The following is a 56,762-nucleotide window of genomic DNA, read 5'->3' on the forward strand; positions in this document are numbered from 1 at the left end:
GCGATATCGACGAGCGGATACCGGCCGTCCGCGAGCAGGATCACGGCGGCGTCGAGCCTCAACCGCTGCAGGTAGCGATGCGGCGTTTCACCGAACGCGTCGACGAACAGTTGATGAAAGCGGCGCATCCCGTAGCCGCAGTGCGCGGCGAGATCGGCGATGCGCAGCGGCTCGTCGAGCCGTGCGCGCAGCCAGCGGTCGATGCCCGCGAAATCGAGGCCCGAGGCGGGCGCGGCGATGGCGCGTTCGTCGAGCAGCGCGCCGCACAGCCGCGCGGCGGCCTGCCACTGGAAACGGTGCGCGGCCGCTTGCCGCGCGTCGTCGGCGGGGGCTTCGAGTTGCGCGGCGGCGGCCGCGATCTGCGCGACCAGCGACGTCAGTGCCGGATCGATCGCCACGGCGCGCGCACTGTCGAACAGCCGCTGCGGCACCGCGAGCGAGGCGAGGGGAAGATTGAGCACGAGCTGGCGGTTCTCGCCCAGGCCCGCGTAATCGTGGCGCGCGCCGGCCGGAACCAGCCACGCGCCGTGCCGGTCGAGCCGCTGGCTGACGCCGTCCACCGCCATCACCATCGCACCGTCGATGCCGAGCACGATCTGATGGAAGTCGTGCACGTCCGACGCTTCGAGCGTGTCGTAGCGTTGCAGTGCGATGGTGGGGGACGAAAGGTGTGCCATGAGGCAGGGTGTCAGGCGGCGGCTCGCGTGCTGTGTCAGATGTCGAGCAGTTCGACTTCGAACACGAGCGTGGCATTCGGCGGAATCACGCCGCCTGCGCCGCGCGGGCCGTAGCCGAGTTGCGGCGGGATCGTCAGGCGACGCACGCCGCCGACTTTCATGCCCTGCACGCCTTCGTCCCAACCCTTGATGACCATGCCGCCACCGAGCACGAACGCGAACGGGTCGTTGCGATCCTTGCTCGAGTCGAATTTCTGACCGTCGGTCAGCCAGCCCGTGTAGTGGACGCTGACGGTCTGGCCGGCTTGCGCTACGTCGCCGGTGCCTTCGGTCAGGTCTTCGTATTTGAGGCCCGATTCGGTCGTGATGACAGACATGACTTCTCCTGAAAAAGGATGGGTAAAACCGCTATTGTAGGCGAGCGCGCAGCGGGCCGCCGCGCGTGGCTGTCGGCTGCTTGCACGCGTGTCGCGGGCGGCGGCGCGCCGCCGTGGCCGCGATGGTCCGAAACGCAAATGGAACGCGCGTTTGAATTTTTCGCACGCCCCGCGACCGCGGTTGCACCGCGCGAGTGCGACGCGTGTATGAATCGGTGTTACCGGGGCGCTCGGCCGCTTGCCGCGCGGCTTCGTCCGAGTCCGCGAAACGCCCGCCACGCGGGGCTTTCGGACCATCGACATTACACGGCACGAAGCGGCGCATGTCGCTCGCGGGCCCCCGCGCGCGTTCGAATCGCGCCCCGCCCGGACGCTGTTCGAGCGCCGCTTTTTCCGCCTTTCCGACCGTGCCCTGTTTGGAAGCGCGCATCTACCGCGCGGCTTGCGCGCGCTGCTGCGGGCGGCCTATCTTTACAGCTGTCGATGTCAAGATTTTGGCGGTGCATGACGTGCCGCCCGGGCCTGCGCCGGCTGCGTCGGACGACGCGCCGGGCCGCTCCGGAACCAGGAGAACGATGAACATGAAGTCAGCCGCTTCCGCCACCGCAGCCGGGATCATGCCGGTGCGTCGCGACCTGCGCTTCGACCTGCCGGTCGAACGCGCGAAGGACTGGCATGGCCTCGGGTCGCACGTGACCCATTTCTTCAACGCGCTGTCGCTGCTGTTTCCGGCCGGCGAGCGTTTCTTCATGGATTCCGTGCGCAACTATCGTGACCGGATCGACGATCCCGTGCTGAAGCAGCAGGTGCTCGGTTTCATCGGCCAGGAGGCGATGCACACGCGCGAGCACGTCGAGTACAACGAGTTGATGCAGGCGAACCGCCTGCCCGCGCGCAAGCTCGACAAGCGCGTCTGGACGGTGCTCGGCTACATGAAGCGCAAGCTGCCGCATTCGGTGCAACTTGCGCATACGGTCGCGGCGGAGCACTACACGGCGATGCTCGCCGACTGGCTGCTGCGCGACCGGACGCGTCTCGAAGGTTCGGTCGACGGCTACCGCCAGATGTGGATCTGGCACGCGCTCGAGGAAACCGAGCACAAGGCCGTGTCGTTTGACGTATGGAATGCCGCGATGGAGCCGGGGCTGCGCCGTTACCTGATCCGCATCGGCGTGTATCTGCTGACGACGCTGACGTTCTGGCCAACCGTGTTCCTGATGCATGCGACGCTGCTGTGGCGCGATCGTGGCGCCGGCCATCACGTGCGCGGCATGCTGCGGATGATCGCGTTCCTGTACGGGCCGCGTCGCGGGCTGTTCCCGCGCATCGCCGGCGAATGGCTGAGCTTCTTCCGGCCGGGCTTCCATCCGTGGGATCACGACAATCATCACCATCTCGCGCGGGTCGACGAGCTTGCCGCCACCTACGGCGAACACGGCGGCACGCCGGCCGGCCGTGGCCGCGCGAACGCGCCGGCGCCGCTCGCATCGGGCCGCTGAGACCGCCGCTGAGACCACCGCTGAGACCACCGCTGAGACCACCGCTGAGACCGCCGCTGAGACCGCCGCTGAGACCGCCGCCGGGACCGCAGCCGGGACCGCCGCCGGGACCGCCGCTGTACCGGCATGCGCGGCATCGGGCCGCGCATGTTGCGTTCGTGCATCAGCCGCCTTCCTCTGACGATTGACCTAAATCAATTCGAACCGGCGGCACAGCTGCCCTGCGGGCCCGTCGACCGGTTGTGCACGCACGCGCCGGCGAGCCGATCCCGCGTGCGCGGCATCGCCCGGGAGCGCCATGCGCCAGCACCGGCGCGGCTTTGCGCGCCGCGCAGCCCCCCGTTCAGGGGGGGCGCCGCGCACGCCACCGGGATAACACCCATCTAGCCGCGGGCCGGCCGCATCGATATACCGTTCATGACAATGTCCACCTCACGCGCGATTCCTGCACGGGGGGATTTTATTCGGACGGAAATGCGGCCAATATGTCGGTTCGACCAAGGTCCGTCGCGTGTGACGGCGAGCCGGCGCGATACCAACGCCAAGCGGGGAACAACGATGGTTGCTAGGTCACCTGACGCAAACGGGCATGCGGTGCCCGAGATGTCGCATGTGTCCGTCACCGCGCCCGAGGACGGACGCAAGCTGTTCGTGATCATGCGCTCGCCCGATGAGCCGTTGCTTGCGCAACTGCGCGGGCTCGGCTGGGAAATCACCGTCGCAAAGACGGCCGGCGCCGCGCAGAACATGACCTCCGGCGTGAGCGTCGCCGCCGGTCTGGTCGATTTCAGCGGGTTCACGTCGCGCGACTATCCCGCGCTGAAGGCGTGCCTGAGCCAGCCGTCGATCGGCTGGATTTCCATCGCGCAGGCCGGTGTCACGATCAGCCCCGCGGTGCGTGAACTGATCCGCAGCTATTGCTTCGATTACGTGACCCTCCCGTTGCCCTACGAATGGATTTCGCACGTGCTCGGCCATGCGCGCGGGATGGCCGCGCTCGATCGCGTCGATGGCGCGGCCTATGCGGCGTCGATCGGCGAACACGGGATGATCGGCAACTGCGAGGCGATGCAGCAGTTGTTCAGCACGATCCGCAAGGTCGCGAAGACCGACGCGAGCGTGTTCATCTCGGGCGAGTCGGGCACCGGCAAGGAGCTGACGGCGCTCGCGATTCACGAGCGTTCCGGCCGAGGCAAGGGGCCGTTCGTCGCGATCAATTGCGGCGCGATTCCGCATCATCTGCTGCAATCGGAACTGTTCGGCTACGAGCGCGGCGCGTTCACCGGCGCGAACCAGCGGCGCGCGGGCCGGATCGAATCGGCGAACGGCGGCACGCTGTTTCTCGACGAAATCGGTGACATGCCGGTCGAAAGCCAGGCGAGCCTGCTGCGCTTCCTGCAGGAAGGGAAGATCGAGCGGCTCGGCGGGCAGGAATCGATTCCGGTCGACGTACGGATCATCTCGGCCACCCACGTCGATCTCGACGGTGCGGTCGAGGCCGGGCGCTTCCGCGCGGACCTGTATCACCGCCTGTGCGTGCTGCGTATCCACGAGCCGCCGCTGCGCGCGCGCGGCAAGGATATCGACATCCTCGCGCACTACGTGCTGCAGAAATTCAAGTCCGACAGCGGCCGCAAGATCAGCGGCTTCACGTCGGCCGCGCTCGATGCGATGCGCCGCTACGAATGGCCGGGCAACGTGCGCGAGCTGATCAACCGCGTGCGGCGTGCGATCGTGATGGCCGAGAGCCGGCTGCTGACGCCGCACGATCTCGGGCTCGAGGCGCCGGGCGAAACCGAACCCGTGACCCTCGAACAGGCGCGTGCGCTCGCCGAGCGCACCGCGATCGAGAATGCGCTGCTGCGCAACGATCACCGCATCAACAAGGCCGCGGCTGAACTCGGTATTTCACGCGTGACGCTCTACCGGATGATGATCGAGCACGGGTTGAACGATCACGACAACAACGGCGGGAACGGCGACAACGGCGGGCACGACGGCGCGCCGTCCGGCGACGCGGGGCATCAGCGGGTCGGCTGAGCGGCGCACGCGTGACGCGTGAGCCGGTTCAGCGACAGGTCCGGAGCCGGTGCAGCACGAACGTGACCGGCGGCACGCACAGCACGACCGCGACGATGCTCCACGCGCGGGCGAGGCCAAGCGTCTCGGTGCCGTGCGCCAGCAGCATCGTCATGCCGAGGCCGGCCATCGCGACGGCGAGAAAGCGCACGAAGTTGCCCCACGTCACCGGCGACGAAAAACTCCACAGCGTGTTGGCGAGATACGAGAACGCGGTCGAGCACGCGAACGCGACCGAGTTCGCGCTCACCGGCGTCGCGTCGAACAGCGCGAACATCGCGGCCGCGATCAGCGCATGCAGCGCGGTCGAACCGACGCCCGACACCCCGAAGCGAATCAGCCTGGCTCGTTCGGCGGTATAGAGGGGGGCGGATCAACGGGTGCGGTCGTTCGGGTGACGGGGCGGCGTGTGGAGCGGTGTCGTGCGGTGCGTCATGCGCCGGTGAAGGGCGCCGACGCAAACATGGCGCGCACCGGTTTCGCAGTATAGCGATGCTGCCGGCCGACGGATGCGCGGACAACCTGCGGCTCCCGTGCCGCCTGCGCCATGTAACGCGCATGAAACATTTCGCTTCGGCCGCCCCGCAAATTTGCGCGGCAAATCGACGGGAACGGCCGGTTCCCCGTCGGTAAGAATGTCGCGCTGCATTGTTCAGCCTTATTCGGCAAGGCAGGGCCGCGACGCGGCCAGCGCATGCCGCGCGCCGCGTGTTTCAGTTTCGTAACTTCCCGCCATCGGCACCCGTTCCGGCCACCACGCTGCCCGGTCAACCCCTTGTCCGGACGGGCTCGCGCGACGCTGGCCCGCTCCTTGCGACAGTGGGCTTGCGAAAGTCGACGATGCACGGTCCGTCCGGTTCGGCAGCGAACCCTGTCAGTACCGGCCAGGACACGGTCCGCGGGGATGCGGCGGCGGAGCGCGGCACGACAGCTGCGTTCCGGCGAGCACGGAGTGTCGTCGCCTGATCGTCGGGGCGCCGGTCTCGTCCGGTTGCCGGAACAACCATCAGATTGAAACGGGGAAGAAAAATGATCGATCGCCACACGCCGCGGCCGGCAGGCCGCGATCGCAGTGATTCGGAGCATCGCCGGTCGAACGTCGTTCTTGCTGCCGGCCGGCATGCATCGACAGGCCATCTCTCCGCGCCCGGTGCGAGGCGGATCCGGCTGATTGCCGGTCATCCACGCCGGGTCGGCACTTTCCTGCACGCGAACCCGATTCGCAAGGGCATGTGCACACGGGCGCCGGTACCTCGACGCCCGGTCTTCGCGTACTGACCGAAGCCGCACGATATCCGTTCACGCGGCGCATCGTTCCCGTGAACGATCAATCTGCAATCCGAATGAAGTGCGAAGCGTCGTGCCACGTGTGCGACGGATGAAGCATACGATGCGACGGCAAGCGGCGTGACGCCGGTGCCGTCCGGTGGTGAGGGGAGGGGCGGTCGGACGCGCGCGACGGGAGTGGCGCCCGTACGCGCGCGACGCCGTTTCAGCCGCCGTAGATGTCGAAGTCGAAGTACTTCGACGCGAGCCGCTTGTAGGTGCCGTCCTTGACCATATCGAGGATGGCGCTGTCGATCTTCGCCTTCAGGTCGGTGTCCTCCTTGCGCAGCCCGATGCCGGCGCCGATGCCGAGCACCTTCTCGTCGACGAGCTCGGGGCCGACGAACGTGTAGTTCGCGCCGCGCGGCGATTTCAGGAACCCGATGGCTGCCTGCACTTCATCCTGCAGTGCCGCGTCGAGGCGGCCCGAGGTCAGGTCCGCGTACACGCCGTCCTGGTTCTGGTACGACACGACGTTCGCGCCTTGCTTGCCCCAGTACGCCTTTGCATACGTTTCCTGCGTCGTGCCCTGTTCGACGCCGATCGATTTGCCCTTCAGCGATTCGGCCGTCGGCAGCAGCGGCGAGCCCTTCTTCACGACGAGCCGCGTCGGCTGGTTGTAGATCTTCGTCGTGAAGCCGATCTGCTGCGCGCGTTGCGGCGTGATCGACATCGACGACAGCACCGCGTCGAACTTCTTCGCCTTCAGCGCCGGAATCATCCCGTCGAAATCGTTCTCGAGCCACACGCACTTCGCCTTCAGGCGCGCGCAGATCTCGTTGCCGAGGTCGATGTCGAAGCCGACGAGCTTGCCATCGGGCGCTTTCGACTCGAACGGTGCGTAGCTGGCATCGGTGCCGAAGCGGATCGTGGTCCAGTCCTTCGCGGCGGCGGGGCCTGCGGATACTGCGAGCAGGGCGATCGAAACAGCGGCAATCAGTCTCTTCATGGTGCGTTCCTTGGCGGGGTGCTTCCGGGTTCTGTGCGACACGGTTTCACGGACACAAACCGCGTCTGCGCGCGGTGTCCGCACGGCCATTAACGCAGAAAATAAAATCAGAGTCCAGAATGGACAAAAAATATCGTTTTGTCGGATGAGCGAGTCGGCCGGCGGGTCTCGACCCTTGCAAAAATACGAAAATGGACTAATCTTGTTAGTAAATTCGTTTCGAGACTAACGATCATGTCACAGCCCGCCTATGAATCGCACTCCGCCCCGCCGCAGGCCTCGGTCGCGCAGATGTCGGCGGCCGGCCTGCGCGCGTTTTTCAACATCGCACGCGACTGGGAACTGACGATCGACGAGCAGATCGTGCTGCTCGGGTCGCCCGGCCGTTCGACGTTCTTCAAGTGGAAGGCCACGCCGGAATCGGCGCGGCTGCCGCGCGATACGCTCGAACGGCTCTCGCTGTTGCTCGGCATCTACAAGGCGCTGCAGATCCTGCTGCCGCAGCCGGCCGCGGCCGATGCGTGGGTCAAGCGGCCCAACGACGCGGCGCCGTTCGGCGGCAAGCGCGCACTCGACCGGATGCTCGCCGGCAACGTCGGCGATCTGGTCGCGGTCCGGCAATATCTCGACGCGATGCGAGGTGGCTGGGCGTGACGATGCCGATCCAAGCACAACAATGGCCCACGACCGCGGTCGACTGGGCGCCAGCCTATCGCGTGATTCCCACCCGCTTCCCGGCAATCAACCTGTTCGACCGCGTGGCCTCGGCGGACGATTTCGACGCGCTTTACGCACTCGAATCCCTGACCAACGACCGCATCCGCAACGAAGTCGGCACACTCGACCTCGTGCCGCCCGCCGAGCGCCGCTACGGGCAGGGCTGGGGGCCGATCATGGCCGCGTTCACGCACCTGAATCCGCAGGGCAGCCGCTTTTCCGACGGCAGCTACGGCGTGTTCTACTGCGCGCGTTCGCGCGATACGGCGATCGCCGAAACGCGGTATCACAGCGCGCTGTTCCTGGAGGCGACGAAGGAGCCGCCGATGCGCCAGCAGATGCGGCTCTATACGGTGATCGCGCAAGGCGAAGTGGCCGACATCCGCACGTGGCCGAAACGCGATCCGGCGTGGCTGCACCCGCTCGATTACAGCGCCGGGCAGGCGCTCGGGCGCGCGGTGCGCAATGCGGGCGGCGCGGGGATCGTCTATCCGTCGGTGCGCGACCCGCGCGGCGAGTGCCTGGCGGCGTTCCGCACCGCGCTGCTGCGCGACTGCCATCACGCGGCCTACCTCGAATACAACTGGAACGGCTCGGCCGTCGATGCGGTGTTCGAACTGAACCAGGTCGGCTAGGGCCCGCGCTCGCGGCATCAGCGCATATCGGCGCCTATCAGCCGCCTCAGGGCAGCGGCCAGTCGCCCGCGCGGCGTTCGCGCGCCTCGGCCTGCGTCATCGACCAGGTGCGCCCGGTGCGCGGCTCGGCGAGCGTGAGCCGCCCGGCCGGTGCGAACGCGCCCGTGTCGATGAACCACTGCGCGCCGATCCGCTGCGGCGCGCGCACCGGCGTGTGCCCGGTGCAGGTCAGCGACAGCCCGGCCTGCCGCGCCGGATCGGCGAGCCCCTGGACGAGATCGCGGCCCCAGATCAGCCGCTCGCGCACGTCGTGCGCATAGCTGCCCGTGTCGAGATCGGCATCCGAGCCGAAGAATTCCGCATGCAGCACGTTGAAGCGCCCGGGGCCGTCGCCGATCACGCGCACCAGCGGCAGCGCGTCGACGCGTGCCGCATGCGCGTGCAGTCGTTCCGGCGGCAGGTCGGCCCCCCAGTCGCCGCCGATTCCGCGCCACGCGTCGGGCGACAGCTTGCCGCGCGCCACGAGGCTCAGCACTTCCTCGTGATTGCCGCGCACGACGTGGCACCACGGGCGGTCGAGCAGGTCGAGCGTGGTTTCGGAGGCCGGGCCGCGGTCGACGAGGTCGCCGACCGAGAACAGGCGGTCGCGGGCCGGGTCGAAACGGATGTCGTGCAGCAGCGCGCGCAGCACATCCACGCAGCCGTGCAGGTCGCCGACGACGAAGTCGCGGCCGGCCGTGTTCGCCGGATGGCGGCAGAGGGGGGCGGTGGCAGTCATCCCAATATCTTAGGCGCTCGCGCCCCCATCGCCACGTCACGATGGAATGGCGATAATCGGGGCACGGTACGCGCCGACGCGGCGCACCGGTCGAACCCTTTCCATCCGCTTTCGGAACCACACGATGACGATTTATCCGCAGGTATTACGCAACCGGCCGCGCATGGTCGCGGCGTTCGTCGCCGGCTTGCTGTGCGCGGTACTGCTGCCGTTTCCGCTGCGTCCGACCGTACGGGCGCTGATCGGCTGGGATTGCGCGGTCTGGCTGTATCTCGCGCTGATGTGGGTGCGCATGGTCACCGCGCATCATGACCAGGTGCGCGACATCGCGATTCGCGAGGACGAAAACGCGACGACCGTGCTGACCATCGTGTCCCTTGCGACCGTCGCGAGCGTGGCCGCGATCGCGATCGAGCTCGCGACCGTCAAAAGCGTCGGCTTTCGCGCGGGGCTCAGCCACTACGCGATCACCGGCGCGACGCTGTTCGGCGCGTGGTTCATGATTCCGACGATCTTCACGCTGCACTATGCGCGCCTCTATTACGGCTCGCCCGGCAACGACCGCGCGCTTCGTTTCCCGGACCGGAGCCCGGAGCCCGATTACTGGGATTTCCTGTATTTCGCGTTCACGATCGCGGTCGCGTCGCAGACGGCCGACGTGTCGATGACGAACCGCTCCGCGCGGCGCTCGGTACTCGCGCAGTCGATCCTGTCGTTCTACTTCAACATGGCCGTGCTCGGGCTGTCGATCAACGTCGCGGCGGGCCTGCTGAGCTGATGCAGGCCCGGGTCATCCGCAGCGTTACTTGAGCAGGTCGTAAGGGCCGCCGCGCTCCAGCGCCCGCTGGTACGCGGGCCGCGCGTGGATCGCATCGAGAAAGCGCGCGATCGCGGGATACCGGCTGCCGCCCCCGCGCGCGGTCGCGGCTTCGAGCGGAAAGCTCATCTGGATGTCGGCGGCGCTGAAACCGTCGCCGACGAACCAGCCGGTGCGGCTCAACGTGTCGTTGACATAGCCGAGATGCAGCGCGATCTGCGGATCGACGAAGCTCGATTGCAGCGTGTCGGCGATCTTGCGCGCGATCGGCCGTGCGAAGAACGGCATCGGCGCATGGGCGATCCGCAGCGCGACGAGCTTGAGCAGCAGCGGCGGCATTGCCGACCCTTCCGCGTAGTGCAGCCAGTACGTGTAATCGTGCCGCTCGGGCGCGCCGGGCGGCGGCGCCAGGCGCCCATTGCCATAGCGTTCGACCAGGTATTCGATGATCGCGCCCGATTCGGCGTACGTGCGGCCTTCGTCGGTAACGACGGGTGACTTGCCGAGCGGATGAATCGCGCGTAACTCGGGCGGCGCGAGCATCGTCTTCGGATCACGCGCGTAGCGCACGATCTCGTACGGCACATCCAGTTCTTCGAGCAGCCAGAGCACGCGCTGCGAGCGCGAGTTGTTCAGGTGATGGACGGTGAGCATGTCGACGCCGGAGGTGGGGACGGGAACGACATCATACCCAGCGCGCGTCGCGCGTCGCGTGTACGCGAAACGCATCGCGCTTCGTGACGAGCCGCGCCTGGCCGGCCGCGTCTGGCCGACCGCCCTCTCCATCACGCGCGCCGCACCGCGACCCACGCGCCCCAGAACAGGCTCGAGAAAAAGCGCAGCGGCGCATCGAAGCCCGCGTCGCGCAGCAGGCCGAACACGGCTTCCTCGGACGCGGGCGGATCGGCGCCCTGCAGGATCTTCGCGAATTGCGCGCGCACCGCGTCGGGCGTCGCGCCTTTCATGCGCCAGCGCTGCTGCCATGCGTCGAGCAGGCGAGGGTGGTCCGCGTAGCGGCGGTGGTTGCCGGCGAGCACGAGCGGTGCGCCGGGCTTCAGGCGCCGCGCGATCGCACGCAGCAGCGCCGCCTTCGCTTCGTCGCCGGGCACGTGATGCAGCACGCCGATCAGTGTCGCGCCGTCGAACGCGGATGCATCGGGCAACGCGTCGACACCGTCCTCGACGAACGCCGTGCGCGCGCCGAAGCCCGCGGCCTCGACATTCGAACGCGCAAGCGCGAGCATCGGCGCGGACGGGTCGATGGCCGTGAATTGCCAGCCCGGCTCGAGCGCGGCCGCCACGCAGATCTCCTGCCCCGTGCCGCCCGCACCCGCGACGAGGATCCGCGCCTCGGGCGCGTCGATGGCCGACGCGAGCATGCACGCGGTGAGTTCGTGGCAGGCATCGTAGCCGGCGAGCGCGATGCGGGATTGCTCGGCGTATTCGTGCGCGCGTGCCGGATCGAATTTGGCGGCGCTGGCGGGAAGCGACATGGCGGATTCCTCGGTTGGGGGCGGACGACGTGTCCGCGAGCCTGGCGCAGAGCGTAAGCGTGCGCGGCCGGTGCAACAAGGCGAGTGGTCATCCCGGTATGCGGGCTACCCGACTCGTCGGGGCGTGTCGGATTGCGGGTTTTCCCGGGGTCGATTCGTATTTAAAAATGTCCGGGCACGATGCATCGCGGTAGCGAATCCGGCGCATACTCGTTTCTCTCCCCCCGCCTGGCCGTCGCATGCCGGGCCCCGATGCGCCGCGCCCCGCGGGCGCGGCCATGCCGCTCGGTACGCACGAGGAGCGCATGATGTCCGATTGTCCGCACGATCCGTATGCGCAGCACCACATTCACTGCTTGCCGTTCGGCGCCCAGCCCTGTGGCGCGCTCTGTGCGACGCCGCGCACGCATTTTCGCGTGTGGGCGCCGGGCAGCACGCAGGTCCAGCTCGAACTCGATACCGGCTTCGGCCCGTTGCTCGTCCCGATGGCTGCCGCCGGCACGAACTGGTTCGAGGTCTTTGCCGATTGCGGCGCGGGTGCGCTTTATCGCTATCGCCTCGACGATGCGGTGTCGATTCCCGATCCAGCGTCGCGTTCGCAACCCGAAGGGCTCAACGGTCCGAGCGAGGTCATCGATCCGCGCGCATTCACGTGGCGCAACACGTTCTGGCACGGGCGCGCATGGGAAGACATCGCGCTCTATGCGATTCGTCCACACGCGGTGGGCGGCTTCGACGGCGTGCGCCGACGCCTGCCGCAACTCGCGCGCCTCGGCGTGACCGCGCTGGAACTGCTCGCGTCGCCGCACGACAGCCTGCCGTTCGCGCCGCTCGCCGCCGAAGGCGGTCCCGACGCGCTGAAGGCACTGATCGACGACGCGCACGGCTACGGCCTCGCGGTGCTGCTGGAACTCGATTACGCGCGCTTCGGCAGCGGCACCGACGCGCTGCGCCACTACGCGGCGCCGTTCTTCCATACGCGCGACGATCCGCTCCAGGCGCCGCCGCTCGCGCTCGATCATCCGGAAGTCTGCGATTTCTTCTGCGACAACGCGCTGTACTGGATCGACGAGTACCGTTGCGACGGGCTGCGCCTGCGCGAAGCCGACCGGATCGGCGTGTCGTGGCTGCGCGAGATCGCCGACCGCGTGCGCGCGGCCGTGCCGGCCGACCGGCTGATCCATCTCGTACTCGGCAGCGAGCGCCATCCCGCGCATCTTGCCGATACGCATTTCGATGCGCAGTGGAACGGATGCGGCGAACGCGCGCTGCACCGGCTGACGGGGCGCGATACGTCGGCCCACGAAGGCATTTCCACGCACCAGTCGATCCACACGCTCGCCCGCGCACTGACCGCGGCCGGGGCCGCATTCCAGCCGGCCGGGGTGGGCGAAGGCATGGCTGCCGACAGCGGGCTGTCGTTGACGTCGCTGGTGCTGTCCGATGGCGCGTGGCGCGACAGCGGACAAGGCGACCACGGGCAGGAGGCCGGTCTGGCTGCCCTTGCGCTGTCGCTGCTCACACCGCAGATTCCGTTGATCTTCGACGAAACCGCGCGCGACGCCGATCGAGCGCATTTCGTGCAGTCGGCGCTCGCGGTGCGCGCGAAGCTGATCGCACCGCGATTGTCCGATTGCCGGCCGCAGGAAGCGCGTGCGCTGAAGTCGGACGGCGACGGCGATGCCGACGCGCTGCTTGCATCATGGAAGCTCGCCGACGACGAGACGCTGACGATCGCGTTGAACCTGTCGCCCGACGCGGTGCCGTTCGATGCACCGAGAGGGCGGGTCGTGTTCGAGACGCCGGCGCGTGCGCGCGACCGGGTCGATGAAGGGGTGTTGCCGCCGTATGCGCTCGTCGCGTGGCTGACGGGTGACGTCAACCGGTATGCGCTCACGCACGATGCACGTCGAATCGACGATGGTGCATCGCGCGGATGGCGTCCGAACCTGAACGCATGACGCTGTGAGCGGGTAAGCGTTTGAGAGGCCGGGCGCATCTGCGTCCGGCCGTACCGCAGGAAATCCCCGAGCTACCAGAACCCGCGAATGCCCGCGATGCCGTAGGCGCCGTGGCGGCGCGCCTCGTCGAGGTGCGCGCGCGTCATGCCGCCGAGCGCGAAGACGGGCATCGCGGCCTCGGTGGCCAGCGCGTTGAACTGCGTCCAGCCGAGCGTCGGCGCACCGGGGTGGCTGAGTGTCGGCAACACGGGCGACAGCGTGACGAAATCCGCGCCGGCGCGCGCGGCCAGCAGCAGGTCGTCACGTGTGTGGCAGGCGGCAGACACCCGGCGTCCGGCAGGCAACGGTCGTTGCGCAGCGGCGCGCAACGCGGTGCCGTCGAGATGCCAGCCGGCGCCGTCGAGCCGCATCACGCTGGCCGCATCGATCGGTCCGTTCAGCATCAGGTGCGCGCCGGCCGCGTCGCAGCGCGCGAGCGCGTCGGCGGCGAGTTGCGCGAACGCGGCTGCATCGAGCGATTTCACGCGCAGTTGCACGAGCGTCTCGCCGCGCGCGAGCACGGCCGACAGCCGGTCGAGGAACGCCGCGCGATCGGCCGCCGACGCGGATGCCGGCTCCGGCGTGATCACGCAGCAGCGCGGCAGCGTGGCGTTCATCGCGTGCGGCGAAGCGCGGCCGTCATTCGTCGGCCTCTTTCGAGATCTTCGGGTAGACGCGCACGAGCACGATGCGCGGCCCGTTCATCTTCTTCACGACGACGTCGAAGCGGTCGAACGACACGCGCTGCCCTTCGGTCGGCAGGTCGCTGAGCGCCTGGATCACGAGGCCGCCGACCGATTCCGCGCGGCCTTCGTCGATGTCGATGCCGAGCGCCTGTTCGAGCGACACGACGGGCAGGCTGCCCTTGCCCATCAGCGTGCCGTCGTCGAGGCGGCTCCAGTCGGCGTCGCCCTGGCGGAACTCGTCGTGGATCTGGCCGACCAGCGCGCCGAGCAGGTTGTCGAGCGTCAGGAAGCCGATCGGCTTCTCGCCCTTGTTGCCGACCAGCGCGAAGTGCGGTGCGCCCTTGCGGAAGCGGCGGAACAGGTCGAGCGCCGGCGTGTCGGGCCTCACGTACTGCACGGGGCGGACATAGTCAGACAGGTCTTCCAGCGCCGCGCCCGCGTGACGCGCGAGCAGCAGGTCCTTCAGGTGGATCAGCCCGCTCACCTGTTCGCGCGACGCATCCTCGAACAGCGGATAGCGGCTGAAGCGGTGCCGCGCGACGATCTCCATGTTGTCGGGCAGCGGGAGGTCGCGGCGCAGGCCGATCATTTCATGGGCCGGCCGCATCAGGTCCGACACCGTCATCGACGAAAAATCGAGCGAATGCGCGAGCGTGTTCCACTCGTCGTTGCTGTACGTGCCGCGCGCCGGCTGGGCCGGGTTGCCGGCCGTGCTGCGGCGGCTGCGCAGGATCAGCTTCAGCTCGTCGGTCGAGTAGTGGGCGTCGCTGCCGTGGTCGGCGGAGAGCCCCGCGAGCCGCAGTACCGCGTTGGCGCTGTTGTTGAGCACCCAGATCGCCGGATACATCGCCCAGTAGAACGCATAGAGCGGCAATGCGACCCACAGGCCGACCTTCTCCGACTGGCGGATCGCCATCGATTTCGGTGCGAGCTCACCGACGACGATGTGCAGGAACGAGATCAGCGAGAACGCGAACACCAGCGAGATCAGGTGCACGACGCGTTCGGATTCCACGCCGATCAGGTCGAGCAGCGGGCCGAGCAGTTGCGCGAAGGCCGGCTCGCCGACCCAGCCGAGGCCGAGCGACGCAAGCGTGATGCCGAGCTGGCACGCGGAAAGATACGCGTCGAGACGGCCGTGCACGATGCCGAGGATGCGGCCGCGCAGGCCGTGCTTGCGGGCCAGTGTCTTGACGCGCGTGGCGCGCAGTTTGACGAGGCCGAATTCGGCCGCAACGAAGAACCCGTTCAGGGCCACCAGGAACAACGCGCCGATGAGCGCGAAGATCTGTAACAAAGAAACACTCCGGTTATGACAGGCCCATCAGTATAGAGCCAGAAAGGAATTTGTAATGTGACGGGCGACCGATTGCTTACACCGGCGCCTCACCGGGCACGGAGAACGTGATGGTGGCCGGGGCGCCATCGGCGAACGTGTCGTGCGCGAACGTGCCGCCGTGTGCGAGTGCGACGCGCTGGCAAAGCGCGAGCGTCCAGGCGATCCGCTTGGCGTCGCGCTCGCGCAGCATCTCGCGTCGTGCGAACGATTCGAACGCGTGTGGTTGCGTGGGATCGACGAGCGCGTCCGCGTTGACGGTACACGTGGCGCGCGCGGTGAACTGCATGCCGTCGCGAGCGCACGCAAACGTCACGCGGCTGCCGGCGGCGCTCGCTTCGACCGCGGTCGTCAGCATCGTCCAGAGCGCCTGCGCGATGCGTTCGCGGTCGGCGGTCAGCGACGGTTCGCCGTCCGGCAGCGTCGCGTCGAGGGCGACCTGTCGTGCGTCGGCGAGCGCGAAACGGGCAAGCGCGATCGTGTCGTCGAGCAGCGCGCGCAGCGCGAACGGCTGCGGCTTGACGGCGAGCGTGCGCGTTTCCGCGCGCGGCGCGTCGAGCACGTCGTCGATCAGCCCGACCTGCTGGTCGATGCCCGTGCGGATGCCCGCGAGCGCACGCTGCAGGTTCGGATCGGCGTTGGCGAGCTGGCGCTCGAGCACGTACGCCCAGCTGTGCATGGCGTTCAGCGGGCTGCGCAGGTCGTGCGACGCGGTGGAGAGCGCCTGGTCGCGCAGGAACAGCGCCGCCTGGGTGGCGTAATGCGCTGCGCGTTCGCGCAGCAGGTCGCCGGCGGGATCGACTGTAGTGGACGTCACGGAGCTGGCCTGTCGGAAGCGGTTGGCGTGGAAGTCACGCGATCCGTCATTATAGGGACGGTGCGTGTCACGCCGGCAGTGCGTCTTCGTCCTTTTTCCGGGCGTCGCCGTTCGGCAGCAACTGGCACGCGAGCAGGCCGGCCAGCATCAGCGCGCAGCCGACGAGCGCGCGCAGCGTCAGCGTTTCGCCGAGCGCGGCCCAGCCGGCGACTGCCGCGAATACGCCTTCCATGCTGAAGATCACGGCTGCGTGCGCGGGCGCCGCGTCGCGTTGCGCGACGACCTGCATCGTATAGCCGACCCCGACCGACAGCAGGCCGCCGTACAGCAGCGTCGGCAGCGCGTTGCGCAGCATCGTGCCGCTGACCGGCTCGATGACGAGGCCGACCGCGAGGCACGCCGCGCCGCACACGACGAATTGCATGAACGCGAGCACGAGCGGATTGTGGCGCTTCGCGAAATGGCCGACGGCCATCACGTGCGCGGCGATGATCACGGCGCCGGCGAGCTGGAACCAGTCGCCGTACAGCACCGAGAATTGCTCGTTGATGCTGAGGAAATACAGGCCGATCGCCGCGAGCAGCGCGCCGAACCACGTGCCCGGGCCGATCCGGTGACGGGCGAACACACCCATCAGCGGCACGATCACGACGTACAGCGAGCTGATGAAGCCCGCGTTGGCGATGCGCGTGTACTGCAGGCCGATCTGCTGCAGCGAAATCGATACCGCCAGCAACCCGCCGAGTGCGAGGCCCGGCAGCAGCAGCGTCGGCTCACGGCGGATCGCCGCGAGCTGCGTGCGCGACGCCGTGTTCAGCATCAGCAGCGGCACCAGCACCAGCGCGCCGAGCAGGAAACGGAGCCCCGTGAACAGGAACGGCCCGATCACGTCGAGGCTCAGGCGCTGGGCGACGAACGCGGAACCCCAGATCGCGGCGGCGGCGAGCATCAGCAGGTTGGCTCGGAGGTGCTTGCGGGCTTCGGGCTTCATTGGAATTCTTCTGGAGATTGCGGGCGGCGGAACCCGTTAGTTTACGCCGAGATTGCAAGGCTGTCGGCAAACCTGCGCAACGCGGCGCCGGCACGTGCATCGCGCACGCGCGAATACAGCACGACCTGCGACAGCGGCAGCGGCGGCAGCCCGAATTTCGCGCCGACGTCGACCAGTGTGCGCGGCGCAACCCGCCGCGCCAGCGGGCAGACCGCGAGCCCCGCGGCGGCGGCGGCCGTGACCGCCGCCACGCCGCCGCCCGTGAAGCGCTCGCGCCACGGCCGTCCCGCATGGTCGAGCGCGCGCAGCGCGGCGGCCCGCACGCCGCACGGGCCGGCCAGCACCGCGAGCGGCAGCGGTTCGCCCGCGCGCGGTACCCAGTCCGGCGCGGCGAGCCAGGCCAGCGGTTCGGAAAACAGCAGCGTGCCGTCCTCGCGCGGCGGGTCTTCGCCTGGCTCGTGCCGCACGATCACCGCATCGAACCGGCGTTCGTCGTATTGCGCGAGCAGGTTCGTCGACGTGCCGAGATGCATTTCGAGCGACAACCCCGGATCCTGCCGATGCAGGCTCGTGAGCACGGCCGGCAGGTCGGGCACGGCGACGTGCTCGCTGACGCCGAGCGACAGCCGATGCGTGCCGGCCGAGATCGCACCGAGCGCATGATCGTGCGCATCGAGCAGGGCGCGGGCGGCCGGCAGGAAATTCTCGCCGTCGGCGGCCAGCTTGACGACGCGTGGCGTACGCGCGAGCAGCGGCTTGCCGAGGTGGGCCTCGAGCCGCTTCAGCTTCAGGCTGACGGCCGATTGCGTGGTGCCGAGCGCATCGGCGGCGCGCGTGAAGCTGGCGAGATCGGCGACCAGCACGAACGCACGGACAGCATCGAGATCAAGGACTTTCATTTTCGATGTAAATGGATGAAATATTCATCAATGACTGTTCATTATAGTTTGGCGAGCCTAACCTGACGCTGAGTTTCCGTTCTTCAACGTCACCTTCACCGACAGGAGCAGGACCATGCCCTTTACCCGTATTGCAGTTCGCGAAGGCAAGCCGGCCGCCTACCGTGCGGCGCTCGTCGACGGCGTGCATCGCGCGCTGATGCACACGTTCAACGTGCCCGAGGACGACATCTTCATGGTCGTCACCGAGCACGCGGCCGAGAATTTCGTGTTCGGTCGTCACTACCTCGATATCGAACGCAGCGACGATCTCGTGATGATCCAGATCACCGCGAACAACACGCGCACGCTCGAGCAGAAGCGGGCGCTGTACCGGGCGATCGCGGACAACCTCGCGCAGCAGCCGGGCGTGCGGCAGCAGGACGTATTCATCAGTCTTGTCGAGGTGCTGAAGGAGGACTGGTCGTTCGGCAACGGCCTCGCGCAATACGCCGTTTGACCTGCGACAGCGCGACAGGGCCAGATCGTCGCCTGCGAGTTTTCGCGACGTGTACTATGGAAGCAGCTTCACGGGTGACGCCGGCGCGATCGATGCGCCGGCAGTTCTTCATGTGCAGGAGCCTCCATGTCGCGTGTGCTGGAAATCGTGTTGTCGCTGTCGCTGGAAGGGTGGCCGGTCAAGGCCGCGAGTCGCGCCCGCGGGGCGCAGCGTGATTTCGGCGCTGAACTCGTGCGCGCGTGGCGGATCTGCCCGCAGGTCCGGATGCGCCGCGGCCACGAGCGCGTGACGATCGAGCCGTGCCAGATCGAGGAGGCCGAGTCGAGCCCAGGCGCGAACTGGTGGACGTGGGTCGAGTCGAACGCACATGGAAGGCGTGTGGTCGCGTCGCGCACGAAGGCGTTTGCGCCAGGCGTGACTGCGCGCGAACTGTTCGACGCGGAGCATGAGGGCATCGCCGTCGCGATGCCGCTGCCCGTGCCCGAGGCGGCTGCCGCGGCCGAGGCCGATGCACCTGCCGACGAAGCGGATGGCGTCGCGCCCGACGCCGCAGTGCCCCCGGCCTCAGGCGTGCAGCCGGAATCGTCGGCGCTGCGCCTCGTCAGCGAACGGCGGCGCGGGCGCTGGGCCGACGACAGCGGCGTCGTGGTCGAGATGACGCTTGACGACGTCACGCTGCATCGCGGCAGCGAGCCGCCGCGCCGCTACGTCGAGCTGCGCCTTGCCGCGCCCGACTGGGAAACCTTGCCCGCGCGTACCGCCGCGCTGCATGCGCTGTTTGCCGCGGCGCGCGAATTGAGCGGCGCGTGGCCCGCATTCGTGCAGCTCACGAGCGTGATCGATCGCGCATGCGCGGCCGAGCCGGCCGCCGACGGGGCCGTCAAGGCCAGGCTCGTCGACCTGACCGGCGTGCGCACGCAGCGCGCCGCGCTGTTCGCGCTGTCCGGCGACATCACCGCGCAATGGCTCGGCAACGAGGGCGGGGTGCTCGAGCACGACGATCCCGAATTCGTGCACCAGATGCGTGTCGCGCTGCGCCGCCTGCGCACGCTGATGCGCTTCTTCCCGCGCTTTGCCGATCGCCAGTGGCGCGACACGCTCGGTGTCGACCTGCGCTGGCTTGCGTCGCTGCTCGGCACGGTGCGTGACTGGGACGTGTTCGCGACCGAAAGCCTGCCCGCACTGATCGCGGCCGACGGCGGCGACGGCGAGTGGAACGGTACGCTCGACGCCGCGCGCGCGCAGTGCGCGGCCGCGCGGGTCGAGTTGCGGCAGGCGCTGCATTCGGCTCGCTATGCGCGGCTCACGCTCGGCTGGCTCGAGTGGCTGAGCTCGCTTGCGCTGCCGGCCGCCGAAGACGGCGACGCGCCCTCGCTGCGGCGCCACGCGACGAAGCGCGTGCGGCGGCTGTTCGGTCATCTGTACGCGTCGCCGTCGCTGACGTCGCTCGATACGGCCGCGCGCCATCAGGTGCGGATCGATGCGAAGCGGCTGCGCTATGCGCTCGAATTCTTCGCGTCGCTGGCGTCGCGCCGCACGCGCACCGAGACGGTCAAGACGCTCACGCGCGTGCAGAGCGTGCTCGGCGAAGCGAACGACACGATGGTCGCGCTGCAGCACCTCGAAAAATTGGCTGCGCCGCCGTACCAGCTCGGTTTCGTGCGTGGCTACGGCGCGGCGCTCGAACAGCGCGCGGCGCGCGACGCCGAAACGCTGCTGGCCAGCCTGCGGCCGCCGAAGCTCGACGGCAAGCCCGGTTGACTGGCCCGCGCTGACTATAATGGCCGCCCGATTCCCGCACGCATCCCGATGACCGACGCACCGCATTCTTCCCCGTCTGCCGAACCGCTCGAACTGGGCGGTGAGCTGTGGCTGCGCGCCGGCGAGCAGACGCTCGGCGGCACCACGCGCATCGCGTTGCTCGCGGCGATCGGCGACACCGGTTCGATCACGCGCGCGGCGAAGGCCGTCGGCCTCAGCTACAAGGCTGCGTGGGATGCGGTCGACACGATGAACAACCTTGCCGGCGAACCGCTCGTCGCGCGTTCGACGGGCGGCAAGGGCGGAGGCGGCACGACGCTGACGCCGCGCGCCACGTCGCTGATCGCCGCGTTCCGTACGATCGAGCGCGAGCATCGCCGGTTCATCGAGGCCGCGAGCGCGGCCGTGGCCGGGTTCGACGTCGACTGGGCGCTGATCGGCCGGATCGGGATGAAGACCAGCGCGCGCAACCAGTTGTTCGGCAAGGTCGCATCGATCGTGCGCGGCACCGTCAACGACGAGGTCACGCTCGCGTTGCCCGGCGGACAGCCGATCGTGGCCGTGCTGACGCACGAAAGCGCCGATGCGCTCGGCCTGCAGGTCGGCGCGGACGCCTGCGCGCTGGTGAAGGCGTCGTGGGTCGTGCTTGCGGTCGACGATGGCGAGCACGAGTTGAAGGTGTCCGCACGGAACCAGTTGCGCGGCAGTGTGGAGACCGTCGCGGCGGGCGCGGTGAACAGCGAGGTGACGCTGGCGCTCGACGGCGGCGGGACGCTGACGGCCGTCGTGACCAACGAGAGCGTCGCTGCACTGCAGCTCGACGCCGGCAGGCCGGCGATCGCGCTGTTCAAGGCGTCGAGCGTGATTCTTGCGGTGACGGGCTGACGAAGCAGGCCGGGCGGCGCGCGTCGACGATCATGTGACGGGCGGGGCGAAGCCGGCATCGCACAGCGCCTGCACGGCTCCGGCTTCGTTTCCGCTTTCAGCCTATGCCGCTACACGCGGCTTCTCTCAGGATCCAACCTGCCTGCCACGACCACGGCCTCGCGCGCTCACATGACGCGCGTCGGCCACTCGGCGTGCGGCGGAGTCGCCTGCACGCGTCCTTCGCTCAACTGCACGACCTGGTCGCCGAACGCGGCGACATCGTCGGGATCGTGCGAGATCAGCACCATCGGGATATCGAGCCGCGCCTGCAGCTCCGCGAGTTCGTGACGCATGCGCTGGCGCATGGCACCGTCTAGCGCCGCGAACGGTTCGTCGAGCAGCAAAATCCGCGGTTGCGCGACCAGTGCGCGCGCCAGCGCGACGCGCTGTTTCTGCCCGCCCGACAATTGCGATGGATACTGCCCCGCGAGCGCTTCGAGATCGAACGCCTGCAGCCAGTACGCGACTTCCGGCGGCACCGCTTTCGCGCGCGGGTTGCGCAGCCCCGACGTGAGCCCGAATGCAATGTTCTGGCGCACGTTCAGATGCGGAAACAGCGCGTAATCCTGGAACAGGTACGCGACGCGCCGCTCGCGGGTCGGCACGTCGATGCGGCGCGCGGCGTCGAACAGCGGTTCGTCGTTCAGCGTGATCGTACCTTCGTCGGGCGACAGCAGGCCGGCGATTGCCTGCAGCGTCATGCTCTTGCCCGCACCGGACGGCCCGAACAGCACGACGCGCTGCGTCGTTGCCGTGAACGACACGTCGAGCGTGAAGCGTCGCTCGGCGTTTGCGTAGGTCTTGCGGATATCGACGACGAGGCTCATGCGCGCCTCCGCCGAAGCCGCTCGACCGCGAAAGACGATGAACGAGGCGAGCGCTTCATGTCAGCTGGCTCCGCCGGGCGCGCGACGGCACGAGCCAGCCGGTCGCGAGCAGTACGAGCACGCAGGTGATCGACGTCACCAGCACGAGGAAGTTGGCGGTGCTGTCGTCGCCGGCCTGCACGGCCGCGTAGATCGCGACCGACAGCGTCTGCGTGCGGCCGGGCAGGTTGCCCGCGATCATCAGCGTCGCGCCGAACTCGCCGAGCGCGCGTGCGAACGCGAGCAGCGCGCCCGCGAGAATGCCGCGCGTGGCGAGCGGCAGGGTCACGCGGAAAAACACCGCGACTTCGCCGAGCCCGAGCGTGCGCGCGGCGCGTTCGAGGTGCGGATCGACGCCTTCGAACGCCGCCCGTGCCGACTTCAGGATCAATGGAAACGCGACGACCATCGATGCGATCACCGCGCCTTGCCACGTGAAGACGAGCTCGATCCCGAGCTTGTCGAGCCATGCGCCGAACACGCCGCGCCGGCCGAGCAGCACGAGCAGGTAATAGCCGAGTACCGTCGGCGGCAGCACGAGCGGCAGCGTCAGCACGGAATCGACGACGTCCCGCAGCGGCGAGCGCCAGCGCGCGAGCATGAACGCGGCCGCGACGCCGAGCACGATGTCGAGCGCGGTTGCCCAGCCGGCAACCTTCAACGACAGCAGCAGCGGTACCCAGGCGTCTTGCATCGCGCTACGCTCACTTGCCCGCGGGCTTGAAGCCGAACGTCGAGAGCACGGCCTGGCCCTGCGGCGACGCGACGAAGTCGATGAACGACTGCGCCTGCGCGGCGTGGCGGCTGTCCTTGACCACGGCGATCGGATAGGTGATGGCCGTCTTCGTCGGCACGGTCAGCGCGACTTTCACGCGGCCCGGCATGATCGCGGCGTCGGTACCGAACACGAAGCCCGCATCGACCTCGCCGCGCGCGACATAGTCGAGGCTCTGGCGCACGTTGGCGGCCAGCACGCCCTTCGCGCTGACGGCGTCCCACAGGCCGGCCGCGCGCAGCGCGCCTTCCGTGTAGCGACCGACCGGCACCGATGCCGGGTCGCCATACGCGATGCGCTTCACGCCGGGCGCGGTCAGGTCGTTCAACGACTTCGGTGCGGTGGCCTTGCTGTCCGCCGGCACGATCAGCACGAGCGAATTCGCCGCGAAATCGCGACGCGTGCCGGGCACGATCACCTTTTCGTCGGCCGCGCGATCCATCGCCTTCTGGTCGGCCGACGCGAACACGTCGGCCGGCGCGCCCTTGGCGATCTGCTGCATCAGCACGTCCGACGCGCCGAAGTTGAACAGCACCCTGGTATCCGGATGCTGCTTCTCGTACGCATCGCCGACGGCCTTGAACGCGTTCGTCAGGCTGGCGGCGGCCGACACGACCAGTTCGTCTGCTGCGGAAGCGGGCGCGCTGAACGCGATGCCGGCAGCGGCAAGCGTGGCGATCGGCAGCAGGCGAAGCAGGGTGCGGCGAAGCGGACGGACGGTTGAGCGCATGGTGGAGTCGTTTCGAACGGGTGGAAACCGTAATCGTAATATAGGGCGGGTTATAACGCTCGACATAGTGCTCATGCGGCCGCGCGCATGGAATGGTCAGACCTGAAAAGGGGCGGGCGTAACGGCCGGGCGGCCGGTCACGTACGGAGCGTTTGCGGCGACGACCGGGTGCGCTGCAGCGACGACGGCTGCGATGCGGGGCGGTAGTTCGGGTTGGCCTTCCAGCGCGCACGGACGAACGGGCGCTCGTGGCCCGACAGTTGCAGCGCCACCTTGGTGACCCAGCGGTGCGACGGCACTGTGATGCCGTGCAGCGCCACCGTGACGAGCGCGAGGCTTGCGACGACCGCGGGCACCGACCAGCGGTGCGGCACCGCGCGCCACGAACCGGCGATGAACGCGAGCGCGGCGATCGCGCCGACGATGCAGCCGGTGATCGATTCGGACGGCGAATGGGCGTCGAGTGCGACGCGCGACACGCCGACCGCGACGCCGGCCGCGAGCCCGAGCGCGATGCCGGCGAGTCGCACTGGCGCGCGGGTGCGGATCAGCGCCAGGAAAATCGCGACCGGATAGACCGACGTCGACAGCATCGCATGGCCGCTGAACCCCGTGAAATCCCACTTGCGGATGCCGATCCCCCAGCCGAGGAACGCGATCTTCGTGAGCGCGACCACGCCGATCGCGGCTGCGAGCACGCCGAGCCACGCCGCCGCGCGTTGCCACGAGTAGCCGAGCGTGAGCCAGACGGCGATCGTGATCGCGAGCGGCAAGGTCAGGCCGGCGCCGCCGAACGCGGTGATCATGATCCACAGGTGAGACGACAGGTCGAACATCGGGAAGGGGACGAACGAAGGCGGGGAAGATGCTTAAATCAACGCGCGAGCCGGGAAGAACGACTACAACGGATACAAGCGGCGAAGCCCCAGTATAGCGCCGCGTGCGCACGAGCCCCGTTTTTTGCGCGGGCGGGAACTATCCGCGCGCAGGAAAAATCCCATAAACAATGTTATGGTGCATTGCACAAAGACGAACGATGCATCCGTTGTGGTGCCCTTATTTTTCCTGACTGCGAGCCCGATCGATGACCAAAAGTCTGACCAAGGTGTGGCTGGGCGGCATGAAACGCATGCTGTCTCCGGCCGCCAAGCGCGCGGCGCGCGATGCGCAGCGCATCACACGTGACGCACTCGAGGCCGCGGCTTCTCCCGCCGTATCCGATCTGTCCCCGCCGCGCGAATCGCGCGTGCGACCGCGCGCGGCCGCATGGGCGGCCGGCGAGTGGACGCGCGGCGAACATCCGATGGCCCCCGCGCTCGGGCGCCTCGTCCAGAATCTCGCGTACGGCCTCTACGTGCCGCCCGGCCGCCGGCGTGGTGCGATGCCGCTCGTGGTGATGCTGCACGGCTGCCAACAGTCCGTCGATGAATTCGTGCAGGGCACGCGGATGAACCTGCTGGCCGACAAGCACGGCTTCGCGGTGCTGTATCCGGAACAGTCGCTGCGCGCGCACGCGCACGGCTGCTGGCACTGGTATGAAGACACCGACCGCGCAGGCCGCGGCGAGGCGAACGCGGTGGCGTCGCTCGTCGACGCGCTCGTCGATGAACATGGTTTCGACGCGTCGCGTGTCTATGTCGCGGGGCTGTCGGCCGGCGCGGGTCTCGCGTCGCTTCTTGCGCTGCACCATCCGGACCGTTTCGCGGCGGTGGCCCTGCATTCGGGCCCTGCGCTCGGGGAGGCGACTTCGGGCATTACCGCGATGGACGTGATGCGGCGCGGCGTGCGCCAGAACCCGGCGGCGGCGGTCGATGCGCTGGTCGATGCCGCCGCGTATCCGGGCATGCCGGCGCTGGTCGTCCAGGGCGACGGCGACCACGTGGTCGCGCCGAAGAATGCGGACCAGCTGACGGTGCAGTTCATGCGCCTGAACGGGCTTGCCGATAGCCGCGGCGCGCTGCGCGGCGGCGAGCGAGTGGAGACGCGCGACGCCGGCGCGCAGATCACCGACGTCTGCCGTGACGGCGAGCCTGTCGTGCGGCTCTGCCATGTGAAAGGGCTCGACCACGCATGGGCCGGCGGCGACGAAGCCGTGCCGTTCCACGCGGCGGTCGGCCCCGATGCGAGCGCGATGATCTGGGCCTTTTTCGAAACCCAGCGCCGCACTGTGGCGACTTGACGACGCACCGTCTGATCGACGCTGGCCAAAGACTAGGGTTTTCCCTATAATTCGGGAAAACCCTAGTCAAAGAACCTTTGGATTGCGAGATCAACCATGTACCTGCTGAGCCACCTCTTCCTGATGCTGACCAAGAACGCTGAAAAGGCCTCGAAAGAGCGCGCCGACGCGTATCTGGCCGAAGCCACCGACATCTATGATCTCGAATTCCGCATGCGCAAGATCGACCGCGAAGCGGCGATGAACCGCCCGTACACGTTCGGTTCGCGCTAAGAAGCGCAGGGCGGGCAGCCAGGTCCGCCGCTCCGGCGAGTCACGCAGCAGAAAAGGGCGCGTGCGGCACCATGCCGCACGCGCCCTTTTTGCATTCCAGGCCTTGTGTCGCGTCAGACGACCGTCAGGCGCACCGGCACGTTGTTACGCGTCGCGTTCGAATACGGGCACACGTGGTGTGCCTTTTCGACCAACGCTTGAGCGTCGGCCTTGTCGAGCCCCGGCAGCGACACGCGCAGTTCGATGTCGAGCCCGAAGCCGCCTGCGTCGTTCGGGCCGATGCCCACTTCAGCGGTAACCTGCGTATCGGCCGGCAATGCCTTCTTGTCCTGACCGGCGACGAATTTCATCGCGCTCAGGAAACAGGCCGAGTAACCTGCGGCAAACAGCTGCTCCGGATTCGTGCCTTCCGCGCCCGTGCCGCCGAGTTCGCGCGGCGCGGCCAGCTTGACTTCCAGCTTGTTGTCAGCGGATACCGCGCGGCCGTCGCGGCCACCCGTGCTCGTGGCGCTGGTCTTGTACAGAATGTTCATCGTGCAGCTCCTGTCTGGAAAAGGGAGGAAAAGCGGTCCGGTCGAACGGGGTATCGCCGGCCACCCACAAACAATAGAACACAAATCATTTGTGTGCAAATGAATTTTTGAAGAAAAGGCCCGGGAGTGCCGGGCCGGTTCATCGAGGCCCGCCTGTCAGCGCTCGTTCGCGGCCGACAGGGCGTCGCGCAACTGCTGGAGATCGGCGCGCAGCCTGACCAGGAAATCGGGGGATTGCTGCATCGCGCAAAAGAGATCGGCCGGTACTGACCGCGCGCGCTCCTTCAGTGCACGGCCTTCCGGCGTCACAAGGACGTTCACGATGCGTTCGTCGGTTGCGCTGCGCACGCGCTCGACGTAGCCGAGCGCCTCCAGCCGCTTCAAAAGGGGCGTGACCGTGGCCGGGTCGAGGTCGAGCCGCGCGGCGATGTCTTTCACGGCGATGTCGTCGCGCTCCCACAGCACGAGCATCGCGAGATATTGGGGATAGGTCAGCGACAGCTTGTCGAGCAGCGGCTTGTACGCCTTCGTCATTGCGTGCGAAGTCGAGTAGAGCGCGAAGCAGAGTTGCTCGTCGAGCGTCTGGGGCAGCGGAGGCAGGCGGTCCATGATTCGGGCGGCGCGGAGAACGCGCGAACAATTTGTACGCAAATCATTTTGCGCGCAAAAGATCGGGATGAACAGGGGCGGCCGACGAAGGGCCGTGGTCGACGGAGGCAAGGGGAAGGGCGGGTGCACCGGGTTTTGGCCCGGTGCGGAGAGCGGCGGGCCGGCGACGCGCGCCGGCCGGAGGGGCTTCAGCGGCCCGACGTGGGGGGCGTCGCGCCGGGTTCCTGTACGCCGAAACAGCCGCGATAGGTCGCGTAGAACGAGCAGTACAGCATCGTGACGATGATGATCGTCACCGGCATCATGATCGTCAGCGCGTAGGCGCCGGCGCCGAGCGCCTGCAGCAGCAGCGACAGCGCGAGCGACGTGCCGAGCGCGACGGCGAACCACAGCACGCCATACACGACGAACGCGCCGCGATTGCGCCAGCAGCTGACGACGCTGAAGAACAGCGCCTTGGCGGGCGGGACGTCATGCCACGCGACCAGCACCGGTGCGAACCAGAACAGCATCGCGACCGGCAGGTAGAGCAGCGTCGCGAAGAACAGCGCGCCGAGCGTGCCTTGCGCGGCGAGCGCTTCCGGCGTCGTGCCGGCTTCGTCCGCCGCGCCCATCATCACGTGAAACAGCGCGCCGCCATCCACGAACGACGAAGCGGCGAACACGATCACCATCGACGCGACGTAGATCACGCCGAGCACGAGCAGCCGCTGGGTCGCGACGGTGCCGTACGAACGGAAGCCGTCGACGAGGATCGTCGGCATCACGGGCTTGCCGGCCACCGTGTCGCGGCACGCGGCCATGAAGCCGACCGCGACGCCGGGAATGAATACCAGCGGCAGCGCGGAGCCGATCACGGGCACCATCGATATCAGCGTGATCGCCAGCAGGTACGTGAAGAACAGGGTGATGAACGCGAGCGGATTCCGGCGGAACAGCCAGACGCCTTGACGGAACCAGACATAGCCCGTTTTGGCGGGCACTTCGATCAGTTGCATGCGGTGTGGATCTCGTGAAGCGCGGGCGTATGCGCGATACGCTCGCGCAGGATGCGTTCGAAATGGCCGGGGTCGTGCGGCTTGAGCATCTCGGCCGCGCGCGGCAGGTAGAAGTCGTACAGGCGCGACACCCAGAAGCGGTACGCGCCCGCGCGCAGCATGTCGCTCCAGTGGCGGCGCTCCTCGGCCGTGAACGGCCGCACGGTCTGGTACGCGCGCAGCAGCGCGTCGGCGCGCGCGACGTCGAGCACGCCGGTCGCGAGGTCGACGCACCAGTCGTTGACCGTGACCGCGACGTCGAACAGCCACTTGTCGCAGCCCGCGAAATAGAAGTCGAAGAAGCCGCCGAGCCGCACGTCGTGGCCGGTGTCGGGCGCCGCGTGCGCGAACAGCACGTTGTCGCGGAACAGGTCGCAATGGCACGGCCCGGCCGGCAGCGCCGCGTAGTCGTCCGATGCGAAGAAGCTGGCTTGGTGCGCGAGTTCGCCTTCCAGCAGCGCGCGCTGCTCGTCCGTGATGAACGGCACGATCGCCGGCACGTTCTCCTGCCACCACGGCAGGCTGCGCAGGTTCGGCTGGTTGCGCGGATAGTCGCGACCGGCGAGGTGCAGGCGCGCGAGCATCTGGCCGACCTCGATGCAGTGTTCGACCCCCGGCGCCAGTTCGGCCGAGCCGTCGAGCTTCGTGACGATCGCGGCCGGCTTGCCGTGCAGCTCGCCGAACAGCGCGCCGTCGTCACGCGGGATCGGATCCGGCACCGGCACGCCGTGGCCGGCCAGATGGCGCATCAGGTCGAGATAGAACGGCAGTTGCTGCGCCGTGAGCTTTTCGAAGATCGTGAGGACGTACTCGCCGCGCGTCGTCGTCAGGAAGAAATTGCTGTTTTCGATACCGGACGGAATGCCGCGAAACGCGAGCACGTCGCCCAGTTCGTAGTGGCGCATCCATTGCGCGAGATCGGAGTCGGAAACAGCAGTGAAAACGGCCATGCGGGATGCGTCAGGTCAGGGTGTCGGCACGCGGGCGGCGTGCGTCGCGACATCGGGTGAAGGGAGGCGGCGCGCGGCGTTCGGTGCCGCGCGCCACGGAATCAGTAGCGCAGGTTCAGCGACGGCAGGCGCGTGATCGGGATGCCCGCGTCGTGCGGCTTCGGCGACGTGTCGGGCGTCGAGCTCATCTGGTAGCGCGTGCCGAAGTTCGACTTCACGTCGATCTCGACCGGTTTGCCGCGATCACGGTACTCGGTGACTTCGGTGCCGTTCTTGCTCTTTTCGTGGAAGCTCGGCGTGCGGCGGATGTCGGCGAAGTCGACTTTCGACGTGACTTCGGCGCCCGGCCGGTTGATCTTGCGGAGATCGGGCAGGCCGGCGGCCTCGTTGGCCTCGGCCCGAGCCTGCGCGTCGGCGTCAGGCGTGCCGCCGGCGGCGTAAGCGACGCTGGCGGCGGCAAACGCGGCGGCAGCGGCGACGAGAATGAGCGGCTTCATGATGAGTCTCCAGTGAACCCACCGATTTTAGCAAATACTGCGCCCCATCCGGCCCTCGCGTGCGTAGGGGCAGCCATAAGGGCGACCGGGTTCCGTGGTAATGTCGTCGGATCAGACGAGGTGATGAAAATGAAGAACGATTTGAGCCGCCGGCACCGAGTGCTGTCGCCCGAGAGCCCGTCAGTCGAGGCTTTCGACGATCCGATCGCCGCCGTCGCGCGGCTGTCCGCCATTTACGACACGAACACGGGCTTCCTGCGCGATGCGTTCGCCCGCTATCGCCGCCACGAATCGATTACCGAGCACGTGCGCGCGTGCTACCCGTTCGTACGGATCCGCACCGACGTCAACACGCATGTCGATTCACGCCGCTCGTATGGTTTCGTCGCGGGCCCCGGCGTATTCGAGACGACGGTCACGCGCCCCGATCTCTTTGCGAACTACTATCGCGAGCAACTGCGCCTGCTGGCGAAGAACCACCATGTGAAGATCGAGATCGGCGTGTCGTCGCAGCCGATTCCGATCCATTTTGCGTTTCCGGAAGGCATTCATCTCGAGGGCGAGCTCGATCGCGACCGCCTGCTCGCGATGCGCGACATCTTCGACACGCCCGACCTGTCGTATCTCGACGACCGCATCGTCAACGGCACGTTCGAGCCGGCGCCGGGCGAGCCGCATCCGCTCGCGCTGTTCACGGCCGCGCGCGTCGACTTCTCGCTGCACCGGCTGCGCCACTACACGGCGACGTCGCCCACGCATTTCCAGAACTACGTGCTCTACACGAACTACCAGTTCTACATCGACGAGTTCGTGAAGCTCGGCCGCACGGTGATGACGGAGAGCGACGATCCCGAGGTGCGTGCATACCGGAGCCAGTACAGCTCGTTCGTCGAGCCGGGCGATGTCGTCACCTACAACGCGAACCTCGGCAGCGAGCCGGTCGAGGGCGCCGCGCCGCCGCGCCTGCCGCAGATGCCCGCGTATCACCTGAAGCGCGCGGACGGCAGCGGGATCACGATGGTCAACATCGGCGTCGGCCCGTCGAATGCGAAGACGATCACCGACCACATCGCGGTGCTGCGTCCGCATGCGTGGGTGATGCTCGGTCACTGCGCGGGGTTGCGCAACACGCAGCGTCTCGGCGACTACGTGCTCGCACACGGTTACGTGCGCGAGGATCACGTGCTCGATGCCGACCTGCCGCTGTGGGTGCCGATTCCGGCGCTGGCCGAAGTGCAGCTCGCGCTCGAGCGCGGGGTGGCCGACGTCACGCAACTTGATGGCGTCGAGCTGAAGCGCGTGATGCGTACGGGCACGGTCGCGAGCGTCGACAACCGCAACTGGGAGCTGCGCGACCACCGCGAGCCGGTGCAGCGGCTGTCGCAGAGCCGCGCGATCGCGCTCGACATGGAAAGCGCGACGATCGCCGCGAACGGCTTCCGTTTCCGCGTGCCGTACGGCACGCTGCTGTGCGTGTCGGACAAGCCGCTGCACGGCGAGCTGAAATTGCCGGGCATGGCCGATACGTTCTATCGCGGGCAGGTCGACCAGCATTTGCAGATCGGCGTGAGGGCGATGGAGATCCTGCGCACGAACGGGCTCGACAAGCTGCATAGCCGGAAGCTGCGGAGCTTCGCGGAAGTGGCGTTCCAGTAACCTCGACGGCACCACCCGCGCCCACAACGGCAAAGGCCGCACGCGAATGTTGGTTCGCGTGCGGCCTTTTGTTTTTTGCCGGTCCTTCAGTGCCCGGGCCGAATGGCCCGGCGGTCATCGGCTCAGCATTCACCCTTCTTCGCATGCCCCGGCGGGCAGTGATAGCCGCGATCGTCGTGACCGTGATGACGCTCGTGATCCTCCCACTCCCGGCGTTCCCAGTAGCGGCGGCCGTCGTAGTAACGATCGCCATGCCAGCCAACGATCACCGCGGGCGCCGGAGCAACCACGACGGGCGCAGGCGCGACGACGACCGGTGCGGGCGTGCCGATGTTGACGTCGACGTTGACGGCGTGGGCGAGGCCGGACAGTGAAAGGCCGAGGCCGGCGAAGGCAAGGGCGATCAGCGAGCGTTGCATGTTCTTTTCCGTGGTGTCGTTATAAAAGGCCGGCGCGACGCGATGGAAGCGAGGGGGGCCGTTCCACCGGGGGAACGCCGCACCGACACATGCAGTGTGATAGTGCGCGACGGAAAACGCGAGGCGGGGTTGTTACGGAGAATTGGCGGTCGGCAGGCCCCGGATGCGGGCGTCGGGCCGCGTCATTTGACAATGGCGGCCTGCGTGCACGGATGATGGCGCGTGCCGCACGGCACCGGCTGCGCGGATTTGACATTCGGTGGCGCGAGGCCGCGAAGCGCGATTAATGGCGCGTTACAAATTGACGCGCGGCAGGTGACGGAATCGCCACGTCTGCCGCGCGGGTGGGGCGCGCCGGCCGTTGGGCCGGCGGTCGTCATGGATGGATTACAGGTAGAACATCCGGTCTTCTTCGGGGCGCGGCGGATGGCCTTCATCGTCCGAGCCTTCTTCCTCGCCGCTGTCCTCGTAGAACGCGAGCACCGCGTCGAGCACCTGGTCGGGATCGTCGATCACCTGCATCAGGTCCATGTCTTCCGGATTGATGAGGCCCATCGGGATCAGCTGGTCGCGGAACCACTGAAGCAGCCCCTTCCAGAACTCGCTGCCGACGAGAATGATCGGCACGAGGCGCGACTTCTTCGTCTGGATCAGCGTGAGCACTTCCGACAGTTCGTCGAGCGTGCCGAAGCCGCCCGGCATCACGATCACCGCATCCGAATTCTTCACGAACGTGACCTTGCGCGTGAAGAAGTGGCGGAAGCGCAGCGAGATGTCCTGGTAGTGGTTGCCGGCCTGTTCGTGCGGCAACTCGATGTTCAGGCCGACCGACGGTGCTTTACCGGCGTGTGCGCCCTTGTTTGCCGCTTCCATGATGCCGGGGCCGCCGCCGGAGATCACGGCGAAGCCGGCGTCGGACAGCTTGCGCGCGATCTGCGCGGCGAGCTTGTAGTGCGGCGTATCGGGTTTGAGGCGGGCAGAACCGTAGATGCTGACAGCCGGGCGGATCTCCGACAGGTACTCGGTCGCCTCGATAAACTCTGCCATAATCGTGAACATCTGCCACGATGCGCGGGCCTTCTTGGCTGTCGCGCGTTCTTGATCTGCGAGCGAACGCAGACTCGGAATCACTTTTCTCTTGTTCATAATGCCTGAAGAACGAAATCTGGAAGGTAAGACCCTGCTATTGGTTGACGGTTCGAGCTATCTGTATCGGGCTTACCATGCGATGCCTGATTTGCGTGGCCCTGGCGGGGAGCCGACCGGAGCGCTCTACGGAATCATCAACATGCTGCGCCGTATGCGCAAGGAAGTCAGTGCAGAGTATAGCGCTTGCGTGTTCGATGCAAAGGGCAAGACGTTCCGCGACGACCTTTATGCCGACTATAAGGCAAACCGTCCATCGATGCCGCCCGATCTTGCATTGCAGGTCGAACCGATCCACGGCGCGGTGCGTGCGCTCGGCTGGCCGCTGCTGATGGTCGAAGGCGTCGAGGCCGACGACGTGATCGGCACGCTCGCGCGCGAAGCCGAGCGGCACGGGATGAACGTGATCGTGTCGACCGGCGACAAGGATCTCGCGCAGCTCGTCACCGACCACGTCACGCTCGTCAACACGATGACCAACGAGACGCTCGACCGCGATGGCGTGATCGCGAAGTTCGGCGTGCCGCCGGAGCGCATCATCGACTACCTCGCACTGATCGGCGACACCGTCGACAACGTGCCGGGCGTCGAGAAGTGCGGGCCGAAGACGGCCGTGAAATGGCTGGCGCAATACGACAGCCTCGACGGCGTGATCGAACATGCGGGCGACATCAAGGGCGTGGTCGGCGACAACCTGCGCCGCGCGCTCGATTTCCTGCCGCTCGGCCGCAAGCTCGTGACCGTCGACACGGCCTGCGATCTCGCGCCGCATCTCGAGTCGATCGAGGCGTCGTTGAAGACCGACGGCGAAGCGCGCGACCTGCTGCGCGACATCTTCGCGCGCTACGGCTTCAAGACCTGGCTGCGCGAAGTCGACAGCGCGCCGGCGGAAGGCGGCGGCGCCGACGCACCGGAAGGCGAGCCGGCGCCGGTGGTGGCGGCCGACATCGTGCGCGAATACGACACGATCCAGACCTGGGAGCAATTCGACGCGTGGTTCGCGAAGATCGACGCGGCCGAGCTCACCGCTTTCGACACCGAGACGACCGCGCTCGACCCGATGCTCGCACGGCTCGTCGGCCTGTCGTTCTCGGTCGAGCCGGGCAAGGCGGCGTATCTGCCGGTTGCGCATCGCGGCCCCGACATGCCCGAACAGCTTCCGCTCGACGAAGTGCTCGCGCGCCTGAAGCCGTGGCTCGAATCGGCCGATCGCAAGAAGGTCGGCCAGCACCTGAAGTACGATGCACAGGTGCTCGCGAACTACGACATCGCGTTGAACGGCATCGAGCACGACACGCTGCTCGAGTCGTACGTGGCCGAATCGCACCGCACGCACGACATGGACAGCCTTGCGCTGCGTCATCTCGGTGTCAAGACGATCAAGTATGAAGACGTGGCCGGCAAGGGCGCGAAGCAGATCGGCTTCGATGAAGTCGCGCTCACGCAGGCCGCCGAATACGCGGCCGAAGATGCGGACATCACACTGCAGCTGCATCACGCGCTGTACCCGCAAGTCGCGCGCGAGCCGGGCCTCTTGTACGTGTACCGCGAGATCGAGATGCCCGTATCGCTCGTGCTGCGCAAGATGGAGCGCACGGGTGTGCTGATCGACGATGCGCGCCTGCAGGCGCAGAGCACCGAAATCGCGACGCGCCTGATCGAGCTCGAAGCGCAGGCATACGAACTGGCGGGCGGCGAATTCAATCTCGGCTCGCCGAAGCAGATCGGGCAGATCTTCTTCGAAAAGCTGCAGTTGCCGGTCGTGAAAAAGACGCCGAGCGGCGCGCCGTCGACCGACGAAGAAGTGCTGCAGAAGCTGGCAGAGGACTACCCGCTGCCGAAGCTGCTGCTCGAGCATCGCGGGCTGTCGAAGCTGAAGTCGACCTATACCGACAAGCTGCCGCGCATGGTGAACCCTTCAACGGGGCGCGTGCACACGAACTACGCGCAGGCCGTCGCGGTCACGGGCCGCCTGGCATCGAACGATCCGAATCTTCAGAACATTCCGGTGCGCACGGCCGAGGGGCGGCGGATCCGCGAGGCGTTCATCGCGTCGCCGGGACACCGGATCGTGTCGGCCGATTATTCGCAGATCGAACTGCGGATCATGGCGCACATCTCGGGCGACGCGTCGCTGCTGCGCGCGTTCTCGCAGGGCGAGGACATCCACCGCGCGACGGCCGCCGAGGTGTTCGGCGTGACGCCGCTGGAGGTCAATTCCGATCAGCGCCGCATTGCGAAGGTGATCAACTTCGGGCTCATCTACGGGATGAGCGCGTTCGGGCTCGCGTCGAACCTCGGCATCACGCGCGATGCGGCGAAGCTCTATATCGACCGCTATTTCGCCCGCTACCCGGGTGTCGCGCAGTACATGGAAGACACGCGCTCGGTTGCGAAGGAGAAGGGTTACGTCGAAACCGTTTTCGGCCGCCGGCTGTGGCTGCCCGAGATCAATGGCGGCAACGGCCCGCGCCGCCAGGCGGCGGAGCGCGCGGCAATCAATGCGCCGATGCAGGGCACGGCGGCCGACCTGATCAAGCTGTCGATGATCGCGGTGGACGACTGGCTCACGCGCGACAAGCTTGCGTCGCGGATGATCATGCAGGTGCACGATGAACTGGTGCTCGAGGTACCCGACGGCGAGCTGTCGCTGGTGCGCGAGAAACTGCCGGAAATGATGTGCGGCGTAGCGAAGCTGAAGGTGCCGCTGGTGGCCGAAGTGGGTGCCGGCGCGAACTGGGAAGAGGCACACTGACGCACCGTTGCGCGGCCCCCGATTCCTGCGGCATATTGTTGCAGGGATGCTGAATATCGAGATGGTTTGCTTGTGGTCAACGCGCAAGCTCCCGGACAATGCATGTCATTGACACGGGGGCAGCGCGCCCCGCGTTCCGGGATTGGAAACATCAAGTGCTTCGAACTGCACATTGATGATGTCCGAACCGGTTAATCCACCGGGTGGCGCGAATGCATCGCGTTTGCCTTGTCCGGCGGCAGCAGTTTCGAATCGCAAAGGGGGAACAGATGCATCGGATCATCATCGTAGGCGGCGGCGCGGGCGGCCTGGAACTGGCGACGCGGCTCGGCGACCGCTACGGCGCGCGCGGCAATCGTCCCGCGCGTGCGCTTGTCACGCTCGTCGACCGCAATCCGACCCACATCTGGAAACCGCTGCTGCACGAGGTTGCGGCGGGCAGCATGGACCCGTTCACGCAGGAGCTCGAATATGCGGCGCAGGCGCGCTGGCATGGCTTCGAATTCCAGCAGGGCGGGCTGACCGGGCTCGATCGCGCGGCAAAGCGCATCACGCTGTCACCCATCAACGACAGCGACGGCGAGGAACTGCTGCCTGCCCGCGAGCTGGAATACGACACGCTCGTGATCGCGATCGGCAGTACGACTCACTTCTTCGGCGTACAGGGCGCGGCGGAAAACGCGATCGCGCTCGATACGGTGGGCGAGGCCGAGCGCTTCCGCAAGCGGCTGATCGCCGCTTGCATGCGCGCCGAGCACCAGGCGCCTGCGCCTACAGCACCGGGTGAAGCGGCCGAGCCGCGCATCCAGGTCGCGATCGTCGGTGGCGGCGCGACCGGCGTCGAGCTGTCCGCCGAGCTGCGCAACACCGCGCAGGTGCTGTCGGCCTACGGGCTGCACAAGCTCGACCCGCGGCACGACGTCGGCATCGTGCTGATCGAATCGGGGCCGCGGATCCTCCCGGCGTTGCCGGAGCGCGTGTCGTCGGCGACGGCCGAACTGCTCGAGAAGATCGGCGTGCGGCTGATGCTCGCCGAGCGCGTGACCGAGGTGGCGCCCGGGGCAGTCCATACGGCGAGCGGCAAGACGGTGCGTGCCGACCTGACGGTCTGGGCCGCCGGCATCAAGGCGCCGTCCGTACTCGCCAATCTCGACGGCCTCCAGGTCAACAAGCTCGGCCAGCTCGACGTGCGCCGCACGCTGCAGACCTTTACCGACGACAACGTATTCGCGCTCGGCGATTGTGCGGCCTGTGCATGGCCCGGCAACGAGCGCAACGTGCCGCCGCGCGCGCAGGCTGCCCATCAGCAGGCGAGCTTCCTGCTGAAGGCAATCGGCTGCCGGCTCGACGGGCGCCCGCTGCCCGAATTCACCTATCGCGACCTGGGCTCGCTCGTGTCGCTCGGCCATTTCAGCGCGGTCGGCAACCTGATGGGCGGGCTGATCGGCGGCAACATGCTGATCGAAGGACTGTTCGCGCGCTTCATGTACATGTCGCTGTACCGGATGCACATCGCCGCGCTGCACGGCTATCCGCGCATGATGCTCGACACGGTTGCACACTGGCTGCGGCGCACGACACTGCCGCGCGTCAAGCTGCACTGAGCGCGCGTTCGCGCGGGAAGCGGGCGGGGAGTGCGCACGTCGTGCGTGGTCTCCGTCCGTTGCTTTTTGCGGGCAGTGGGGCGGCCATGCGTGCGCTTGACGGGCAATATCGGCCGCATGTATTGCGTTTCAATTCGCAAGCATCCGGGCGCACAACCGGGGTCGACATGCGGCTCGTTGCATTGCGATTCGACGGCCCGCCCGCGGGTTTCCGTGCTGCCGGATCAACACGCCGTAATCGAGTCTTACATATCCGACAGTTGACGCGACAACGGATTATTGGGCATCTTGTCCGGGTTTCCGTTCGCGGCGGGGTGCCAACCGCCGCGACATCCGCGCCGCGCGCCGGCGCGATGCCCCGTCATGCCGTGTCCGTGATCGTGGCGGCGGCCCCCCAATCGAGGAGTGCATTCATGTTGAAACCCGAAGTCGACAGCCTGGTTCCCCACGTTCCGTTCTCGCGTCGCAAGTTCATGCAGGCCGCGCTGGGCGGTGCCTTCGCGGCGGCCGTACTGCCCGTGTCGGCGCAGACGGTCACGACCGACAGCGACGGGCTGGACGTCGACACCGTCGAGATCCGCTCGGGCGACGCGAGCGTGCCCGCGTATCGCGCGCAGCCGAAGGACAAGACGAACCTGCCGGTCGTCATCGTGATCCACGAGATCTTCGGCGTGCACGCGCACATCGCCGATGTCTGCCGCCGCTTCGCGAAGCTCGGTTATCTTGCGATCGCCCCCGACCTTTTCGCGCGGCAGGGCAATGCGGAGAAGTATCCGACGATCAAGGATCTGGTCGATCACATCGTCAGCAAGGTGCCGGACCGGCAGGTGACCGAGGATCTCGACGCGACCGTCGCGTGGGCCGGCAAGAACGGCGGCGACCTGTCGCGTCTCGGCGTGGTCGGGTTCTGCTGGGGTGGCCGCCAGAGCTGGCTGTATGCGGAGCACAACCCGCACGTGCGTGCGGCCGTTGCATGGTACGGGTTCGTCGAAGGCAAGACGGACGAGATGACGCCGTTCAACCCGGTCGATCATGCATCGTTGCTGAAGGTGCCCGTGCTCGGGCTGTATGGCGAGAAAGATACGAACATCACGCAGGCGTCGCTCGCGAACATGCGCAAGGCGATCCAGGCGAGCGACTCGAAGCTCGCGCGCGAATCGGAGATCGTCGTGTATCCGGATGCCGGTCACGCGTTCTTTGCCGATTACCGGCCGAGCTATGTGAAGGCCGACGCGGAGGAGAGCTGGAAGCGCGCGATCGCGTGGCTCCACAAGTACGGCGTGATGTAAACGGCAAGCGGCGGCACGGGCCGCCGCTTCGTTGCGACTGCGCCGCGCCGGCGCTTACGGTGTCGGGCCGGTAGCGATCGGCCGCGACGGATCGGCGCTCCATTCGCTCCACGAGCCCGGATACAGCGACGCGCCATGCAGGCCCGCCACCTCCAGCGCAAGTGCGTTGTGGCATGCGGTGACGCCGGAGCCGCATTGCAGGATCGCGCGGTTCGGTTCGGTGCCCGCCAGCACGGCGGAAAACGCCTCGCGCAGTTCATGGCCGGTCTTGAAGCGGCCGTCGGCGGTCAGGTTGTCCTTGAAGAAGCGATTGCGCGCGCCGGGGATGTGGCCGCCCACACGATCGATCGTTTCGTTTTCACCGCGGTAGCGGTCGGGTGCGCGTGCATCGATCACGACGCGCGTGGGTGCGTTCACGTTGGCGAGTACGGCTGCCGCGTCGACCGTCGATTCGAGCGGCGCGGCTGCGCGGAAATCGCCGGCGGCCGGGTGCGGCACGTCGGTTGCAAGCGGCTGGCCGGCTGCTTCCCAGGCCTGAAGGCCGCCGTCGAGCACGGCAACCGAATCATGGCCGAGCCAGCGCAGCAGCCACCACAGGCGCGCCGCATACGCGCCGCCTTGCGCGTCGTACACGACGACCTGCTGGCCCTGCTTGAGGCCGCGGCTCGCGAGCAGCGTCGCGAGTGCGTCGCGGGTCGGTAGCGGATGGCGGCCGTTGGTGCCCGTCTTGCGGCCCGACAGGTCGCGGTCGAGGTGGAGGTACTGGGCGCCGGGGATGTGGCCGGCCGCGTACGCGGCTTCGCCGGCAGCGGGATCGACGAGATCGAAGCGGCAGTCGAACAGCGCGACGCTGCCGGGCGCCGCCGCCAGGCGCTCGGCGAGATTGGCGGCGGAGATGAGCGTGGTGTAGTGAGTGTGTGGCATGACGGCTCCCTGGAGTGCGAATGGCCTGACACTCCAAGTCTAAACAAAAAAAGACGGGCCGAAGCCCGTCTTTTCGTCTGCCGGATGCCGTGCGGCGTCAAAGCGCCGCACCGGTATCAAATGTCGCCGAGGTGGCGGCGCAGGAACTCGTGGAAGTGCTGCATGCCGTCTTCCATCGGGCTCTGGTACGGGCCGACCTGCGACTCGCCGCGGGCCATCAGCGCACGGCGGCCTGCGTCCATCCGCATCGCGATCTCGTCGTCCTCGACGGCCGTTTCCATATAGGCGGCGCGTTCCGCCTCGACGAATTCGCGTTCGAACAGCGCGATTTCCTCGGGGTAATAGAACTCGACGATGTTGGTCGTCTTCTGCGGGCCTTGCGGAATCAGCCACGACACGACGAGCACGTGCGGATACCACTCGATCATCAGGCCCGGGTAGTAGACCATCCAGATCGCGCCGAACTCCGGCGGCACGCCGTTTCGGAACTTCAGCACCTGCTCGTGCCATTTCTGGTAAGTCGCGCTGCCCGGTTTCGCGAGGGCGTTGTGCACGCCGACCGTCTGCACGCTGTACCAGTCGCCGAACTCCCACTTGAGGTCGTCGCACGACACGAAGCTGCCGAGGCCCGGGTGGAACGGGACGACGTGGTAATCCTCGAGGTAGACCTCGATGAACGTCTTCCAGTTGTAGTCGCACTCGTGCACTTCGACGTGATCGAAGAGGTACTCGGAGAAGTCGAAGTGATGCTTCGTGCCGAGATTGGCGAGGTCGCGCGCGACATGCCGGCCCTCGGCCTCGAACAGCAGCCCCTGCCAGTTCTGCAGCGGGCTCTTGCCGAGGTTCAGGCACGGCTTGTCGGGGAAGTGCGGTGCGCCGAGCAACTCGCCTTCCAGGTCGTACGTCCAGCGGTGCAGCGGGCACACGATGTTCTGCGTGCGGCCGCGCCCGTTGAGCATGATCGCCTGCCGGTGGCGGCAGACGTTCGACAGCAGTTCGATCTGGTTCGTCTGGTTACGGACCAGCACGCGGCCTTCCTTCTCGGACGGCAGCGCAAAATAATCCCCCGCCTCGGGCACCATCAACTCGTGCCCGACGTAACGAGGTCCTTTCTTGAAGAGGGTTTCGATCTCGCGCTCGAGTAGCGCCTCATCGAAGTATGCAGTGACTGGAAGCTGGCTGTGAGCCGACTTCAACTGAAGCGCGTCGCTCAGATTGGACATTCCCACTCCCGGTGTTAGCGTGAAAGCAGTGAACAACCCAACCATCGAAAAATCGATTTAGGGAAACGGGGAATTATACCCGGTTCGCCTCCCAAGGCTAGGATTAAGTGCCTGATTTGTGTCAATTTTTTGTCGGGCGGCAATCGGAAGGCGCACAATGTGTGCCGGAGATGGGGCCGGAATATGTGCCGGGTGCCCACGACGGCAGGTCGGAAAATTCTCTTTTGCCGTAGAATGTCCGACTTGTTTTGAAATTTGACACCCTCGTCCATGGCGAAAACCGCATCCCCAGGCGCCACGCCGCCCGGCAATGGTACCGAACCGTTGCCGGACAATTACGAAACGGCGCTCGCGGAACTCGAGACGCTGGTTGCACGGATGGAAGGCGGCGCGTTGAGCCTCGAGGATTCACTGACGGCGTATCGCCGCGGTGCGACCCTCGTTGCGTTTTGCCAACAGCAGCTCGAGAAAGTGGAGCAGCAGGTTCGCGTGCTCGACGGCGCGACGCTGAAGCCGCTTTCGTCCGGAACGGCCGCCACGGACGGCGAAGACGACGATCTATGACATTCGAACAATGGATGCGGTCCGTGCTGGACCGTGTCGAGGACGCACTCGGCCACTATTTGCCCGCTGAAACGACGATGCCGGCGAAACTCCACGAGGCGATGCGTTATGCGGTCCTCGGCGGCGGCAAACGCGTTCGCCCGCTGCTGTGCCATGCAGCAGGCGAACTGACCGGCGCGACGGAAGGGGCGCGCAACGCGGCGGCGGCGGCGCTGGAGATGATCCACGTCTACTCGCTCGTGCACGACGACATGCCGTGCATGGACGACGACGCACTGCGTCGCGGCAAGCCGACCGTGCACGTGCAGTATGACGAGCCGACGGCGCTGCTCGTCGGCGACGCGCTGCAGTCGCAGGCATTCGTTGCGCTGACCGACGCCGCTGCGCTGTCGCCGGTGCAGCAGGCTGCGCTCGTGCGCGAGCTGGCGCTGGCAAGCGGCTCGATCGGCATGGCCGGCGGGCAGGCGATCGACCTGGCGAGCGTCGGCCTCAAGCTGACGCTCGAGCAGCTCGAGACGATGCACCGGAAAAAGACGGGCGCATTGCTGCGCGCGGCCGTGCGGATGGGCGCGCTGGCCGGCGAAACGCCGTCCGCGGAAACGATGGCTGCGCTCGATGTGTACGCGGGGGCCGTGGGTCTGGCCTTCCAGGTCGTCGACGACATTCTCGACGTCACGACCGATTCGGCGACGCTCGGCAAGACGGCCGGCAAGGACGCGGCAAACGACAAGCCGACCTATGTATCGATCCTCGGTCTCGAGGCGTCGCGCGAGCTCGCAGCGCAACTGCGCGCCGAAGCGCACGACGCACTGAAACCGTTCGGCGCACGCGCTCAGCGTCTGGCCGAACTTGCCGACCTGGTAGTGAACCGGGTCAGCTGACGCGAAAGCCCGCCGCCGCGCACATGCTACGGTGCGTGCAACAGAATGCGGGCGCGTTTGATTTCCTACAATGGAACGACGATGTACGACTTGCTGAAAACCATCGACGACCCGGCGGATTTGCGCCGCCTCGATCGTCGCCAACTTCAACCGCTCGCGGATGAACTGCGCGCGTTCGTGCTCGACAGTGTGTCGAAGACGGGCGGCCATTTGTCGTCCAACCTCGGGACGGTCGAGCTGACGATCGCGTTGCACTACGTGTTCAACACGCCGAACGATCGCATCGTCTGGGACGTGGGCCACCAGACCTACCCGCACAAGATCCTGACGGGCCGCCGCGACCAGATGCATTCGCTGCGCCAGCAGGATGGCATCTCGGGCTTCCCGCGTCGCAGCGAATCCGAATACGACACGTTCGGCACCGCGCACTCGAGCACGTCGATCTCGGCCGCGCTCGGCATGGCGATCGGCAGTCAGCTGAACGGCGACGACCGCTTCTCGATCGCCGTGATCGGCGACGGCGCGATGACGGCCGGCATGGCGTTCGAGGCGATGAACAACGCGGGCGTGTCGGAAGATGCGAAAGTGCTCGTGATCCTGAACGACAACGACATGTCGATCTCGCCGCCGGTCGGCGCGCTGAATCGCCATCTCGCACGCCTGATGTCGGGCCGCTTCTATGCGGCTGCGCGCGCGGGCGTCGAGCGCGTGCTGAGCGTTGCGCCGCCGGTGCTCGAACTCGCACGCAAGCTCGAAGAGCACGCGAAGGGCATGGTCGTGCCGGCTACGCTGTTCGAAGAGTTCGGCTTCAACTACATCGGCCCGATCGACGGTCACGATCTCGATTCGCTGATCCCGACGCTGCAGAACATCCGCGAACTGCGCGGCCCGCAGTTCCTGCACGTGGTGACGAAGAAAGGCCAGGGCTACAAGCTCGCCGAAGCGGATCCCGTGCTTTATCACGGCCCCGGCAAGTTCAACCCGGCCGAAGGCATCAAGCCGTCGGCCACGCCCGCGAAGAAGACGTACACGCAGGTGTTCGGCGAGTGGCTGTGCGACGAAGCCGAGCGCGATACGCGTGTCGTCGGCATCACGCCCGCGATGCGCGAAGGCTCGGGCATGGTCGAGTTCGAGAAGCGCTTCAAGGATCGCTACTACGACGTCGGCATTGCCGAACAGCACGCGGTGACGTTCGCGGGCGGCATGGCAACCGAAGGCCTCAAGCCGGTCGTCGCGATTTACTCGACGTTCCTGCAACGTGCATACGACCAGCTGATCCACGACGTCGCGCTGCAGAACCTGCCGGTCGTGTTCGCGATCGACCGCGCGGGCCTGGTCGGCGCGGATGGCGCGACGCACGCGGGCGCGTACGATCTCGCGTTCATGCGCTGCATCCCGAACATGACGATCATGGCTGCGTCCGACGAGAACGAATGCCGCCAGATGCTGCACACGGCGCTGCAGCAGCCGAACCCGACCGCGGTGCGCTATCCGCGCGGCGCGGGCACGGGCGTGCCGACGGTGAAGGAATTCACCGAGATCCCGCTCGGCAAGGGTGAAGTGCGTCGCCAGACGTCGCAGCCGGAAGGCAAGCGCGTCGCAATCCTCGCGTTCGGCACGATGGTTGCACCGTCGCTCGCCGCGGCCGAGGAACTCGATGCGACCGTTGCGAACATGCGCTTCGTGAAGCCGATCGATGCGGCGCTCGTGCGTGAACTCGCCGAGACGCACGACTACGTCGTCACGGTCGAGGAAGGCTGCGTGATGGGCGGTGCGGGCTCGGCCTGCGTGGAAGCCCTGATGGAGAGTGGGGTTATCCGACCCGTACTACAATTGGGCCTCCCTGACCTGTTCATCGATCACGGCGACCCCGCGAAGCTGCTGTCGCAATGCGGCCTCGACGGCGCGGGTATCGCGAAATCGATTCGCGAACGCTTTCTGAATCCGGCGGCCGATGTCGCCGGTCAGGCGAAGCGCGTCGCATAAGCTGGCGCCGCCTGCGGGCGGTGCCGGCGCGACTGGCGCAACCGGTCTTCATTGATGCGGAAAACATGGGCCTGCGGGCCCATGTTGCTTTTCCGGCTGCCGCATGACGCGGCGTGCGCGTCGTCGAACGCGCGGCTTACAAGGATTGAACAAGATGAACCAGATGAATCCCGCCTTCGTGATGCCCGACGTGCAGAGCACGGTGGATACCCGCCAGATTCCGATTCAGCGTGTGGGCGTGAAGGCGGTCCGGCATCCGTTGACGGTGTGTACCGAAAGCGGCGACGTGCAGCCGACCGTCGGTGTCTGGAACCTCGATGTCCGCCTGCCGGCCGACCAGAAGGGCACGCACATGTCGCGTTTCGTCGCGCTGCTCGAGGAGAACCGTGCACCGCTGACGGTCGAGCGTTTCCGTGCGATGCTCGCATCGATGCTCGAGAAGCTGGAAGCCGAAGCCGGCCGCATCGAAGTGACGTTCCCGTACTTCGTGAACAAGACGGCGCCGGTGTCGGGCGTGCAGAGCCTGCTCGACTATGAAGTGACGCTCGCAGGCGAAAGCCGCAACGGCGATACGCGCCTGTTCCTGAAGGTGCTCGTGCCGGTGACGAGCCTGTGCCCATGCTCGAAGAAGATCTCGCAGTACGGCGCGCACAACCAGCGTTCGCACGTGACGATCGACGCGGAGCTCGCGGCCGACCTGCCGGTCGAGGCGCTGATCCGTATCGCCGAGGAAGAGGCGTCGTGCGAGCTGTGGGGGCTGCTGAAGCGTCCGGACGAGAAGTTCGTGACCGAGCGCGCGTACGAGAACCCGAAGTTCGTCGAGGATCTCGTGCGTGACGTCGCGCAGCGTCTCGATGCGGACGAGCGTGTGGTGGCATACGTGCTCGAAGCCGAGAACTTCGAGTCGATCCACAATCACAGCGCGTATGCGCTGATCGAACGCGACAAGCGGCAGGCTGCATAACGCCGCTGCGTTTTGTCGCGTCGATGAAAAAAGGCCGCTCAGTATCGAGCGGCCTTTCTGTTTGCCGGTGCGACGTTGCGTCGCGTGCGTGGCGCGGCTCAGCGCGCGAGCGATGCGAGATCCCAGCGCGGCTTCACCGTGAATGCGTAGTCGGCATTCGCCTGCTCGGGCCAGCGGCCGAGCCGCAATGCGCCTGCGAGCGCGATCATTGCGCCGTTGTCGGTGCAGAGCGCGAGATCGGGGTAGTGCACGTCGAAGCCGCGCTTGGCCGCGGCGGCCGACAGTGCAGCGCGCAACTGGCGGTTCGCGCCGACACCGCCCGCGACCACGAGGCGCTTGAGCTTCGTCTTCTTCAACGCGGCGAGCGACTTGGCGACGAGCACGTCGACGGCCGCATCGACGAAGCCGCGCGCGAGGTCGGCCTTCGCGCGTTCGAGGGCTTCACCTTCGAGCTTGGCAGCTTCGAACTTCTTCATCTGCGTGAGTACGGCCGTCTTCAGGCCGCTGAAGCTGAAGTCGAGGTCGCCCGAATGCAGCATCGGGCGCGGCAGCACGACCGCGCCCGGCGTGCCGGTTTCGGCGAGCTTCGACACTTCCGGGCCGCCCGGGTAGCCGAGGCCGATCAGCTTGGCCGTCTTGTCGAATGCTTCGCCGGCCGCGTCGTCGAGCGTTTCGCCGAGCGTCTCGTACACGCCGACGTCGGTCACACGCATCAGTTGCGTGTGGCCGCCGGATACCAGCAGCGCGACGAACGGGAACGGCGGCGGCTCGTCGACGAGCAGCGGCGACAGCAGGTGGCCTTCGAGGTGGTGAATGCCGACCGTCGGCTTGTTCCAGGCGAGCGCGAGCGCATTCGCGATGCTCGCGCCAACCAGCAGCGCACCGGCGAGGCCGGGGCCCTGCGTGAACGCGATCGCGTCGATGTCGTCGCGGCGCGTGCCGCTTTGCGCCATCACTTCCTCGAGCAGCGGCAGCGCGCGGCGGATGTGGTCGCGCGATGCGAGCTCGGGCACGACGCCGCCGTATTCGCGGTGCATGGCGATCTGCGAGTGGAGCGCGTGCGCGAGCAGGCCGCGCTGCGTGTCGTAGAGCGCGAGGCCGGTTTCGTCACAGGAGCTTTCGATGCCGAGAACGAGCATGGGTACGGGCAGGGCACGCCGTATCGGGCGCGCCGCAGGTAGGTCAACGTAACCGGAAAGTATAGCAGGCGAGGGCCTGCCCCCGCTGGCAGCGGCCCGGGCCGGATGCCGGGCAGGTACAATCCGCGCCATGGAAACTTATGACATCGCCGTGATCGGCGCGGGCGCTGCCGGAATGATGAGCGCCGCGGTCGCCGGGCAGCTCGGCCGCCGCGTCGTGCTGATCGATCACGCGCCGCGGCTCGCCGAGAAGATCCGCATCTCGGGCGGCGGCCGCTGCAACTTCACGAACCTGTACGCCGGCCCCGACAACTATCTGTCGTCGAATCCGCATTTCGCGCGCTCGGCGCTGGCGCGCTATACGCCGCGCGACTTCCTCGGGCTGCTCAAGCGCCATCACGTGACCTGGCACGAAAAGCACAAGGGCCAGCTCTTTTGCGACCACGGCAGCGACGCGATCATCGACGTGCTGAAGCACGAGTGCGACGCGGGCGGTATCGCGTGGCGCCGGCCCGTCGTCGTCGACGCGGTGCGCCACGCGCCGTCCGACGGCTTCACGCTCGACACGCAGCAGGCCGGGCCGATCCGTGCGCGCGCGCTGATCATCGCGACCGGCGGCCTGTCGATCCCGAAGATCGGCGCGACGGACTTCGGCTACCGGATCGCCAAGCAGTTCGGCCACAAGCTCATCGATACGCGGCCCGCGCTCGTGCCGTTGACGTTCGCGCAGCAGGACTGGGAGCCGTTCGCGGCGTTGTCCGGCGTATCGCTCGAGGTGCGCGTCTCGACCGGCGACAAGAAGCGCGGCGGCGAATTCGTCGAGGACCTGCTGCTGACCCATCGCGGCCTGTCCGGGCCCGGGATCCTGCAGATCTCGAGCTACTGGCAGCCCGGCGACCCGATCCGCGTCGATCTGCTGCCGCAGCGCGACACGGTGGCCGACCTGCTCGACGCGAAGCGCACGTCAAAGCGCCAGATCGGTTCGCTGCTCGCCGACTGGGTGCCGTCGCGCCTCGCGCATGCGTGGCTCGACACCCACCGCGTCGCGGCCGACGCGCGGCTCGCGGACCTGCCCGACAAGACGCTGCGCCAGATCGGCGACGCGCTGTCCGGCTGGACGCTGACGCCGAACGGCACCGAGGGCTACAAGAAGGCCGAAGTGACGAAGGGCGGGGTCGATACGCGCGACCTGTCGTCGGCGACGATGATGAGTGCGCGCGTACCGGGGCTGTTCTTCGTCGGCGAGGCGGTGGACGTGACGGGCTGGCTCGGCGGCTACAACTTCCAGTGGGCATGGGCGTCCGGCGCGGCGGCCGGACAGGCGGCGGCCGAGTATGCGCGCGGCGCCTGACGAGACCGGGCCGACGCCGTTTTGACGGGACCAGTCCCCGTGCCTTTAGGCAATCGCTCTGCTATACTCGGTAGTCTTTCCCTGCAAACCTTTATTCGTGTCGGATCATGACGATCATTCGCGTTAAAGAGAACGAGCCGTTCGAAGTTGCAATGCGTCGCTTCAAGCGCACGATCGAGAAGAATGGTCTGTTGACCGAGCTTCGTGCGCGCGAGTTTTACGAGAAGCCGACCGCGGAGCGCAAGCGCAAGAAGGCTGCTGCAGTGAAGCGTCATTACAAGCGCATCCGCAGCCAGACACTGCCGAAGAAGCTGTACTGAACGATTGGGCGCCGCGCGGTTCGCTGAGCGGCGCACCGGCGACTCCGTGCGATCAGGTGATCGAGAAAAGATCGAGCATGATCATGCGACCGATCAGGCGAGCCGCCGATGCCGGATTCGAGCAACCCGCTTGAGACACTGTCCCAAGCGGGTTTTTGTGTTGACGCCCTTATGGCGGGCGTCGGATTCACGTTTCCTTCCCGGGTGAAAGATGAGTTTGAAAGAGCAGATCAGCGAAGACATGAAGGCCGCGATGCGCGCGAAGGAAAGCGAGCGCCTGGCAACGATTCGCCTGCTGATGGCCGCGATCAAGCAGCGCGAAGTCGACGATCAGATCACCCTCGACGACGCGGGCATCACGGCCGTGATCGACAAGATGATCAAGCAGCGCAAGGATTCGATCAGCCAGTTCCAGGCAGCCAGCCGTGACGACCTCGTCGCGAAAGAGCAGGCCGAACTGGTCGTGCTGAGCGGCTACATGCCCGAGCAGCTGTCGGAAGCCGAGGTGGCTGCCGAAGTCCAGGCAGCGGTCGCGCAGACGGGCGCCGCCGGCCCGCAGGACATGGGCAAGGTAATGGGCGTGCTGAAGGGCAAGCTCGCAGGCCGCGCCGACATGACGGCGATTTCCGCGCTGGTCAAGGCCGCGCTCACGAAGTAACACCTGTTTCCCCGGCGCGCCGTGCGTGCGCCGGGGTGTCGTATTGTCTTTTTTCGCTCGATCCCACGGTGATTCCGCATTCGTTCCTGCAGGATTTGCTGAACCGCGTCGATATCGTCGACGTGGTGGGCAAGTACGTGCAGCTCAAGAAGGGCGGCGCCAATTTCATGGGACTGTGCCCGTTCCATAACGAGAAGAGCCCGTCGTTTACCGTCAGCCCAACCAAGCAGTTCTATCACTGCTTCGGTTGCGGGGCTCACGGCACGGCGATCGGCTTTCTGATGGAACACGCGGGGCTCACGTTCCCGGAGGCTGTGCAGGATCTCGCGCAGTCCGTCGGGCTGACCGTGCCGCACGAGCCGTCGATGCGTGGCGGCGGCGGAGGCGGTGGCGGCGACTATCCAGCGCCGGTGTCGAAATCGGTCGCAACCGCGCTGTCCGATGCGATGACCGCCGCGTGCGACTACTACCGCAAGCAGTTGCGCGGCGCGACCGTCGCGATCCAGTACTTGAAGAACCGGGGCCTGACCGGCGAGATTGCCGCGCGCTTCGGGCTCGGCTATGCGCCGGACGGCTGGCAGAACCTCGAAGCCGCGTTCCCCGACTATCGCGACGAGTCGCTCGTCGAGGCGGGGCTCGTGATCGTCAGCGAGAAGACCGATGCGCAGGGCGTCGCGCGCCGCTACGACCGGTTCCGCGAGCGGATCATGTTCCCGATCCGCAACGTGAAGGGGCAGGTGATCGGCTTCGGCGGCCGCGTGCTCGGCAGCGGTGAGCCGAAGTACCTGAACTCGCCCGAGACCCCGCTGTTCAACAAGGGCAGCGAGCTGTACGGCCTGTTCGAGGCGCGGCTCGCGATTCGCGAGCGCAAGTACGTGCTGGTCGTCGAAGGCTACATGGACGTCGTCGCGCTCGCCCAGCTCGGGTTCCCCAACGCGGTCGCGACGCTCGGCACCGCGTGCACGCCGATTCACGTGCAGAAGCTGCTGCGCCAGACCGACACGGTCATTTTCAGTTTCGACGGCGATTCGGCCGGGCGGCGAGCGGCCCGGCGCGCGCTCGAGGCTTGCCTGCCGCATGCGGGGGACAACCGCACGATCCGGTTCCTTTTTCTGCCGGCCGAGCACGATCCGGACAGCTACGTGCGCGAATTCGGCGCGGACGCGTTCTCCGAGCAGGTCGAGCGCGCGATGCCGCTGTCACAATTTTTGCTGAACGAAGCAATTTCCGGCAAGGCGCTCGATCAGCCGGAAGGCCGCGCGAAGGCGCTGTTCGATGCGAAGCCGTTATTGCAGGCGCTCCCCGCGAACGCGTTGCGCGCGCAGATCATGCACATGTTCGCCGACCGCCTCGACATTCCGTTCGAAGAGGTTGCGGGGCTGTCCGACGTCGATACGCGGATCGCGGCACCGCCGCGCCAGGCGCCTGCGCGCAGCGAGCGGCGCCGCGTGACGGACAGCGAAAAGCGCGCATTGCGCACGCTGGTGATGCATCCGCGCATCGCGTCGCAGCTCGACGATGAGCAACTGGCGACCCTGCGCGCGTTGCCGCGCATCGGCGAACTGTTCGCGGAAGTCGTCGATCATGCGCGCGCGCTGGGCGACGGCGCGGAGTTCCGGCTGCTGTCGGATGTGCTGCGGACGTCCTCGAATGGAGCGACTTACGAGGAAATCTTCCGCGAAATTCTGGACTATGATGAAAACGTCCGTGATTTGCTGTTACAGAATCCGGAAGACGAGACGGTGCCCGAGCGGCAGCGTGAACAGGAACGGATCGCGGCGGAGGAACTGCAGGCGGCGGTGCTCAAGATGCGTTACGACGCCTGCTGCGACCGGCTTGACAGGCTGGCGCGGCAATCCACCTTCACACCCGAGGAATTGGCCGAATTGACGGAATTGAACCAGCAGCGAACCGACATGAAGCGTCGGCTCGGGCTGTAGGCGGCAGGGGAGCTTAGAGAGGGCTCCCCAGCGTGCTATAATATAAGGTTTCCAGCGGTTTGTTTTCCAAGCAAAGGCGAGAATCGCGATGGCAAAGACGACAGGCGGAAAGAAAGCAACAGGCAAGGGCTCGACGGAGCCGACCAAAAAGGTCACAGCGGCCAAGTCTGCTTCTTCCACCAGGACAACGTCTTCAGCCACGTCAGCTTCTGCAGGAAAGAAAACCGCGGCCGGCACTGCTCAGGCTGCGCCGGCGCCGGCAGCCAGAACACGGGCTGCCGCCAGACCCGACTCCGGGCCGGCCAAGCCGGCGGCGAAGCGGGCAAGTGCGAAAAGCGCAAGGGACACGACTGCCGCCGCGGACGAAACGGCAGTACGTACTACTCATGCACCCACGGTTCAACCGGCTGTCGTCCAGCAGCCGCGAGTCGATATAGCCGGTACGGCGAACTCCATGACCAAAAAGCTGAACGAAGTATCCGTCGAAGACGACGCAAATCAGAGCGACGAGCAGCCCGCAGCAGCAGCGGCTGCACCGGGCAAATCCAAGGTGCGCGATCGTCGCGCCAAGGAAAAGGCGCTACTGAAGGAAGCGTTCGCGACGAGCACGCCGGGTACGGCCGAGGAGCTCGAAGAGCGCCGCGTGAAACTGCGCGCGCTGATCAAGCTCGGCAAGGAGCGCGGCTTCCTCACGTACGCCGAAATCAACGACCACCTGCCGGACAACTTCACCGAGACCGAAGCCCTCGAGGGCATCATCGGCACGTTCAACGACATGGGCGTGGCGGTCTACGAGCAGGCGCCGGACGCGGAAACGCTGCTCCTGAACGACAACGCGCCCGCCGCGTCGTCGGACGATGAAGTCGAAGAGGAAGCGGAAGTCGCGCTGTCCACCGTCGATTCGGAATTCGGCCGCACGACCGATCCGGTCCGGATGTACATGCGCGAGATGGGCACGGTCGAGCTGCTCACGCGCGAAGGCGAAATCGAGATCGCGAAGCGGATCGAGGACGGCCTGCGCCACATGGTGATGGCCATCTCCGCGTGCCCGACGACGATCGCCGACATCCTCGCGATGGCCGAACGCGTCGCGAACGAAGAGATCCGCGTCGACGAACTCGTCGACGGCCTGCTCGATCCGAATGCTTCGGACTCCGCCGATACCGACGGTTTCTCCGCGAAGGAAGCGGAAGCCATCGAGAACGAGGACGAGGAAGCCGAAGAGGAAGAGGAAGAAGAGGAAGAGGAGGAGGACGACGGTGCCGCGCAGGCATCGGCCAACGCCGCCCAGCTCGAAGCCCTCAAGCGTGCGTCGCTCGAGAAGTTCTCGCAGATCAGCGAGTGGTTCGACAAGATGCGCCGCGCATTCGAAAAGGAAGGCTACAAGTCGAAGGCCTACCTGAAGGCGCAGGAAACGATCCAGAGCGAGCTGATGACGATCCGCTTTACCGCGCGTACCGTCGAACGCCTGTGCGACACGCTGCGTGCGCAGGTGGACGAAGTGCGTCAGGTCGAACGCCAGATCCTGCACATCGTCGTCGACAAGTGCGGCATGCCGCGCTCGGAGTTCATCGCGCGCTTCCCGGGCAGCGAGACCGATCTCGACTGGGCCGAGAAGATCATGGCCGAAGGCCATTCGTACAGCGCGGTGCTGTCGCGCAACATCCCGGCGATCCGCGAACAGCAGCAGCGCCTGCTCGACCTGCAGGCGCGCGTCGTGCTGCCGCTGAAGGACCTGAAGGAAACCAACCGCCAGATGGCGGCCGGCGAACTGAAGGCGCGCCAGGCGAAGCGTGAAATGACCGAGGCGAACCTGCGTCTCGTGATCTCGATCGCGAAGAAGTACACGAACCGCGGCCTGCAGTTCCTCGACCTGATCCAGGAAGGCAACATCGGCCTGATGAAGGCGGTGGACAAGTTCGAATACCGTCGCGGCTACAAGTTCTCGACCTATGCGACGTGGTGGATCCGTCAGGCCATCACGCGCTCGATCGCGGACCAGGCGCGCACGATCCGTATTCCGGTTCACATGATCGAGACGATCAACAAGATGAACCGCATCTCGCGGCAGATCCTGCAGGAAACCGGTCTCGAGCCGGATCCGGCAACGCTCGCCGAGAAGATGGAGATGCCGGAAGACAAGATCCGCAAGATCATGAAGATCGCGAAGGAGCCGATCTCGATGGAAACGCCGATCGGTGACGACGACGATTCCCATCTCGGCGACTTCATCGAGGACACCAACACGGTCGCGCCGGCGGATGCCGCGCTGCATGCGAGCATGCGCGACGTCGTGAAGGACGTGCTCGATTCGCTGACGCCGCGCGAGGCGAAGGTGCTGCGGATGCGCTTCGGTATCGAAATGAGCACCGATCACACGCTCGAGGAAGTCGGCAAGCAGTTCGACGTCACGCGTGAGCGGATCCGTCAGATCGAGGCCAAGGCGCTGCGCAAGCTGCGTCACCCGAGCCGTTCCGACAAGCTGAAGTCGTTCCTCGAAGGGAACTGATTTCCAGCGTCTCTTGCGAACGCCGCCGGTATCCGCGTGATGCCGGTGGCGTTTCTCTCCTTTGTTGTTACAATGCCGGCCCGGCTTCTTCGTCGGGGCAGCGTGTGACACGCTTCGCTTCTCATCAGGGCTTGTAGCTCAGCGGTTAGAGCAGTCGACTCATAATCGATTGGTCGCGGGTTCGAACCCCGCCGGGCCCACCAGATTTCATGCGCGCGTTCGCGTAGCATGCCGAAAACCCGCGATGGCTTCATGCGTCGCGGGTTTTTCTTTGCGGGCACGCGTGACCCATGTGGTGATCAGGAAGTACCGAGAGGGTGCCGCGCGACCGTCAATCGAAGTATGCTGTAGCGCGGCCGTTCCACGCGCGACACCGGTTGCGGCCGAAGGAAAACCAGACAGCCCCGCGATCCATCCGGCGGCGAAAATAAACAGCTTCGGCCGGGAGTGGGACGGCAATCATGACCATGCTGCGTTCGTGGGGTGCGCTTCTTTCGTTGCTGGCGCTCGTTGCATGCGCGAGCCTGCCGCCGCAGGCCGAGCGCGCGCAGACGCACGCATACACCGATACCGACGACACGCGGCTGGGTGTCGCGTTCCGGCAGCAGGCCGGTACGCATCCGGGGCAGGACGCGTTTCATCTGCTGACCGATCCGGTCGATGCGCTGGATGCGCGCGTGTTGCTGGCCGATCGCGCGGACCGCTCGATCGACCTTCAGTACTACATCTGGCATGACGACCTGACCGGGCACGAACTGGCCGACGCGATCATCCGCGCGGCCGATCGCGGCGTGCGCGTCCGTGCGCTGCTCGACGACCTCGGCACGAACGCGGGCGATCGCAAACTGCTCGAGATCAGCTCCCATCCGAACATCGAGATCCGGCTCTTCAACCCGGTTGCCACGCGCCGGTTCAAGAAAATCGGCACCGTGTTCGAGTTCTCGCGCGTCAACCGGCGCATGCACAACAAGGCGATGATCGCGGACAACCAGGCGGCGATCGTCGGTGGCCGCAATATCGGCGACGAGTATTTCGGCGCATCGTCGATGCTGGAGTTTGGCGATCTCGACGTCGTCGTTCACGGCCCGGTCGTGAAGGACATCTCGACCGAATTCGATACGTTCTGGAATTCCCCGTACGCGTATCCGATCAGCGCGCTGGTCGGGCATGACGCGGCGCCGGGCGGGCTGGACCGCGAGCGCGAACGGTTGCGCGACTACCTGAGGGCCATGGAAGACAATCCGTACGTGCTCGAGGCCAGGCAGCGGCTCGACCGGATCGTTCATGGGCAGGGCACGGAACTGTCGTGGGGGCACGCGACGGTGCTGTACGACGATCCATCGAAGATCGCACACGCGCCGAAGGACAGCGACGGACACCTGATGCCGCAGTTGCGGGCGCTCGCCTTGCAGCCCGAACATGACCTGCTGATCGTGTCGCCGTATTTCGTGCCGGGCAGGGAGGTCGTCGAGCGGCTGCGTGCGCTCACGGCGCGCGGTGTGCGCGTCACGGTGCTGACCAACTCGCTCGCGTCGACCGACGTCGCGGCCGTGCATGCCGGCTACCGGCACTACCGAAGCGATCTCGTGGCGGCCGGCGTGCGGCTATACGAGCGGCGGCCGTCGGGTGACAAGAGTATCTCGAAGCAGGTCATCATCGGGTCGTCGCGTGCGTCGCTGCATGCGAAGACCTACGTGTTCGATCACAAGAACATTTTCATCGGTTCGATGAACCTCGATCCGCGCTCGCTGAACCTCAACACGGAGATCGGCGTTTACTGCGAGAGTCCGGCGATTGCGTCGCAGGTGGCCAACGATCTGGAGGCGCGGCTCGATCGCATCGCGTGGCGGGTCGAATTGAAGCCCGATCCGGCGGGCAACGGGCGGCTCAAGTGGATTCAGACCGATTCGGACGGCACGGTCACCGAGCTCGATCACGAACCGGAAGTGTCCGCCCCGCGCCGCATGGAAGTCTGGTTTCTCGGGCTGTTTCCGATCGAGTCGCAACTGTGAGCGACGATGCCGCGCGCGGCATTCATCAACGCGTGCGGCCGTGCTGCTCGATGACGTCCGCGAACTGCATCGTCGCGGTCTCGATCGTCGTGTCGCTGAGCCCCGAGTATCCCAGCACGAAACCGTTGTACGGCCGGCCGTCGCCGACCCGATAGCTGCTCAGCGGCTGAAGCAGCACGCCGTGCGCGGTTGCGGCGCGGGCGACGTCGGTATCGTGCAGCGGCATCGCGAGATCCGCCGAAAGATGCATGCCGCCCGGGCTTTCGCGAACGCTCAGCACGGAGCCGAGGTGGCGGGCGAGTGCGGCTTCGAGGCTGCGCCGCCGTTCGGCGTACAGCGTCCTCATCCTGCGCAGGTGTCGCGCAAAGAGGCCGGTGTCGATGAATTCGGCCATCGCCAGTTGATCGGCCGAGTGGCCCCGATGGACGAGTTCGCGCAGCGTGCGGGTGAAGCGGTCGACCAGGATCGGCGGAACCACCATGAAGCCGAGCCGGAGGGCGGGAAACATCGTCTTGCTGAAGGTGCCGAGATAGCAGACCGGTGCGTCGGCATCGATGCCCTGGATCGCGGGCAGCGGCTGGCCGCCGTGGCGGAACTCGCTGTCGTAATCGTCCTCGATGATCCACGCACCGCACGCCCGTGCGCGCTCGACGAGCGCCGCGCGCCGCCGGGGGCTCATCAGTGCGCCGAGCGGGTACTGGTGCGACGGTGTCGTATAGATCAGCCTGGGCGGGCGGGTGTGCCACTGCTCGTCGGTTGGCGCCATTCCTTCGTGGTCGACCTCGATCGGCACGAGCTCCAGGCCGGTCGACCGGAATGCGGTTCGGGCGCCGTTGTAGCAGGGGTTCTCGATCCAGCCATATTCACCGGGATTTGCCAGCATGCGTGCGCACAGTTCGAGGCTGCTTTGCGTGCCGTCGGTGATGAATACCTGGCCTGTTTCGCAGCGCACGCCGCGCGAGACCCGGATGTAGGCGGCCACGGCACGCCGCAATTCGGGCAGCCCTTCGACCGGGCCATAGGCGAGCTGCGCGGGCTTGACGGCTCTCCACGCGCGCTCGATGCAACGGCGCCATTGGGCAACGGGGAATTCGTCGAGCGATGGGAGGCCGGGAATGAACGGCAACATGCGTTCGGGTTCGGGATCGACGTTCTCCAGCCCGTGCACGCGCTCGGACAATCGAGCCGGGGCCGGGCCGCGTTCGATTCCTGCACTGGAACGGCCGCACCCGTCCCATTGCGTGATCGTCCCGTTGCGCGTGGCCGCCACGAAGCCTTCCTCGGCAAGGCGCTCGTACGCATAGACCGCCGAATTGCGCGCGATACCGAGCTCGGCCGCAAGTACGCGCGTCGACACGAGCCGCGTGCCGGGCGGGATGTGCCCGTCCAGCAGCATGTTGCGCAGGCTCCGGTAGAGGGCTTCCTGCTGGCTGTGGCGCGTCGAGCCGTCTTGTCTGGAAAGCGTTGAGACGAGCAGCGCGAGATCCATGGGCTGGTTCCAGAATTTTTCGTTGAGCTGGTTCTTTTGAAGATTCGACGCGCGTCGTATCGTTCACGTTCATGTGGTGCCGGCCGGTGCGCGGGCATGTCCAGCGATCGTCACGGATAGCGGCACGCGCGTATTTTGATCGATTTGGCAAGCGACTGTCGATGGGATGATCGACAGGTCATTCGCGCATGGAAGCTGTCGCGTTCGATTCGATTAGTTTC

General features: G+C 66.8%; 52 protein-coding genes and 1 tRNA gene (1 of these 53 only partly in view). 26 read left to right on the forward strand and 27 right to left on the reverse strand.

Translation table 11 applies throughout. The features are described from left to right. Nucleotides 1–677: the 5' portion of a helix-turn-helix transcriptional regulator gene (locus LXE91_RS29750; RefSeq protein ID WP_039345249.1), read on the reverse strand. 97 nt of this gene lie to the left of the window's left edge; the window shows 677 of its 774 coding nt (coding positions 1–677); it begins with the start codon at nt 675–677; its stop codon lies off the left edge, out of view. Between the two features lie 35 nt (nt 678–712). After that, entirely contained in the window at nt 713–1,054 is a 342-nt protein-coding gene (locus LXE91_RS29755) for an FKBP-type peptidyl-prolyl cis-trans isomerase (RefSeq protein ID WP_011355854.1), read from the reverse strand. A gap of 581 nt (nt 1,055–1,635) precedes the next feature. On the opposite strand from LXE91_RS29755, the gene LXE91_RS29760 reads away from it, so the two are divergent. Both LXE91_RS29760 and LXE91_RS29765 read left to right on the forward strand, forming a co-directional pair. Beyond that, a complete protein-coding gene (locus LXE91_RS29760; RefSeq protein WP_039345372.1) occupies nt 1,636–2,553 on the forward strand; it encodes a metal-dependent hydrolase in 918 nt (305 codons plus the stop codon). Between the two features lie 558 nt (nt 2,554–3,111). Then, nucleotides 3,112–4,593, forward strand: a complete 1,482-nt coding sequence (locus LXE91_RS29765) for a sigma-54 dependent transcriptional regulator (RefSeq protein ID WP_046196675.1) — start codon at nt 3,112–3,114, stop codon at nt 4,591–4,593. A gap of 28 nt (nt 4,594–4,621) precedes the next feature. Here the strand turns inward: LXE91_RS29765 and LXE91_RS29770 are convergent, their stop codons facing one another. Further along, nucleotides 4,622–4,957, reverse strand: coding sequence for a GtrA family protein (locus LXE91_RS29770; RefSeq protein ID WP_223274419.1), 336 nt, complete (start codon nt 4,955–4,957; stop codon nt 4,622–4,624). A 1,167-nt stretch (nt 4,958–6,124) separates the two neighbouring features. Next, a complete protein-coding gene (locus tag LXE91_RS29775) occupies nt 6,125–6,907 on the reverse strand; it encodes an ABC transporter substrate-binding protein (RefSeq protein ID WP_039360511.1) in 783 nt (260 codons plus the stop codon). A 234-nt stretch (nt 6,908–7,141) separates the two neighbouring features. On the opposite strand from LXE91_RS29775, the gene LXE91_RS29780 reads away from it, so the two are divergent. Further along, entirely contained in the window at nt 7,142–7,561 is a 420-nt protein-coding gene (locus LXE91_RS29780; protein WP_011355846.1) for an MbcA/ParS/Xre antitoxin family protein, read from the forward strand. A 2-nt stretch (nt 7,562–7,563) separates the two neighbouring features. Next, a complete protein-coding gene (locus tag LXE91_RS29785) occupies nt 7,564–8,259 on the forward strand; it encodes an RES family NAD+ phosphorylase (protein WP_039360515.1) in 696 nt (231 codons plus the stop codon). A 46-nt stretch (nt 8,260–8,305) separates the two neighbouring features. On the opposite strand, the gene LXE91_RS29790 is transcribed toward LXE91_RS29785, so the two are convergent. Further along, a complete protein-coding gene (locus LXE91_RS29790) occupies nt 8,306–9,037 on the reverse strand; it encodes a metallophosphoesterase (RefSeq protein ID WP_039360518.1) in 732 nt (243 codons plus the stop codon). A gap of 124 nt (nt 9,038–9,161) precedes the next feature. On the opposite strand from LXE91_RS29790, the gene LXE91_RS29795 reads away from it, so the two are divergent. Next, nucleotides 9,162–9,815, forward strand: coding sequence for a DUF1345 domain-containing protein (locus LXE91_RS29795; RefSeq protein WP_039360521.1), 654 nt, complete (start codon nt 9,162–9,164; stop codon nt 9,813–9,815). A 24-nt stretch (nt 9,816–9,839) separates the two neighbouring features. Here LXE91_RS29795 and LXE91_RS29800 read toward each other — a convergent pair whose 3' ends face one another. Both LXE91_RS29800 and LXE91_RS29805 read right to left on the reverse strand, forming a co-directional pair. Beyond that, a complete protein-coding gene (locus LXE91_RS29800; RefSeq protein ID WP_039360527.1) occupies nt 9,840–10,508 on the reverse strand; it encodes a glutathione S-transferase in 669 nt (222 codons plus the stop codon). A gap of 131 nt (nt 10,509–10,639) precedes the next feature. Beyond that, nucleotides 10,640–11,347, reverse strand: coding sequence for a class I SAM-dependent methyltransferase (locus tag LXE91_RS29805; RefSeq protein WP_039360524.1), 708 nt, complete (start codon nt 11,345–11,347; stop codon nt 10,640–10,642). A 308-nt stretch (nt 11,348–11,655) separates the two neighbouring features. Here LXE91_RS29805 and LXE91_RS29810 point away from each other — a divergent pair, with 308 nt between their 5' ends. Further along, nucleotides 11,656–13,308, forward strand: coding sequence for a DUF3459 domain-containing protein (locus tag LXE91_RS29810; protein WP_046196686.1), 1,653 nt, complete (start codon nt 11,656–11,658; stop codon nt 13,306–13,308). A gap of 71 nt (nt 13,309–13,379) precedes the next feature. Here the strand turns inward: LXE91_RS29810 and LXE91_RS29815 are convergent, their stop codons facing one another. The 5 genes from LXE91_RS29815 to LXE91_RS29835 all read right to left on the reverse strand — a co-directional run bounded on the left by LXE91_RS29815 (nt 13,380) and on the right by LXE91_RS29835 (nt 18,076). Next, nucleotides 13,380–13,964: a thiamine phosphate synthase gene (locus tag LXE91_RS29815; protein ID WP_039358044.1), complete on the reverse strand. Its 585-nt coding sequence runs from the start codon at nt 13,962–13,964 to the stop codon at nt 13,380–13,382. 22 nt (nt 13,965–13,986) lie between these two features. After that, nucleotides 13,987–15,330 carry a hemolysin family protein gene (locus LXE91_RS29820; protein ID WP_039358046.1) on the reverse strand — a complete coding sequence of 448 codons (1,344 nt, stop codon included), beginning with the start codon at nt 15,328–15,330 and terminating at the stop codon, nt 13,987–13,989. 76 nt (nt 15,331–15,406) lie between these two features. Then, the gene (locus tag LXE91_RS29825; RefSeq protein WP_039358048.1) at nt 15,407–16,186 is read right to left on the reverse strand and encodes a sensor histidine kinase; all 780 of its coding nucleotides are present in this window, start codon (nt 16,184–16,186) and stop codon (nt 15,407–15,409) included. A gap of 67 nt (nt 16,187–16,253) precedes the next feature. Continuing rightward, nucleotides 16,254–17,177: a DMT family transporter gene (locus tag LXE91_RS29830; RefSeq protein ID WP_039358050.1), complete on the reverse strand. Its 924-nt coding sequence runs from the start codon at nt 17,175–17,177 to the stop codon at nt 16,254–16,256. Between the two features lie 41 nt (nt 17,178–17,218). Further along, nucleotides 17,219–18,076 carry a LysR family transcriptional regulator gene (locus tag LXE91_RS29835; RefSeq protein WP_039358052.1) on the reverse strand — a complete coding sequence of 286 codons (858 nt, stop codon included), beginning with the start codon at nt 18,074–18,076 and terminating at the stop codon, nt 17,219–17,221. Between the two features lie 115 nt (nt 18,077–18,191). Here LXE91_RS29835 and LXE91_RS29840 point away from each other — a divergent pair, with 115 nt between their 5' ends. The 3 genes from LXE91_RS29840 to LXE91_RS29850 all read left to right on the forward strand — a co-directional run bounded on the left by LXE91_RS29840 (nt 18,192) and on the right by LXE91_RS29850 (nt 21,221). Next, complete coding sequence (locus LXE91_RS29840; protein ID WP_011355834.1) at nt 18,192–18,575, forward strand: tautomerase family protein; 384 nt, start codon at nt 18,192–18,194, stop codon at nt 18,573–18,575. Between the two features lie 126 nt (nt 18,576–18,701). Then, complete coding sequence (locus LXE91_RS29845) at nt 18,702–20,336, forward strand: CHAD domain-containing protein (protein WP_039358057.1); 1,635 nt, start codon at nt 18,702–18,704, stop codon at nt 20,334–20,336. 48 nt (nt 20,337–20,384) lie between these two features. Beyond that, nucleotides 20,385–21,221: a TOBE domain-containing protein gene (locus LXE91_RS29850; RefSeq protein WP_039358060.1), complete on the forward strand. Its 837-nt coding sequence runs from the start codon at nt 20,385–20,387 to the stop codon at nt 21,219–21,221. A 167-nt stretch (nt 21,222–21,388) separates the two neighbouring features. On the opposite strand, the gene LXE91_RS29855 is transcribed toward LXE91_RS29850, so the two are convergent. The 4 genes from LXE91_RS29855 to LXE91_RS29870 all read right to left on the reverse strand — a co-directional run bounded on the left by LXE91_RS29855 (nt 21,389) and on the right by LXE91_RS29870 (nt 24,470). Continuing rightward, complete coding sequence (locus tag LXE91_RS29855) at nt 21,389–22,090, reverse strand: sulfate/molybdate ABC transporter ATP-binding protein (RefSeq protein WP_039358063.1); 702 nt, start codon at nt 22,088–22,090, stop codon at nt 21,389–21,391. Nucleotides 22,091–22,145: 55 nt separating this feature from the next. Then, entirely contained in the window at nt 22,146–22,823 is a 678-nt protein-coding gene (gene modB / locus LXE91_RS29860) for a molybdate ABC transporter permease subunit (protein ID WP_039358066.1), read from the reverse strand. Nucleotides 22,824–22,833: 10 nt separating this feature from the next. Beyond that, nucleotides 22,834–23,634: a molybdate ABC transporter substrate-binding protein gene (gene modA, locus LXE91_RS29865; RefSeq protein ID WP_039358067.1), complete on the reverse strand. Its 801-nt coding sequence runs from the start codon at nt 23,632–23,634 to the stop codon at nt 22,834–22,836. A gap of 137 nt (nt 23,635–23,771) precedes the next feature. Beyond that, the gene (locus LXE91_RS29870) at nt 23,772–24,470 is read right to left on the reverse strand and encodes a phosphatase PAP2 family protein (RefSeq protein ID WP_039358069.1); all 699 of its coding nucleotides are present in this window, start codon (nt 24,468–24,470) and stop codon (nt 23,772–23,774) included. Between the two features lie 248 nt (nt 24,471–24,718). Between LXE91_RS29870 and LXE91_RS29875 the strand changes: the two genes are divergently transcribed. Next, a complete protein-coding gene (locus LXE91_RS29875; RefSeq protein ID WP_039358072.1) occupies nt 24,719–25,813 on the forward strand; it encodes an extracellular catalytic domain type 1 short-chain-length polyhydroxyalkanoate depolymerase in 1,095 nt (364 codons plus the stop codon). Nucleotides 25,814–25,909: 96 nt separating this feature from the next. Then, nucleotides 25,910–26,086 carry a DUF3563 family protein gene (locus tag LXE91_RS29880; RefSeq protein WP_069251078.1) on the forward strand — a complete coding sequence of 59 codons (177 nt, stop codon included), beginning with the start codon at nt 25,910–25,912 and terminating at the stop codon, nt 26,084–26,086. Between the two features lie 113 nt (nt 26,087–26,199). Here LXE91_RS29880 and LXE91_RS29885 read toward each other — a convergent pair whose 3' ends face one another. From LXE91_RS29885 to LXE91_RS29905, 5 genes are all read right to left on the reverse strand, one after another. After that, nucleotides 26,200–26,619, reverse strand: coding sequence for an organic hydroperoxide resistance protein (locus LXE91_RS29885; RefSeq protein WP_039358076.1), 420 nt, complete (start codon nt 26,617–26,619; stop codon nt 26,200–26,202). A 156-nt stretch (nt 26,620–26,775) separates the two neighbouring features. Beyond that, entirely contained in the window at nt 26,776–27,228 is a 453-nt protein-coding gene (locus LXE91_RS29890; protein WP_039358079.1) for a MarR family winged helix-turn-helix transcriptional regulator, read from the reverse strand. Between the two features lie 188 nt (nt 27,229–27,416). Next, nucleotides 27,417–28,226 carry a BPSS1780 family membrane protein gene (locus LXE91_RS29895; protein ID WP_039358082.1) on the reverse strand — a complete coding sequence of 270 codons (810 nt, stop codon included), beginning with the start codon at nt 28,224–28,226 and terminating at the stop codon, nt 27,417–27,419. Continuing rightward, nucleotides 28,217–29,215 (reverse strand): homoserine kinase, encoded by a 999-nt coding sequence (locus LXE91_RS29900; protein WP_039358084.1) that lies wholly within the window; start codon nt 29,213–29,215, stop codon nt 28,217–28,219. The genes LXE91_RS29895 and LXE91_RS29900 overlap by 10 nt, the downstream gene beginning before the upstream one ends. A gap of 101 nt (nt 29,216–29,316) precedes the next feature. Beyond that, nucleotides 29,317–29,712 carry a hypothetical protein gene (locus LXE91_RS29905; RefSeq protein ID WP_039358086.1) on the reverse strand — a complete coding sequence of 132 codons (396 nt, stop codon included), beginning with the start codon at nt 29,710–29,712 and terminating at the stop codon, nt 29,317–29,319. Between the two features lie 129 nt (nt 29,713–29,841). Between LXE91_RS29905 and LXE91_RS29910 the strand changes: the two genes are divergently transcribed. Next, complete coding sequence (locus tag LXE91_RS29910; protein WP_039358351.1) at nt 29,842–31,368, forward strand: AMP nucleosidase; 1,527 nt, start codon at nt 29,842–29,844, stop codon at nt 31,366–31,368. Nucleotides 31,369–31,490: 122 nt separating this feature from the next. Here LXE91_RS29910 and LXE91_RS29915 read toward each other — a convergent pair whose 3' ends face one another. Both LXE91_RS29915 and LXE91_RS29920 read right to left on the reverse strand, forming a co-directional pair. Continuing rightward, nucleotides 31,491–31,787, reverse strand: a complete 297-nt coding sequence (locus tag LXE91_RS29915; RefSeq protein ID WP_039358089.1) for a hypothetical protein — start codon at nt 31,785–31,787, stop codon at nt 31,491–31,493. Between the two features lie 387 nt (nt 31,788–32,174). After that, nucleotides 32,175–32,933 carry an LOG family protein gene (locus LXE91_RS29920; protein WP_039358092.1) on the reverse strand — a complete coding sequence of 253 codons (759 nt, stop codon included), beginning with the start codon at nt 32,931–32,933 and terminating at the stop codon, nt 32,175–32,177. Between the two features lies 1 nt (nt 32,934). On the opposite strand from LXE91_RS29920, the gene polA reads away from it, so the two are divergent. From polA to LXE91_RS29935, 3 genes are all read left to right on the forward strand, one after another. Further along, nucleotides 32,935–35,688, forward strand: a complete 2,754-nt coding sequence (gene polA, locus LXE91_RS29925; RefSeq protein WP_039358095.1) for a DNA polymerase I — start codon at nt 32,935–32,937, stop codon at nt 35,686–35,688. Between the two features lie 269 nt (nt 35,689–35,957). Continuing rightward, nucleotides 35,958–37,292: an NAD(P)/FAD-dependent oxidoreductase gene (locus LXE91_RS29930; RefSeq protein WP_039358100.1), complete on the forward strand. Its 1,335-nt coding sequence runs from the start codon at nt 35,958–35,960 to the stop codon at nt 37,290–37,292. A 413-nt stretch (nt 37,293–37,705) separates the two neighbouring features. Beyond that, nucleotides 37,706–38,581, forward strand: coding sequence for a dienelactone hydrolase family protein (locus tag LXE91_RS29935; protein ID WP_039358102.1), 876 nt, complete (start codon nt 37,706–37,708; stop codon nt 38,579–38,581). 54 nt (nt 38,582–38,635) lie between these two features. Here LXE91_RS29935 and LXE91_RS29940 read toward each other — a convergent pair whose 3' ends face one another. Together LXE91_RS29940 and LXE91_RS29945 are read right to left on the reverse strand one after the other, a co-directional pair. Further along, nucleotides 38,636–39,505, reverse strand: a complete 870-nt coding sequence (locus tag LXE91_RS29940; protein WP_039358104.1) for a sulfurtransferase — start codon at nt 39,503–39,505, stop codon at nt 38,636–38,638. A 116-nt stretch (nt 39,506–39,621) separates the two neighbouring features. Continuing rightward, complete coding sequence (locus LXE91_RS29945) at nt 39,622–40,728, reverse strand: aromatic ring-hydroxylating oxygenase subunit alpha (RefSeq protein ID WP_039358107.1); 1,107 nt, start codon at nt 40,726–40,728, stop codon at nt 39,622–39,624. Between the two features lie 270 nt (nt 40,729–40,998). On the opposite strand from LXE91_RS29945, the gene LXE91_RS29950 reads away from it, so the two are divergent. The 4 genes from LXE91_RS29950 to folE2 all read left to right on the forward strand — a co-directional run bounded on the left by LXE91_RS29950 (nt 40,999) and on the right by folE2 (nt 45,123). After that, nucleotides 40,999–41,292: an exodeoxyribonuclease VII small subunit gene (locus tag LXE91_RS29950; protein ID WP_027791079.1), complete on the forward strand. Its 294-nt coding sequence runs from the start codon at nt 40,999–41,001 to the stop codon at nt 41,290–41,292. Continuing rightward, nucleotides 41,289–42,173 carry a polyprenyl synthetase family protein gene (locus tag LXE91_RS29955; protein WP_039358112.1) on the forward strand — a complete coding sequence of 295 codons (885 nt, stop codon included), beginning with the start codon at nt 41,289–41,291 and terminating at the stop codon, nt 42,171–42,173. The genes LXE91_RS29950 and LXE91_RS29955 overlap by 4 nt, the downstream gene beginning before the upstream one ends. Nucleotides 42,174–42,254: 81 nt before the next feature. Continuing rightward, complete coding sequence (gene dxs / locus LXE91_RS29960) at nt 42,255–44,159, forward strand: 1-deoxy-D-xylulose-5-phosphate synthase (protein WP_039358114.1); 1,905 nt, start codon at nt 42,255–42,257, stop codon at nt 44,157–44,159. A gap of 154 nt (nt 44,160–44,313) precedes the next feature. Next, a complete protein-coding gene (folE2, locus tag LXE91_RS29965; protein WP_006486446.1) occupies nt 44,314–45,123 on the forward strand; it encodes a GTP cyclohydrolase FolE2 in 810 nt (269 codons plus the stop codon). Between the two features lie 98 nt (nt 45,124–45,221). On the opposite strand, the gene tsaD is transcribed toward folE2, so the two are convergent. Beyond that, on the reverse strand, nt 45,222–46,262 hold the full coding sequence (gene tsaD / locus LXE91_RS29970; protein ID WP_039358123.1) for a tRNA (adenosine(37)-N6)-threonylcarbamoyltransferase complex transferase subunit TsaD: 1,041 nt from the start codon (nt 46,260–46,262) through the stop codon (nt 45,222–45,224). Between the two features lie 130 nt (nt 46,263–46,392). Here tsaD and LXE91_RS29975 point away from each other — a divergent pair, with 130 nt between their 5' ends. The 7 genes from LXE91_RS29975 (at nt 46,393) to LXE91_RS30005 (ending at nt 55,052) form a co-directional block, all read left to right on the forward strand. After that, entirely contained in the window at nt 46,393–47,613 is a 1,221-nt protein-coding gene (locus LXE91_RS29975; RefSeq protein ID WP_039358126.1) for a BaiN/RdsA family NAD(P)/FAD-dependent oxidoreductase, read from the forward strand. 107 nt (nt 47,614–47,720) lie between these two features. Next, entirely contained in the window at nt 47,721–47,933 is a 213-nt protein-coding gene (gene rpsU, locus LXE91_RS29980; RefSeq protein ID WP_006479415.1) for a 30S ribosomal protein S21, read from the forward strand. A gap of 211 nt (nt 47,934–48,144) precedes the next feature. Then, the gene (locus LXE91_RS29985; RefSeq protein WP_039358132.1) at nt 48,145–48,591 is read left to right on the forward strand and encodes a GatB/YqeY domain-containing protein; all 447 of its coding nucleotides are present in this window, start codon (nt 48,145–48,147) and stop codon (nt 48,589–48,591) included. Between the two features lie 68 nt (nt 48,592–48,659). Continuing rightward, nucleotides 48,660–50,531, forward strand: coding sequence for a DNA primase (dnaG, locus tag LXE91_RS29990; RefSeq protein ID WP_039358135.1), 1,872 nt, complete (start codon nt 48,660–48,662; stop codon nt 50,529–50,531). An 88-nt stretch (nt 50,532–50,619) separates the two neighbouring features. Then, nucleotides 50,620–53,040 (forward strand): RNA polymerase sigma factor RpoD, encoded by a 2,421-nt coding sequence (gene rpoD, locus LXE91_RS29995; protein WP_076841379.1) that lies wholly within the window; start codon nt 50,620–50,622, stop codon nt 53,038–53,040. 127 nt (nt 53,041–53,167) lie between these two features. Beyond that, nucleotides 53,168–53,243, forward strand: a tRNA-Ile gene (locus LXE91_RS30000). Between the two features lie 258 nt (nt 53,244–53,501). Beyond that, nucleotides 53,502–55,052 (forward strand): phospholipase D family protein, encoded by a 1,551-nt coding sequence (locus LXE91_RS30005; protein ID WP_046544090.1) that lies wholly within the window; start codon nt 53,502–53,504, stop codon nt 55,050–55,052. Between the two features lie 25 nt (nt 55,053–55,077). Here LXE91_RS30005 and pdxR read toward each other — a convergent pair whose 3' ends face one another. Beyond that, a complete protein-coding gene (pdxR, locus tag LXE91_RS30010) occupies nt 55,078–56,541 on the reverse strand; it encodes a MocR-like pyridoxine biosynthesis transcription factor PdxR (protein ID WP_039358145.1) in 1,464 nt (487 codons plus the stop codon). Nucleotides 56,542–56,762: the final 221 nt, after the last annotated feature.

This window comes from Burkholderia contaminans (genome assembly GCF_029633825.1).
GTDB lineage: Bacteria > Pseudomonadota > Gammaproteobacteria > Burkholderiales > Burkholderiaceae > Burkholderia > Burkholderia contaminans.

Coding starts and splice junctions, on each gene's coding strand:
- LXE91_RS29885 (WP_039358076.1), bottom strand. CDS start 26,619: ATGAACATTCTGTACAAGACCAGCGCCACGAGCACGGGTGGCCGCGAC.
- LXE91_RS29985 (WP_039358132.1), top strand. CDS start 48,145: ATGAGTTTGAAAGAGCAGATCAGCGAAGACATGAAGGCCGCGATGCGC.
- tsaD (WP_039358123.1), bottom strand. CDS start 46,262: ATGCTCGTTCTCGGCATCGAAAGCTCCTGTGACGAAACCGGCCTCGCG.
- rpsU (WP_006479415.1), top strand. CDS start 47,721: ATGACGATCATTCGCGTTAAAGAGAACGAGCCGTTCGAAGTTGCAATG.
- LXE91_RS29755 (WP_011355854.1), bottom strand. CDS start 1,054: ATGTCTGTCATCACGACCGAATCGGGCCTCAAATACGAAGACCTGACC.
- LXE91_RS29835 (WP_039358052.1), bottom strand. CDS start 18,076: ATGAAAGTCCTTGATCTCGATGCTGTCCGTGCGTTCGTGCTGGTCGCC.
- LXE91_RS29765 (WP_046196675.1), top strand. CDS start 3,112: ATGGTTGCTAGGTCACCTGACGCAAACGGGCATGCGGTGCCCGAGATG.
- LXE91_RS29775 (WP_039360511.1), bottom strand. CDS start 6,907: ATGAAGAGACTGATTGCCGCTGTTTCGATCGCCCTGCTCGCAGTATCC.
- folE2 (WP_006486446.1), top strand. CDS start 44,314: ATGAACCAGATGAATCCCGCCTTCGTGATGCCCGACGTGCAGAGCACG.
- LXE91_RS29945 (WP_039358107.1), bottom strand. CDS start 40,728: ATGTCCAATCTGAGCGACGCGCTTCAGTTGAAGTCGGCTCACAGCCAG.
- LXE91_RS29780 (WP_011355846.1), top strand. CDS start 7,142: ATGTCACAGCCCGCCTATGAATCGCACTCCGCCCCGCCGCAGGCCTCG.
- LXE91_RS29975 (WP_039358126.1), top strand. CDS start 46,393: ATGGAAACTTATGACATCGCCGTGATCGGCGCGGGCGCTGCCGGAATG.
- LXE91_RS29785 (WP_039360515.1), top strand. CDS start 7,564: ATGCCGATCCAAGCACAACAATGGCCCACGACCGCGGTCGACTGGGCG.
- LXE91_RS29915 (WP_039358089.1), bottom strand. CDS start 31,787: ATGCAACGCTCGCTGATCGCCCTTGCCTTCGCCGGCCTCGGCCTTTCA.
- LXE91_RS29910 (WP_039358351.1), top strand. CDS start 29,842: ATGAAGAACGATTTGAGCCGCCGGCACCGAGTGCTGTCGCCCGAGAGC.
- LXE91_RS30005 (WP_046544090.1), top strand. CDS start 53,502: ATGACCATGCTGCGTTCGTGGGGTGCGCTTCTTTCGTTGCTGGCGCTC.
- LXE91_RS29955 (WP_039358112.1), top strand. CDS start 41,289: ATGACATTCGAACAATGGATGCGGTCCGTGCTGGACCGTGTCGAGGAC.
- LXE91_RS29875 (WP_039358072.1), top strand. CDS start 24,719: ATGACCAAAAGTCTGACCAAGGTGTGGCTGGGCGGCATGAAACGCATG.
- LXE91_RS29795 (WP_039360521.1), top strand. CDS start 9,162: ATGACGATTTATCCGCAGGTATTACGCAACCGGCCGCGCATGGTCGCG.
- LXE91_RS29830 (WP_039358050.1), bottom strand. CDS start 17,177: ATGAAGCCCGAAGCCCGCAAGCACCTCCGAGCCAACCTGCTGATGCTC.
- polA (WP_039358095.1), top strand. CDS start 32,935: ATGCCTGAAGAACGAAATCTGGAAGGTAAGACCCTGCTATTGGTTGAC.
- LXE91_RS29905 (WP_039358086.1), bottom strand. CDS start 29,712: ATGAAGCCGCTCATTCTCGTCGCCGCTGCCGCCGCGTTTGCCGCCGCC.
- LXE91_RS29950 (WP_027791079.1), top strand. CDS start 40,999: ATGGCGAAAACCGCATCCCCAGGCGCCACGCCGCCCGGCAATGGTACC.
- LXE91_RS29890 (WP_039358079.1), bottom strand. CDS start 27,228: ATGGACCGCCTGCCTCCGCTGCCCCAGACGCTCGACGAGCAACTCTGC.
- LXE91_RS29880 (WP_069251078.1), top strand. CDS start 25,910: ATGTACCTGCTGAGCCACCTCTTCCTGATGCTGACCAAGAACGCTGAA.
- LXE91_RS29845 (WP_039358057.1), top strand. CDS start 18,702: ATGTCGCGTGTGCTGGAAATCGTGTTGTCGCTGTCGCTGGAAGGGTGG.
- dxs (WP_039358114.1), top strand. CDS start 42,255: ATGTACGACTTGCTGAAAACCATCGACGACCCGGCGGATTTGCGCCGC.
- LXE91_RS29870 (WP_039358069.1), bottom strand. CDS start 24,470: ATGTTCGACCTGTCGTCTCACCTGTGGATCATGATCACCGCGTTCGGC.
- LXE91_RS29840 (WP_011355834.1), top strand. CDS start 18,192: ATGCCCTTTACCCGTATTGCAGTTCGCGAAGGCAAGCCGGCCGCCTAC.
- LXE91_RS29940 (WP_039358104.1), bottom strand. CDS start 39,505: ATGCCACACACTCACTACACCACGCTCATCTCCGCCGCCAATCTCGCC.
- LXE91_RS29935 (WP_039358102.1), top strand. CDS start 37,706: ATGTTGAAACCCGAAGTCGACAGCCTGGTTCCCCACGTTCCGTTCTCG.
- LXE91_RS29760 (WP_039345372.1), top strand. CDS start 1,636: ATGAAGTCAGCCGCTTCCGCCACCGCAGCCGGGATCATGCCGGTGCGT.
- LXE91_RS29790 (WP_039360518.1), bottom strand. CDS start 9,037: ATGACTGCCACCGCCCCCCTCTGCCGCCATCCGGCGAACACGGCCGGC.
- modA (WP_039358067.1), bottom strand. CDS start 23,634: ATGCGCTCAACCGTCCGTCCGCTTCGCCGCACCCTGCTTCGCCTGCTG.
- LXE91_RS29895 (WP_039358082.1), bottom strand. CDS start 28,226: ATGCAACTGATCGAAGTGCCCGCCAAAACGGGCTATGTCTGGTTCCGT.
- rpoD (WP_076841379.1), top strand. CDS start 50,620: ATGGCAAAGACGACAGGCGGAAAGAAAGCAACAGGCAAGGGCTCGACG.
- pdxR (WP_039358145.1), bottom strand. CDS start 56,541: ATGGATCTCGCGCTGCTCGTCTCAACGCTTTCCAGACAAGACGGCTCG.
- LXE91_RS29850 (WP_039358060.1), top strand. CDS start 20,385: ATGACCGACGCACCGCATTCTTCCCCGTCTGCCGAACCGCTCGAACTG.
- LXE91_RS29815 (WP_039358044.1), bottom strand. CDS start 13,964: ATGAACGCCACGCTGCCGCGCTGCTGCGTGATCACGCCGGAGCCGGCA.
- LXE91_RS29920 (WP_039358092.1), bottom strand. CDS start 32,933: ATGAACAAGAGAAAAGTGATTCCGAGTCTGCGTTCGCTCGCAGATCAA.
- modB (WP_039358066.1), bottom strand. CDS start 22,823: ATGCAAGACGCCTGGGTACCGCTGCTGCTGTCGTTGAAGGTTGCCGGC.
- LXE91_RS29800 (WP_039360527.1), bottom strand. CDS start 10,508: ATGCTCACCGTCCATCACCTGAACAACTCGCGCTCGCAGCGCGTGCTC.
- LXE91_RS29900 (WP_039358084.1), bottom strand. CDS start 29,215: ATGGCCGTTTTCACTGCTGTTTCCGACTCCGATCTCGCGCAATGGATG.
- LXE91_RS29930 (WP_039358100.1), top strand. CDS start 35,958: ATGCATCGGATCATCATCGTAGGCGGCGGCGCGGGCGGCCTGGAACTG.
- LXE91_RS29810 (WP_046196686.1), top strand. CDS start 11,656: ATGTCCGATTGTCCGCACGATCCGTATGCGCAGCACCACATTCACTGC.
- LXE91_RS29855 (WP_039358063.1), bottom strand. CDS start 22,090: ATGAGCCTCGTCGTCGATATCCGCAAGACCTACGCAAACGCCGAGCGA.
- LXE91_RS29805 (WP_039360524.1), bottom strand. CDS start 11,347: ATGTCGCTTCCCGCCAGCGCCGCCAAATTCGATCCGGCACGCGCGCAC.